Genomic DNA, 55,829 nt, shown 5'->3' on the forward strand with positions numbered 1-55,829 from the left:
CTCGACAAGTGGCTTTGGCACGCGCGGTTTTTCAAAACGCGCGGATTGGCCGCAGGTGTCGTGAAGTCCGGTCATGTGCGCGTGAATGGCAATCGCGCGGGCAAGGCGGCCCATGCAGTCAGGTCCGGTGACGTTCTTACCTTCTCCCAGGCGGACACCGTACGCGTTGTGCGGATACTGGCCCTTGGCACACGGCGCGGCCCGGCTCCGGAGGCGCAGGCCCTCTACGACGATCTGACGCCGCCGCCTGTGAAATCCGAAACACCCGTTTCACCAAATCCCCGCTACGAGGGAAAAGGACGCCCGACCAAGAAGGACCGGCGCAAACTGGACCTCAATCGTCCCGGGGCGCTTGAATGATCTTTGGGCTTGGACTAACTGTCCGGCGATCCTGTTTCGAGAGGCCGATATGACCTACATCGTCAACGATGCCTGCATTTCGTGCAAATATACCGACTGCGTCGAAGTATGCCCCGTAGATTGCTTTTACGAGGGTGAGAACATGCTGGTCATCCATCCTGATGAGTGCATCGACTGCGGCGTTTGCGAGCCTGAATGCCCCGCCGATGCCATTCGCCCGGACACCGAGCCGGACATGGAAAAATGGGTCGAATTCAACCGCAAATACTCCGAGATGTGGCCGGTTATCGTGACCAAGAAGGATCCGCTGCCCGACGCCGCCGAGCGTGACGGCGAGAGCGGCAAGCTGGAGAAATACTTCTCCGAGGCTCCGGGCGAGGGCGGGTGAGGTCGCTCATTCATACGCGCGCGATCAAAATTCTGCCCCGGTGTTTGATCCATCGTCATCAATAGAACCACGTTTTTCAGGCGCTCTTTCTTTGAGCGCCGATTCGTGCTATGCATTGGGTTGATGTAACGCCACGCCCGATATCCATTTCCCCTGCTGACGCTCGGGTATGGATTTTTCTGTGCCTAGACATTGCGCCATGCCCGCACCGGCCATTCGCCGGGGGACATGCGTTTTGCCGATGACATTCGGGTAACCCTGGAAAGGAAGTTCTGAATGAGCAAGTCCAAAAAGTCCGAGTTCAGCCCCAATGATTTTGTCGTTTATCCCGCGCACGGCGTCGGCAAGATCGTGTCGATCGAAAGCCAGGAAATCGCCGGGATCGAGTTGGAATTGTTCGTCATTTCCTTTGAGAAGGACAAGATGACCCTGCGCGTGCCCACGCACAAGGCCACCGAGATTGGCATGCGTTCGCTGTCGTCGCCCGACATCGTGTCGAAGGCAATGACGACGCTCAAGGGCAAGGCCAAGGCCAAGAAGGCCATGTGGTCGCGCCGCGCGCAGGAATACGAGCAAAAGATCAACTCGGGCGACCTCATCGCCATCGCCGAGGTCGTGCGTGATTTGCACCGGACCGACGATCAGCGCGAGCAGAGCTATTCCGAGCGCCAGCTGTACGAGGCCGCGCTGGAGCGTCTGACCCGCGAAGTCGCTGCCGTGAGCGGCGATGACGAGGTCGAGGCAGCGCGCCAGGTGGGCGACGTTCTGATCTCGCGCGCCGCTGCGTAGACGCGCGTAGATAATGATGATTGTGGGCTGCATCCTGCCGGGATGCAGCCCTTTTTCATGGAGCCTCAGGCGAGGATCGACAGCAGTACGGTGATTTCGGCCATCTGTTGCGCCGCGCCCAGCGTATCACCGGTCTGCCCGCCGATCTTGGCCCTGGCGATCAAGCAGGCAAGGGTGCTGACAAGGGCGGCCCAGATCACCACCGGAATTGCGGCCCATCCCAGGAGCAAGAGGCCCGTTCCAAAGGCCAGACCGGCGGCGATCGCGCAGGCGCGGCCATCCGGGCGACCTGTGCCGTGCGACAGCCCGGCACCGCGCGCGTGCGGCAGGGCCCACATCATTGCAGGCATGGCCGCGCGCGACACCGCGCCAGCCGTCACCAATGCGGCCAGCGCCCAGCCGCCGTCCATCTGAAACATCAGCCACAGCGCCGACCAGCGCGCCGCCAGCGACAAAACCAGAGCGATCACGCCGTAGGCGCCGATGCTGCTGTCTTTCATGATCTCCAGCCGCCGTGCCCGCGTCCAGCCGCCCCAAAGACCATCCGCGCTATCGGCCAGACCGTCCTCATGCATGGCGCCCGTCAGGATCACTTGCGCAGCCAAGGCGGCGAGGGCAGCCAGCGCCGGCGGCAGCCCGCAGGCGTGCGCGATCAGACCCACCAGACCTGCCATGAGACCAAGAGCCGCGCCGATCAACGGATAGGCCCAGGCCGCGCCCGCGCCGCGCATCGGCGCATGCGGGAGCGGCAGCCGCGTCAGCAGCGCCGCAGCGGTGTGGATGTCTGCGAGGCGGTTCAGAACAATGTCGTTTTTAGACATCCGCGGCCTTTTGTGGGGTGCGTTTCAAGACGTCTCTGCGATACACCGCCGGCAACGGTGAAGGCAACGGAGAAGGGCAGGCCATGCGCAGGGATTTGAAGACCATGACGGATCTGGCGGCGCTGCTGGCGGACCTGCCCGAACCGGACACCGGGGCGCTGGAGGCAGCGCGCGGACGAAATAATGCTCTGACCAAACCGCCGCGCGCGCTGGGCCGGCTCGAGGACGTGGCGGCGTGGTATTGCGGCTGGCGCGGCGATGCGCGGGCGCAGGTCAGCGCGCCGCAGGTCATTGTCTTTGCCGGCAATCACGGGGTGACGGCGCAGGGCGTTTCGGCCTTTCCGGCCGAGGTGACGGCGCAGATGGTCGCCAATTTCAAGGCGGGCGGCGCCGCGATCAACCAGCTGGCGCGCCTTGTCGGCGCCCGCCTGGACGTTCACGCGATCGAGCTGGATCGCCCCACAGTGGATTTTACCCGCGCCGCTGCGATGGACGAGGCAGAATTCATGGACGCGCTGCGAACGGGCTGGGACGCGGTGGATCCGGCGACGGACCTTTTGGTCACCGGCGAAATGGGCATCGGCAACACCACCTCCGCGTCGGCCATTTGCAATGCGCTCTACGGTGGACAGGCGATCGACTGGACAGGCAAGGGCACCGGCGTCGATGCCGAGGCGATGGCGGTCAAGGCGCGCGTGGTGGGCGAGGGCGTGCGCCGCCATGATGCCCTGCGCCGAGCGCCGCTTCAGGTGCTGCGCGCGCTGGGGGGGCGCGAGCTTGCTGCGATGGCGGGCGCGATCCTGCGCGCGCGCCATCTTCGTATTCCGGTGATCCTCGACGGGTTTATCTGCTGCGCCGCCGCCGCCTGCCTCGAAGGAGCAGCGCGCGGCGCATTGGATCATTGTGTCGCTGGACATGTCAGTGCCGAGGCAGCACATCCGCGCCTCTTGCACCATCTGAACAAGGCGCCCTTGCTGTCCCTGGGGATGCGCCTCGGCGAAGGGACGGGCGCGGCGCTGGCCATAGGTATCGTGCAGGGCGCGCTGGCCTGCCATTCAGGCATGGCGACGTTCGAAGAGGCGGGTGTCAGCAGCGGCTGAGGCGCGCTCAGGCGCTCTTCTTCGGCTCTTCGCCGCCCGATTCCTCGAGCTGGGACAACAGCATCGTCTGAAGTTCGTCTTCCAGCTCGCGGGCGCGGGCGATGTATTTCTCATTTTCGACCGTCGGAATGTCGGGATCCCACAGGGCCGCCAATTCGCGCACCGACAGACGATCGTGGCGATAGAACGTCTCTTCCAACTCGGCGGCCTCGAACTCGGTCAGACCCATATTCTCCAGCACATAGCGCCCGGCCCGCAGGGAGGCATCGAACATCTCGCGAACGATGTCGTCCGCGCCCGCCTGGTAAAGGCGGAAAACGTGATTGCGGTCGCGTGCGCGGGCGATGATGTGCAGATCCGGCCGCTCGCGCCGCGCAAAGCTGACCAGCCGCACCGCGGCATCCGGATCATCGAGGGCGGCGACGAGCACCTTGGCGTCGCGCAGACCGGCTGCCATCAGCATCTCGGGACGTGTCGGATCGCCAAAGAACCCCTTGACCCCGAAACGGCGCATCCGCTGGATCGCGCCGAGATCGTGATCGAGCACGACGGTCTTGTAGCCAGAGGAACGCACGAGGCGGTTCACGATCTGGCCGAACCGACCGATCCCGACCACGATGACGCGGGCCTGCTCATCGACCTCGTCATGCTTCAGATCCTCGCTGGCCTCCTCCATCCGGCTCGACAGCCAATCGTAGAGGATAAAGAGAAGCGGGGTGATCAGCATCGAAATCGCGACGACCAAAAGCAGCATCTCGGTCATGTCGCGCGGAACGACATTTTGCTGCCCCGAGAAGGAAATGAGCACAAAGCCGAATTCGCCCGCCTGCGCGAGCGACAAGGTGAACAGCCACAGATCGCGGCCCCTCAGCTCGAAGATGCGGCCCAGAATGTAAAGGATCGCGCCCTTGATCACGATGACCATCAACGCGAGGCCCAGCACCAGAAAAGGCGCACCGAACAGCAGGACGAAGTTGATGCCTGCGCCGACAGTGATGAAGAACAGACCCAGCAGGAGGCCCTTGAATGGCTCGATGTCCGATTCCAGCTCGTGCCGGAATTCGCTGTTGGCCAGGACCACACCGGCAAGAAATGCACCGAGCGCCGGCGACAGGCCGATCGTGTACATGATGAAGCTGATGCCGCAGACGATCAGGAGGGCCAGCGCCGTATACATCTCGCGCAGACGCGCCAGGTGGATATAGCGAAAAACGGGGCGGGTCAGGTAGACGCCCGCAATGATGATGGCGCCGACGACCCCGATGGTGACGAGTGTGACGCCCCAGCCCGGCAGTCCCTCGACCAGTGACAGGCTGGCCTCGTGATGGCCGTCGCCGCTGGCGCTGGCGGCGTGACCCGCCGCATCCAGTATACTGCCATCCTCGCCGACGGGACGCTGCAGCGCCTCTTCCAGCACCGTCTCGGGCGTTTTGCGCATTGCCAGAAGTGGCAGGAGCGCCAGCATGGGAATGACGGAAATATCCTGGGTCAGAAGCACCGAAAACGCCGAGCGGCCACCACCTGTCTGCATCAGGCCCTTCTCGGACAATGTCTGGAGCACGATGGCCGTTGACGAGAGCGCAAAGATCAATCCGACCGCGAGGCTTACGGTCCAGTCATTGCCGAGCGCCATCACGCACAGCATGATCACCAGCGTGGTCAGCAGCACCTGCATCCCGCCAAGACCAAGCAGCCGGTGGCGCATGTCCCACAGCGCGCGCGGCTCCAATTCGAGGCCAATGAGGAACAGCATCATCACGACGCCGAATTCGGCGAAATGCTGAAGCTCGGCCGTTTCCTGCCCGACAAGGCCGAGGACCGGCCCAATGAGGATGCCCGCTGCGAGGTAGCCCAGAACCGAGCCGAGACCCAGCCGTGCGGCGATCGGCACGGCGATCACGGCGGCGGCAAGGTATATCGAGGCTTGGTAGAGGAAGGCGTCCATCGCGGTCTCCTTGGGGGCGCGCGCGTGCGCGGGATGCAGAGACCCAAGCATAGGGGCGCTGCCGGGTGGCGCAACGGCCAAGCGGCCCCTTTAACGCATCAAACGACTGAATTGGGGTCAGAAACTGCGCGGCTGACCCGGTTTGGGATAGCGCTTGCGCGGGCTCAGCCTTTCGGCATGCGCAGCACCACGTTGCGGCCCCGCTTGATGTAGCGCAACTCGCTCTCGCCGATGGCGGCAACCTGCCCACCATCCAGAGTGTCGCCCACGCGCACCTTCTTGTAGCGCCCATTGCTGAGCCGAACGAGCGCGCGGCGGCTGGCCGAAGAGCCGTAGACACCAATCAGATTGACGTCGCGCATGTTCAGCACGTCCTTGTCGGTCGCCTGACTTGCCACCGAGGCGCTCGACGGCAGGGATACCTGCATCTGCTGCGCCTGCGGTACCGGCTGTGCGGCGGCCTGCCGCTGGGTGCGCTTCACGAGGCTTTCGAAATCGCCGGGGCGGCGCAGCGGTGTCAACGAAGCGGTAACGGCTTGCGGCGTCACGTTCTCGAAGGCGTCGTCATCCAGTGCTTCCTGTTCCGCCTCGGGTGTGGCGGCTACGGCGACGTCGGGCTGGGCACTTGCCGCAGCGATGGCGCGCGACAGCGATGCGCCATCGACCAGTGGCGCGGTGTCGGCGGCCGACGCCGTGCGCAGCGTGGCCGCAGCGGCGGTCATGCTCTCGGGGCGCAGTTGCGGGCGCAGCGCCGCCAGCGAGGCAGCCGCGCCGGTGGTTTCGGCGAGTTCGACCTCGGGAACCTCGGCCAGCGCGCCTGCGTCCGACTCTTCGTCTTCGCCGGGTTGCTGACCTGCGACGATGCTTTGCGGGCGGACTCGAGGGCGGGTGCCAGCGAGGGCAGGATCGCCCTTGAAGACAACGGTTTCGGTCTGTGCCGGCGCGGCGCCATCCTGGGTGGCGGGCGCAGGCACTTCGGCGATCACCGTCACGCTTTGCGCCATTTCGGCGGGCGGCATCAGGGGCGGGCGGCCCGCGACGACCCGCACACCCTCGGGCGTCAAGACGCCGTCGGGCGTTGCGCGGACAAAGCCACGCTCGTCAAAGTCGAATCGCATGCCCGCTGGCGGGGGCGTGCCTGCGGCCTCGGGTGCGGTATCGCGCACATCGGGCGCGCGGCGCGGAAGCTTGCCCGGAAGGCCCAGATCTACACCGGGATCGAGAGACACCTGGTAGAGCTCGGTGATCGGCGCGCCTGCACCCGGTGTTTCGGGCGGCAAGGGCGCCATCTGCCAGATACCGGTCGCGGCATAGCTTGCCAGTGCCTCGCTGGGGGATAGGGGCGTGGGACTGTCGGGCAAGGTCGCCACATCGACTGGCGGCGCTGTCTCGCGGGGCAGCGCCGCGACACGTCCGTCCCCGTCGCCGCTGGGCAGGGGGGCGATCAGTGCGGGTGCGGCGTCCTCGCTGGGTTGGACGGCGGGATCTTCCTCGGTCTCGCTGACGGCGGGCACATCGGCCAGCTTGATGTCGCTGCCGCGGAAGAACCGCGACAGTCCCTCATCGAGAAAAACCGACGCCCAGGCCGCGACGCCCACGAGGAACAGCAACAGGATCGCTGTCAGAATCAGGCCCAGAAAGCGCGGCTTGCCCCGTACTTCGGTCTGGCGCGCTCCGAAAACGGTCATGCGCTGTTTTTCGTCGTGTTTGCTTGGGGTTGCCCGCGGCTGTGATTTCGGCGCGCGGCTTCCGAAGAGGCCGGGCATTTTGCCGGGCTCATTGGCGGCGCTCCCGTTTTGCAGCGGATCGGTCTTGGGGGCTTGCGGCTCGGGCGCGGCGTCGCGGTCGAGGCGCGCTTCGGGATCCGGGCGCAGGCTGGCGGCAAGTTCGGCCATCAGCGCGGGATCGGTCGGGCCCTGATCCGCCGGGCTGGGCAGGCTGGGCGTGGCGCCCGCGCCGGCGTCGGCGCTGGGACCCGTGTCGGCGCCGCCAAGGCGGCTGAGGCGCGGCTCCGCCGCGAGTTTGGGCGACAGGCGCGGCGCGTCATCCCCACCCCGGCTGGCGCGGATCGACGTGAAGGAGGCAGGCGCGGCAGCGGGGCCGTCGTTGCCGTTTGCGATGGGCGCCTTTGTCGGCGCAGGATTGGCTGAGGGCGCCGTCTTCGGCGTGTCGGCCGCGGATGCCGCGCCGGACTTTTCCACCTTGGGCGCAGGGCCTGCTTCGGCCACTGCCTTGGTCGCAGCGGCGGCGACCGGCGTGTCCTGCGGCTCGGCTGGTTTTTCGGGCGCGTGCGCCTTGCTGGAGATCTCGGCCTCTCCGGTAATCCGGACCCGTTCCGCGTCACGTTCGATCACCGTGCCCTCGGGCAGGTTCGCGGCGGCCCAGGCCGTGGCGCCGAAGAACGGCTCACCGCGGTACAGTTCGGTCTCGGGCGTTGCGGCAAAGCTGACGGGCTCGAACCCGTGCTCGACGGCAAAGCTTTCGGCCTCGCCCAACGTCTCCAGCGCGACGGCGGCAATGTGAATCGTACCGTTCTCGGCGGTCCAATCGTATTCCAGATCATCGACCGCGTAGGGCGTGGCGCCATCCAAGGCCGCGCGCACGGCGGCGTCCACATCGCCATCCGCCTCGATCGTCAGATATTTTATCTGGTCATCCGGAAGGACCAGCTTGCACGTGCGATCGCCGGGCAATGCGGCCGCCCGGTCCTGCAAAGCCGAGATTGCGGCGGGCAGATCGGCCACGTCGAAGGCGACCTGGCCCACGCGGGCCCAGCCCGAATAGGTCCGATGGAGCAGTTCAAGCCCCTCGCTGGACAGGATCAGAGAGAAATTCGGTTTCATCGCTTGTCTCTAGCACCCAAAGCCGCGCGGCGAAATGCGCGCCGCGTTTCGCGCCAAGTCTATAGCAGGTTCCTGCCGAACGAAAGACAAAGCCCGTCCGGGCAGGGCCAGCCCCGCCCGGCGTTTCGCCTTATAGCCCCTGATGGGCAGCTGCGCTCAGCCCGCCTTGGCGAGCGCCTGGTCCAGATCCGCGATCAGATCGTCCGCCGTCTCGATCCCGATCGAGATGCGCACCACATCCGGCCCGGCACCCGACGCGCGCTGCTGATCCTCGCTCAGCTGGCGGTGGGTGGTCGAGGCGGGGTGAATTACGAGGCTGCGCGTGTCGCCAAGGTTTGCCACATGGCTGAACAACTCGAGCGCGTCGACGAATTTGACGCAGCCGTCATAGCCCGATTTGAGCGAGATGGTGAAAAGCCCGCTGGCGCCTTTGGGGCAGACTTGCGCCATGCGGCCGTTATAGGGCGACGATTTGAGGCCCGCATAGGTCACGCCCGCAACCGCGTCATGCCCTTCCAGCCATTCCGCGATCTTTTGCGCGTTTTCGCAGTGGCGCTCCATGCGCAGGCTTAGCGTCTCGATCCCCATCAGCGTGTAATGCGCCGCCTGCGGGTTCAGCGTCATGCCCAGATCGCGCAGGCCGATGGCGATGCCGTGGAACGTGAAGGCCAGCGGGCCGAAGGTCTCGTGAAACTTGAGGCCGTGATAGGCAGGCTCGGGCGCCGAGAGCGACGGAAACTTGTCCGAAGCGGACCAGTCGAACTTGCCCGAATCCACCACGGCGCCGCCGGTGACGGTGCCGTTGCCGGTCAGGTATTTGGTCAGCGAATGCACGACCAGTGTCGCGCCATGTTCGATCGGGCGGCAGAGATATGGCGTCGCGGTGGTGTTATCCACGATCAGCGGAACACCCGCCTTGTCGGCAATGTCGGCGACGCTGCGCAGATCGGCGATGTGCCCGCCCGGATTGGCGATGGATTCGCAAAATACCGCGCGCGTGTCATCGTCGATTGCATCCGCGATAGCGTCCATATCGTCGATATCGACGAATTTGGCGGACCAGCCGAAGCGCTTGATTGTCTGGCTGAACTGCGTGACCGAGCCGCCATAGAGCCGCGTTGAAACCACCACGTTCTTGCCCGGCGCCATCAGCGGGAAAAGCGCCATGATCTGCGCCGCGTGCCCGGACGAGCAGCAAACCGCGCCTGCGCCGCCCTCGAGCGTGGCAACACGCTCTTGCAGCGCGGCGACGGTGGGGTTGGTCAGGCGCGAATAGATATAGCCGACTTCCTGAAGGTTGAAGAGCTTGGCCGCGTGTTCCGCATCGCGAAAGGCGTAGGCCGTGGTCTGATAGATCGGGATCTGCCGTGCGCCGGTGGCGGGATCGGGCCGTGCGCCCGCGTGAACCTGCAATGTGTCGAAACCGAGTGTCATGATGCGCCCCTTGTGCAAATTAACTTGGGCTATCTTTATTGGATGGCCGCCGGGCGGGCAATGATCAAGGTTTTCAGGATCATGATGAGGGCGGCGGCAGGATGCGCTCATTTGCGCCTGTAAACGCCCGTGAGGCTGGGGGGGCTGATCAGCCGGTAGCGGCGCCGCCTCGCTTTCTGGCACCATGATCTGCGTGCCGCCAAGCGCGAGCCCCTATGGCGCAGGTCGCTGAGCGTGTGATAGCCGGGCGCTAAGACCGTAGCGCCCGCCACCTCAAGCGCCTCGATTGTCAGGCTGGCATCCATGCCCGAGCCTGCGCGGGCGATGACAACGGGCGCGCCCGCCTGCCGGCGCGTCTCATCGCATCCAGAAGCCGTTGCGCTTGATCGTATTGCGGATGGCTTGTTCGCGCCTCGGCAGGTCATTCTGATCAAAGAGCGCGCGGGTTTTCAGGCCGCGGCCCTGATAGACCATGCGCTTGATCGGATCATATTCCTTGAGGACCTTCTTGACCCGATTGTGGTCTGTGATGTGATCCAGCGCCGCGATCACGTGATCCGCCTCGCGCGCGTAAAGCAGGGGCAGAAGGCGGTAGTGGCAGCTGACCGATCCATCGAGATAGCCCGCTGGCAGCGCATCGCGCCCGCCGCCGAGCCTGTGAATGACGAGGGGCAGCGCCACTTGGTCTAGCCACGGGTCAAGCTCCTGGCAGATCAGCTCTTCGGGGGGATCGTCGCGGATGGCGAGCGCGTAGTCCAGAAAGCGCTGACCGAAGGCGCGGGGGCATTTGTAGAAGAAGAACCCCGCGTTGAAGTAAAGATAGCGTTTCCAATACTCGTCGGGCTGCGCGAGATCGAGCGAGCTTTCGTAGTCCAGTCCGAACTTGTCGTAGAGCGATTTCCAGATGGCACCGTATTGGGGGCCGTAAAGCTCGGGCTTGGGCCACGTGCCTTCGCGGCGCAGCGATGCGCTGGGCCTGTCGAAATCAAAGGGCACTCTGGCCAGATCGCCAGTGATCAGCGTGTCGGTGTCGAAGAAAACGAACGGCTCGCCCTCGGGCAGCGCGGCCAGCATCTCGATCTTGTTGCCATAGGGATAGCTGTGGCCGAAATGGCGGCTTTCAAATGGAATGATCTCGGCGCCCAGCTCGGCCAGCATGGCGCGCAGATCGCCATTGCCCATGCGCGGGTCATTGGGCCAAAGCGGGCCGGGCTGCGGCTCGGCGATCAGCAGACGGCCTTGGAAGTCCGGCGCATAGCTGCGCAAGGACAGCGCGAAGAGCAGCGCCTCGTATTGCAGGCGGCCATTCTGTCCGACGATCACAACGTTGAAATTTTGCGTATGTGCGGGCTGCCCGGCCATGTCCATCCTGTTGGTGCGACGTGTTTTTCCGGCACTATAGGCCGAGCACTGTCGATGCAGAAGGGAAGATTGCGCAAAATGCTCGGCATTGTTTCCGCGGGCGGCACAGTTTGGTCTATTCGGAAATTGGAAGAAAGTGGTGGGCGACCCAGGAATCGAACCTGGCGTGCGTCTCCGCGAGGGAGTTACAGTCCCCTGCCACACCTTGCGGCCTGTCGCCCACTTGGCCAGAGGCTTGCGCGTCTGGCGTGGGGCGCTGATTACTAGCGCGCCCGTGAGGCGTCAACCGCAAAAAACACCGCGCGGGCCTGGGCTTTGCAGAGTGCGGAAATCGCCTTGCGCGCGGGGCGGGGGCGCATGATATTGCGCGCCCTAGGCATCAAGAGGCGGCGCGCGATGAAAAAACCGAAATGGGTGGTCGAAAAGGAGCAGGCCAAGAAGGTCGCCGAAGCCGAGACCGTCTGGCTTTTCGGTCTGCACGCCGTGCGCGACGCGCTGATGAACCCGGCGCGCGAGAAGCTGCGCCTGATCGTGACTCTGAACGCCCGAAACAAGTTGCAGGAGGCGATCGACGCGTCCGGCATGACGCCCGAAGAGGCCGATCCGCGCAAATTTCCCGCCCCGATCGACCCCGGCTCGGTTCATCAGGGTGCCGCGCTGGAGGTCAAGCCGCTGGATTGGGGCGATCTGGAGACTTTGGCGCTGGGCGGTGGTGGTGGCGATGGCGAGAGCGGGCGCCCGCCGCGCATGATCTTGCTAGACCGCGTGACCGACCCGCATAATGTGGGCGCGATCCTGCGCTCGGCCGAGGTGTTCGGCGCCTGCGCCGTCGTTGCGCCGCGCCATCACTCTGCCCCCGAGACGGGCGCGCTGGCCAAGACCGCCAGCGGCGCGCTGGAGCGGCAACCCTACAAGCAGGTGCGCAATCTGGCGGACGCCATCCAGCAATTGCAGAAGATGGGCTATCTGGTGCTGGGCCTCGATGGCGAAGCAGAATTGACCGTGGCCGAGGCCGTGAAGGGCCGGATGGACCGCCCGGTGGCGCTGGTGCTGGGTGCCGAAGGGCCGGGGCTGCGCCAGAAGACGCGTGAAACCTGCGACATTTTGGTCAAAATCCCTTATTTCGGGGAATTCGGCTCGCTCAATGTCTCAAATGCGGCGGCGGTGGCCTTATATGCCAGTCAGGCGCCGGACTAGGCCGCGCGCCTGAGCGGGAGAGCGGATGCGCAAAATCGTCACATGCTGCTATTGCGGGACGCGCGCGGCGCTGGTGTTGCGCGGCGACAGCCGTCATGAGCTGTCCTGCGCCGCCTGCGGCGCGCCGCTCCATGAGATGAAAGCGATGCCATGCGCTGCGCAAGAGCGCGGCAAGGCTCATCGCGCCTCGGCGCCGCGCCGCCGGCCCGCACCGCATCCTTACGATGTCCGTCGCGAGGACTACGAAGAGCGCCGCCGCGCCGAGCGCGAGATGCACCGCCAGCCCGCGCGTCGCCGCAAGCGGCGAAAGCCGTTCTTGCGCAAGGCATTCGAGGAAATCTGGGATGTGGTCGAGGACATCTTTGATTGAGACGGGCAGTCAGGCTGCGGGAAAGGGCTATTGCAAGCATCCTGATACAAAACGCCGCATGGTGATCACAGCTTTGCTACCGCCTCTTCTTAATCGGTAATTGAGACCTAAATGGTACTTTATGGACGCCGAACCGGAACTTCGGTGTCTCTTATCACTGTCCCTCGTTCCGTGACTGCGCCCGAAGTCTATACTTCGGGCGTTTTTTTGTGCAGCGTGCAGGTGCAAAAATCGCTTTTCAGGGTGGCCCATGACGGATGACGATATCTACGAGGCATTGCAGAGCGCGCGCCGCATCGCGCTGGTCGGTGCGTCAGCCAATCCCGCACGGCCCAGTCACCGCGTCATGCATTTTTTGCTGAACGCGGGTTATGACGTGGTGCCGGTCAATCCGGGATTGGCGGGTCAGAACCTGTTGGGTCAGGAAGTTGTGGCGCGCCTTTCCGACATCAAGGGGCATGTCGACATGATCGACATCTTTCGCGCGCCCGAACATGTCCCGCAGGTCGTGACCGAGGCGCTGGCGAAGTTTCCGGACCTCTCGACCATCTGGATGCAGCTGGGCGTGGTGCATGAGGAGGCTGCGCGCGAGGCGCGAGAGCGCGGCGTGACAGTGATCATGGATCGCTGCCCGGCGATCGAATATCCGCGACTGATGAGCTGATGCAGCTTAGTCCGCGACAAAATCTGCGGCGATACGCATCTCTCGCATGGGGCGGACATGTGCGGTACAAGCGGCGTAGGTTGGATGCGCCTTGAACGCAGCCAACGCGGCTTCGTCCGTGAATTCCGCGTAGACAATCAGATCGGGAGCCTCTTGGGTGATGGCATCGCTACGCAGATTGCGACCCACCTCGAAATGCTCCGCGTGCGGAATGTCGGCCAGCATCATCAGGCCCTCGCGGACCTTTTCGACATCATGATGCGCATTGGCCGAGAAAAAAACAATGTGCCTGATCATGTTAGCCTTCTTGCCTGCTGGCCTTTTCCACAAGGCCGGATTGGGATTGGCGCCGCTCGAGCTCGGCCATGACATCTTTCAAGGATACATCCCGCGCCCGCAGCATGACCATGAGATGAAACAGCACATCCGCCGCCTCATTGGTCAGCGCCGCGCGGTCGCCCTTGACTGCCTCGATGATTGCCTCGACGGCTTCCTCGCCAAATTTCTCGGCGCATTTCTCGGGGCCCTTGGACAGCAGCTTGGCGGTCCAGCTGGCCTCTGGGTCGGCTTCGGCACGCCGGGCGATGACCGCCTCCAAATCGTCCAAGGTCATAGGCCCGTCCTCATGGGTATTCCGGCAGCGGTCATATGCGCCTTGGCCTCGCCGATGGTGAATTCGCCAAAGTGAAAGATCGACGCGGCCAACACCGCGCTGGCGCCGCCTTCCTTCACACCATCGACCAGATGATCGAGGGTGCCGACCCCGCCCGAGGCGATGACAGGCACATCCACCGCATCGCTGATGGCCCGCGTGAGGGGAATGTTGAACCCGGCGCGTGTGCCGTCGCGGTCCATCGAGGTCAGCAGGATCTCGCCCGCGCCATATCCGGCGACCAGCCGCGCGAACTCGACCGCGTCGATGCCTGTCTCGCGGCGCCCGCCATGGGTAAAGATCTCCCACTTGCCCGGGCTGACGGTCTTGGCGTCGATGGCGACCACGATACATTGGCTGCCGAACTGATCCGACGCCTCGCGCACCACTTCGGGGCGGGCGACGGCGGCGGAGTTGAAGCTGACCTTGTCGGCCCCCGCCAGCAGCAGCGCGCGCACATCGGCGGGCGTGCGCACCCCGCCGCCGACGGTCAGCGGGATATAGCACTCTTCGGCCGTGCGGCGCACCACGTCGAACATGGTGCCGCGGTTCTCGTGCGTCGCGTGAATGTCGAGGAAGCACAGCTCGTCCGCCCCGGCCGCGTCATAGGCGCGCGCCGCATCCACGGGATCCCCCGCATCGCGCAGATCGACGAAATTCACGCCTTTGACCACGCGGCCGTCGGCGACGTCGAGGCAGGGAATGATGCGGGTTTTCAGCATGGCGACTTACGGCCCCTCGGTGATCACCTGGGCATCGGTGCCCGTGTTAAGGCGATTGTCTATGAGCAAATCGGCCTACATGCTAGGGTCGAATGCCGAAAAAACCGCAGAAGGAGAGTTTCGATGAAGCAATTGATAACTGCCGCTATTTTCGCCCTGATGGGCAGCATGGTCAGCGCGAACGAAGAAAGTGTGACCCATGTCGAGGCTGTCGGCGACGTGGCCGAGACCATGTCAGGATTGCAAAAGGCCGTGAACGAGGCGGGCGCGACCGTATTTGCCATGGTCGATCATGCCGAGGGCGCCGAGCGGGCCGGGATGGACCTGGCCCCTGCGCAACTGTTGATCTTTGGCAATCCCAAGATGGGAACGCAGGTGATGCAGGACGACATCCTGGCGGGTCTGCACTTGCCCATGAAGGTGCTGGTCTACGAGGATGAGGGCGGGCAGGTCTACCTTGCCTATGAGGATCCGGCGATCATGCTGGGCAATCTGAGCGGCGTTGCGCCCGGCGCCACCTATATTGCCGAGATGCGCGCGGCCCTCAGCAAGCTGACCAACAAGGCCGCCAGCGCCGATCACTGAGCCCTAGCGCAGCGCGTCCAGCGCGCTGCGCAGATCCAGCGCTCCGTCATAAAGCGCGCGGCCCGAGATGGCGCCGTTCAGCGGCGCACCGCAATCGCGCAGGGCCAGCAGGTCGTCGAGCGAGCTGACACCGCCCGACGCGATGACAGGAATGCTGACAGCACGCGCCAAGGCCGCCGTCGCCTCGATATTCGGGCCCTGCATGGCGCCGTCGCGTTCAATATCGGTGTATATGATCGCGGCAACGCCCGCGTCCTCGAAACTGCGGGCAAGGTCTGTGACCATCACTTCGGTCTCCTCCGCCCAGCCCTTGGTGGCCACGCGGCCGTTGCGTGCATCTATGCCGACGGCGACCTGGCCCGGAAACGCCTTTGCCGCCTCACGCACGAGCGCGGGGTTCTCCACTGCAACGGTGCCCAGGATGACGCGGGCGAGGCCCTTGGACAGCCACGCTTCGATCGTCGCCATATCACGGATGCCGCCCCCCAGCTGAGCGGGCACCTTGCAACGATTCAGAATCTCCTCGACCGGCGCGGCATTGACGGGCGTGCCCGCAAAGGCGCCATTCAGATCGACCAGATGCAGCCACTCGCAACCCGCCGCAACAAAGGCTTCGGCTTGCGCTGCCGGGTCGTCATTAAAGACAGTCGCTGCCTCCATCTCGCCGCGCAAGAGACGCACGGCCTGGCCGTCTTTGAGGTCGATGGCGGGGTATAGGATCATGGTATTACTCGCAAAAATGGGGATCAGGGCGCCCAGCGCAGGAAATTCGAGATCATGCGCAGTCCGGTGGCCTGGCTTTTCTCGGGGTGGAACTGCGTGCCGATCATGTTGTCCCGGCCCACCACCGCGGTCACTTGCCCGCCATAGTCCACATGCGCCAGCAGATGCGCCGGGTCGGTGACCTTGAACTGGTAGGAATGAACGAAATACGCGTGCTGCCCCGTCTCAATTCCCTCGAAAACCGGATGCGCCGCGTCCAGTACCAGATCGTTCCAGCCCATATGCGGCACCTTCAGCGCCGGATCCGAGGGCGTGATCGCCTCGACCGTGCCGCCGATCCAGTCGAAGCCGTCCGTCTCACCATGCTCGAGCCCGCGGGTGGCCAGCATCTGCATCCCGATGCAAATCCCCATGAAGGGGCGGGCGCGATCCATCACCGCCTCGCGCATCGCTTCGAAGAGGCCGCGATGATCATATAGCTCGGCCCGGCAGGCCGCGAAGGCGCCATCACCGGGCAGTACGACACGGTCCGCATGGCGCACGGTATCCGGGTCCGAGGTGACCAGCACCTCGCCCGTATCCGTCTCGCGCGCCATGCGTTGAAAGGCTTTCTCGGCCGAGTGCAGATTGCCGCTTTCGTAGTCAACGATGACGGTTTTTTGAGGCCCTGCGCGCATGGGTCTAGAGCATTCCCTTGGTCGACGGGATCGCGTCGGCCTTGCGTGGGTCGGTCTCGACCGCCTCGCGCAGGGCGCGGGCGACGGCCTTGAAGGCCGCTTCCGCCATGTGGTGGCTGTTAATTCCGTGCAAGGCATCGACATGCAGGGTCATGCCGGAATGGGTTGAGAAGGCTTGGAAAAACTCGCGCACCAGCTCGGTGTCGAAGGCACCGATCTTGGCCGTGGGCAAATCCATGTTCCACACCAGATAGGGCCGTCCGCTCAGATCCAGCGCCGCGCGTACCAGCGCATCATCCATCGGCAGCAGGCAGGCGCCATAGCGGCGGATGCCGCGTTTGTCGCCTAGTGCCTCGGCCAAAGCCTGACCCAGCGCAATGCCAACATCTTCGACGCTGTGGTGGTCGTCGATATGCAGATCGCCGTCGCAGGTGATCTGCATGTCGATCAGCGAATGACGTGCCAGCTGGTCCAGCATGTGGTCGAAAAATCCGACGCCGGTGGTATTGGCATAGCTGCCGGTCCCATCCAGCGTGATGGCGACGCTGATATCTGTCTCGGCGGTCTTGCGGGTGATTGTGGCGCTGCGCATGTCGCTCTCCTGATCTTTGCCGCGCTTATAGGCAGATCGCGACGCCGCGCCAAGGGCAACGGATCAAACGTTCATTTCAAACAAGGCTGTCGGCTGAAACAGAAAAGGCCGCCCTCAGGCGACCTTGATCTTGTGACCGTGGGTGGCGGTCTAATTGGAGCGGGCGAGGCGATTCGAACGCCCGACCCTAACCTTGGCAAGGTTATGCTCTACCCCTGAGCTACGCCCGCACCGATTGAGGGCTGTCTACAAATTGCCGCGCGGCGCTGCAAGGGCAAAAGTCGCGCGCTGCGCAAAAATTTCGCGGCCAATGCCCTTACCCCGACGGCAGGTCGCGCGTCGGCACGCGGATCAGCGTTTTCGGCTTCATCTTGGCAAAAATACTCTGGGGGTGCGGGGGTGAAACCCCCGCCGCCGCCCGCCGCAGGGCGGGCCTTAGACATAGCTGAGCGCTTTGCGCTCCGGCACTCCGAAATCCTCGGAATGCACGATGGGCCCCTCGGGACCCAGGTAGAGGATACCATAGGCGCCCGGCTCGTCTATCGAGCTGTGGCTGTCCATGCCCGGCCGCAGAATGGGCGATTGGTGGCAGGGGCTTTTCAGGATGGTCGTTGGAATACCGCCGGCCGGTCCAGAGATGGTGCGGTGCATATGTCCGGCAATGATCTGACATGTGTTTGCGCGCCGTTTGAGAACGGCCAGGAGGGCGGCGCGATTCGTCAGCCCTATTTCGTCCATCGCGTCAAAGCCGGTCAGCATGGGCGGATGATGCAAGAACAGCACCACTGGCCGCCCCTCGGCGCCGGCCAGTGCCGCATCCAGCCAGGCAAGCCGGACGTCGCAAACCACGCCTGCGTGCTGCCCGTCGTCGACGGTATCCAGCAGAATCAGCCGGGCGTCCTGCGTGTCGACAACCTCGCAGACATGGCCCTCAGACGTGCGCGGCGCGTCGGGAAAGGCCGCGGCAAAAATCGCCCGGCGGTCGTGATTGCCGATGGTCAGATGCACGGGCAGGGGGCAATCTGCCAGCGCGGTGCGGAGGTGAGCGTATTCCTCGGGACGGCCATGATGTGTCAGATCGCCGGTGACGACGATCCGTTCGGCATCGGGAAATTGCGCCAGCGCATGGGCCAGGCCCGCGCGGAACCGTGCATCGGGATCCAAGTGTCCGATGCGGCCGCCGGGCGCCGTATAATGGAGATCGGTAAAGATCAGGGTCTTGCGCATGCGCGCTACTCCAACTCGATCAGCAGATCCTTGGCGTCGATCTGCCCGCCCGGCGTGACGTGGACGGATTTGACCACGGCGTCGCGTTCGGCATGCAGGCCCGTCTCCATTTTCATCGCCTCGATGGTGAGCAGCAGATCGCCGGCCTTGACGGTCTTGCCGGCCACTGCCGACACGCTGGCCACGACCCCTGGCATGGGGGCACCGATATGGTTTGCGTTTCCAGGCTCGGCCTTGGGGCGGGCAGCGGTCGTCGCCTTGACCATACGGTTGGGCACGCGGACGACACGGGGCTGGCCGTTCAATTCGAAAAAGACGCGAACATCGCCGTCCTCGCCGGTTTCGCCCACGGCTTGCAGCCTGATTTCCATCGTTTTGCCAGGGTCGATCTCGGCGGTGATCTCTTCGCCCGGCTCCATCCCGTAGAAAAACGTGCGCGTCGGCAGAACGCGTACCGGGCCGTAGATGCGATGGCGGCCCATATAATCAAGGAAGACCTTGGGATACATCAGGTAGCCGTTCAGATCCTCGTCATCGACTGATTTGCCCTCCATCTGCGCGCGCGCCTCGGCGCGCGCGGCCTCCAGATCGACAGGGGGCAGATGCGCACCGGGCCGGTCGGTATTGGGCGTCTCGCCCTTCAGTGCCTTCGCGACCAGTGCCGCGGGAAATCCGCCCGGAGGCTGGCCCAGATTGCCGCGCAGCATGTCGATGACAGAATCGGGGAAGGACGTGTCGTGGTTCGGGTCCTCGACCTGTGCCCGGCTCAGCCCCTGGGACACCATCATCAGCGCCATGTCGCCCACAACCTTGGACGACGGGGTGACCTTGACGATATCGCCGAACATCTGGTTCACATCGGCATATGTCTGCGCCACTTCGGGCCAGCGATCCTCAAGCCCCATGCTGCGTGCTTGCTCGCGCAGGTTGGTGAACTGCCCGCCCGGCATCTCGTGCAGATAGACCTCCGAGGAGGGCGCCTGCATCGACGATTCGAAGGCCGCATAGTGCCCGCGCACATTGTCCCAGTAATCCGAGATTTCGCGCACCGCGCCGATGTCGATGCCGGTGTCGCGCTCGGTATGCGCCAGCGCCTCGACAACCGAGCCGAGCGTTGCCTGGCTGGTATTGCCGCTGAGCGCGTCCATCGCGCAATCGACGGCATCGACCCCTGCATCGGCGGCGGCGAGGATCGTGGCGCTGGCGATGCCGGCGGTGTCATGGGTATGGAAGTGGATGGGCAGGCCCACCTCCTCCTTGAGCGCGGCGATCAGTTGGCGTGCGGCGGCGGGCTTCAGCAGGCCCGCCATGTCCTTGAGGCCCAGCACATGCGCGCCGGCCTTCTCCATCTCGCGCGCCATACCGACATAATATTTCAGGTCATACTTTGCGCGGTCGGGGTTCAGGATATCGCCGGTATAGCAGATCGTGCCTTCGCAGATCTTGCCAGAGGCGAGGACAGCATCCATCGCGACACGCATGTTTTCGACCCAGTTAAGCGAGTCAAAGACGCGGAAGACATCGACACCGGTCTCGGCGGCCTGCCGCACGAATTCCTGTACCACGTTGTCCGGGTAGTTGGTGTAGCCGACGCCGTTCGACGCCCGCAACAGCATCTGCGTCATGAGATTCGGCATGGCCGCGCGCAGGTCGCGCAGGCGCTGCCACGGGCATTCCTGCAAGAAGCGGTAGGCGACATCAAAGGTCGCGCCGCCCCAGCATTCGACCGAGAAGAGCTGCGGCAGATGCGCGGCATAGGCGGGCGCGATACGGATCATGTCGCGGCTGCGCATCCGCGTCGCCAGCAGCGACTGGTGTCCGTCGCGCATGGCGGTATCGGTGATCAGCAGCTGCTTTTGCGCCTTCATCCAGTCGGCCACGGCCTGCGGGCCTTTTTCCTCCAGGAGGTTGCGTGTGCCGGGCTGTGGCGTGCCGCGCAGCTTGGGGGGCTGTGGATCCTTCAGCTCGCGGCGTGGCCGGGGGCGGTCCTTGGTCTCGGGGTGCCCGTTCACCGTGATATCCGCGATATAGGTCAGCACCTTGGTGCCCCGGTCGCGGCGCGAGCGGAAATTGAAGAGTGCCGGCGTGTCGTCGATGAACTTGGTCGTGTAGGTGTTGTCGAGGAATGTCGGATGCTTGAGCAGGTTCTCGACGAAGGCGATGTTGGTCGAGACGCCCCGGATACGGAATTCGCGCAAGGCGCGGTCCATCCGCGCGATCGCCGCCTCGGGCGTCTGCGCATGGGCCGTCACCTTGACCAACAGGCTGTCGTAGAACCGCGTGATGACGCCGCCCGCATAGGCCGTGCCACCATCAAGGCGGATGCCCATGCCGGTGGCGCTGCGGTAGGCGGTGATGCGGCCGTAATCGGGGATAAAGCTGTTCTGCGGGTCCTCGGTCGTGATGCGTGTTTGCAGGGCGTGGCCGTGCAGGCGGATCTCGTCCTGGCTGTCTTTGCGCGTCGCCTCGGCCAGCGTCTTGCCCTCGGCGATCTTGATCTGGGCCTGCACGATGTCGATGCCGGTGACCTCCTCGGTCACGGTATGTTCGACCTGCACGCGGGGATTCACCTCGATGAAGTAGAACTGCTCGTTGTCCATATCCATCAGGAACTCGACGGTGCCCGCGCATTCGTAATTCACGTGCTTGCAGATCTTGTAGCCCAGCTCGCAGACCTCGGCGCGCTGGGCGTCCGTGAGGTAGGGGGCGGGCGCGCGCTCGACCACCTTCTGGTTGCGGCGCTGGACCGAGCAATCGCGCTCGAAGAGGTGATACATGTTTCCGTGCTTGTCGCCGAGGATCTGCACCTCGACATGGCGGGCGCGCAGGATCATCTTTTCCAGATACCCCTCGCCATTGCCAAAAGCCGCCTCGGCCTCGCGCCGGCCTTCCAGTACCTTTTCTTCCAGCTCATCGGGCCCGTTGATAGGCCGCATGCCGCGCCCGCCGCCACCCCAGGAGGCCTTGAGCATCAGCGGATAGCCCACGGCCTCGGCTTCGGCGCGGATGGCATCCATATCCTCGCCCAGAACCTCGGTGGCGGGGATGACGGGTACGCCCGCCTCGATGGCGACGCGCCGCGCACTGGCTTTGTCGCCCAGTTGGCGCATCGTCTTGGCCTGCGGGCCGATAAATGTGATCCCATTTGCGGTGCAGGCATCGACAAAATCCGGATTTTCGCTGAGCAGGCCATAGCCGGGGTGGATCGCATCTGCGCCACATTCCTTTGCGACGCGGATGATCTCGTCAATGCTGAGATACGCGGCCACGGGGCCAAGACCGGCGCCGATACGGTACGCCTCATCCGCCTTGAAGCGGTGCAGGCCAAGCTTGTCCTCTTCGGCAAACACGGCGACGGTGCGCTTGCCCAGCTCGTTTGCGGCTCGCATGATGCGGATTGCAATCTCGCCGCGATTGGCAATCAGGATTTTCTTGAACTCAGTCATGGCGCGTCCCCATTCATCGTTTCTTGTGCGGGCGCTGGGCCCGGTTGCGCGCAGAGTGCAAATCGCCGCAGCGCAGCGCAACTTTATTCTGAGTTTGTAGGAATTGCCGGGGCAGGGCGCAACGGATGCGGCGCGTTGGCTACCCCTTTGCGACATTTGCTACCCGGCTGGGCGCGTGCATTACACACGGCTTATCAGCCGTGCAGGCAGGTCGGGCAGGCTGCGTGCGCCCAACTGGCCCATATTGGCAGTCATGTCCGCCGTCAAAATGCGCACGAGGTGGTCCAGCCCCTCGGGGCCAAGCGCGGCCAGCGCGTAATGCCAGGGCCGCGCCATCATGACGAAACTGGCACCAAGTGCGATGGCGCGCAGGATGTCGAGACCGCCGGTGATACCGCCATCGAAGATCAGGGGCAGGTCCGTCGCGGCGCGCATGAGCGGCAGCTGCCGGGCGCTGGCGGGTGCGCCGTCGAATTGGCGCCCGCCGTGATTCGAGATCCAGACCGCATCGACGCCCGCAGCCTCCAGCATCGGCAGATCCGCGGGATCGAGCACGCCCTTGACCACCAGCGGCCCGTCCCAATGTGCGCGCAGCCAGTCCAGATAGGCGGCATCGGGCGATGTGCGCAGCAGGTATCCCGCATGCGCGGTCGATGGCAGGCCCGAGGTATCACCCGCATATTTGTCGATCATCCGCATGCGCGGCATGCCGCGCTGCGCCATGCCCATCGCCCAGGCCGGGCGCATGGCAACTTGCGCCATGAGGCGCGGGGTCAGGCGCGGGGGCTGCGTCAGGCCCGAGCGCGTCTGACGCTCGCGCCGGGAGGCGACGGGCACATCGACTGTCAGCACCAGCACCGAAAAGCCGGACGCCTTCGCGCGCTCCAGCATGTCGCGGCGAATGCCCTCGTCGCGCGGCGGATAGAGCTGAAACCAGCCATGCGCGCCCAAATGCGGCGCGACGTCCTCGGGCGTCTGTGCCGCCACGGTCGAGAGGGTATAGGGCATGTCCGCCTTTGCCGCGGCGCGGGCCAGATGGCCCTCGGCATCCGGCCAGATCAGGCCCGACATGCCCACGGGGCCGATACCGAAGGGCAGGGCCATGTTCCGCCCGAAAAGCGTGGTCGTCAGATCGGGCGCGAATTCACCGTGCAGGATCGAGGGCATCATCTCGACCTCTTGCAGCGCGGCGGGGCCGGCATGGCGCGCGCGCTCGGTCCCGGTGCCGCTGTCGAGATATTCCCAGACGAAACGGGGCAGGCGCGCGCGGGCGCGGGCCTTGAGGTCGGCGATCGCGGGATAGGTGCTGTCATGGCTCATGCGCGGCATTTGGCGCGCGCGCCGCGCCCTTGTCCAGACGCGATTTGCGCGAATGAATACCCGTTATGCAGCGCGCCTTTAAGGCCTGCGGGCGGCTGGACATTCCGCCGCTCATCCCCTCTCAATGCACGAATGGATACCGAGACGAACGCGCGCCCCGGCTGGGGGATTTTCTGGATGGTCGTGACCGGCATCCTCTTTGTTGGCGTGACTGCACTGGTCAAGACGATCGGGCCGCGCATTCCTGCCGCCGAAAGCGCGTTCTTGCGCTACGCTCTGGGCCTCGTGTTGCTGATCCCGGCCATTCCGGCCATGCGGCGGGCGCGGATCACGCCGCGGCTTTGGACGATCTTCACCATACGCGGTGCGGTGCATACGGTGGGGGTGATGCTGTGGTTCTACGCCATGGCGCGTATTCCCATCGCGGATGTGACGGCGATGAATTACCTCTCGCCCATTTACGTGACGATCGGCGCCGCGCTTTTCCTGGGGGAGCGTCTGGCGATGCGGCGTCTGATCGCGGTACTGGTCGCGCTGCTTGGCGCCGTCATCATCCTGCGGCCGGGTCTGCGCGAGGTCGGGCCGGGGCATCTGGCGATGCTGGTCACGGCCATCGGCTTTGGCGGCTCGTATCTGCTGGCCAAGCTGCTGACCGATGAAAATTCGCCCGCGGTCGTGGTGACGATGCTGTCGCTGACCGTGACCGTCGGACTTGCCCCTTTCGCGCTTCTGAATTGGGTGACGCCCACGCTGCTGGAGCTGGTCACTTTGTTCGGGGTCGCGGTGCTGGCGACGGCGGGGCATTACACCATGACGCTGGCCTTCCGGGCCGCGCCGCTGGCGGTGACGCAGCCCATGACGTTTTTGCAACTTGTCTGGGCCGTCCTCTTGGGCGCGCTTGTGTTTGGCGAAGCGGTGGATCCCTTCGTGGTACTGGGCGGCCTCGTCATCGTGGGATCGGTCAGCTTCATTACATGGCGCGAGGCGATGCTGAAGCGCCGGGCGATCACGCCGCCCGCAAATGCGACGAAGTTCTAGGCGGCGCCGCGCAAAGACGGCCTTCACCATCCGCGCATGAAAAATGCCGCCGGGCAAGTCGCCCGGCGGCATCTGGCTGATCCGGAACCGGGGCGATGATCGCCCCGGCCTGAGTATACCGGCCTCAGTGGATCAGGCGAACCACCAACGCTCGGCCCAACGCTCGCCGTCCATGTCCCAGTTGGACGCCAGCGTCTCGGGCTTGCCGATCTTCTTGGTCGTGGCAAAGACGTAGTTGGCAAACATCGGAATGATGATCGCGCCTTGGGTGCTGACGATCTCCTGCAGCTCCCAATACTGCTGGCGGCGCTTGTCCTGGTCCAGCTCGGCACGGGCCTGAACCAGCAGCTCGTCGAACTTTTCGTTGCACCAGAAACCATCGTTCCACTCGGCGCCGCAGGTATAGGCGGTCGAGAACATCTGGTCCTGCACAGGGCGGCCGCCCCAGTAGACCGCCGAAAACGGCTTCTTCATCCAGACATCGGACCAGTAGCCGTCATTCGGCTCGCGCACGACCTTCAGATCGATGCCCGCGGCCTTGGCCGAGTTCTGATAGAGCGTCGCCGCATCGACCGCGCCTGCGAAGGCCGCGTCCGCTGCCGAGAGGCTGACCTCGAGGCTGTCGAGACCAGCTTCCTTGAGGTAGAACTTGGCCTTGTCTGGATCGTAGGTCTTTTGCTCCAGCTCGGTGTTGTAGAACTGCTGGCCCTGGCCGATCGGCACGTCGTTCCCGACCGAGCCATAGCCAAAGAGGATTTTCTCGACCAGCTCCTCGCGGTTGATGGCGTATTTCATCGCCAGGCGCACGTTCACGTCGTCATAGGGCGCCTGATTGGCGGACATGGCGAAGGTGAAATGCTGCGTGCCAGCGACCGAACTGATGTCGAGATCGGGGTTGCGCGACAGAAGGCCGATTGTCTTGAGGTCCAGCTTGTCGACCGTGTCGACATCGCCCGAGACGAGCGCGGTGGTGCGCGCGTTCTGGTCGGTCAGCGACAGCATCTCGATGCTGTCGAACCATGCCACATCCTTGCGCCAATGGTTTTCGTTGCGCACCAGCGTTGAGGTGACGCCGGGCTTGAATGTCTCAAGCACGTAGCTGCCGCAGCCATCGCCCGATTTCCAGTCGATGCCGTCATCCGTCGCCGGCAGGATCGGCAGGTGATAATCGCTGAGGATGAAGGGGAAGTCGGCATTGCCGCCGTCGAGGGCAAAGACAACCGTGTCGCCGTCGATGGTGATGTCCTGGATCGGTGCGACGATGGGTGTCGCTGCCGATACCGCGTTTTCGCCGCGGTGAAAATTGATCGAGGCGACCACGTCTTCGGGTGTCAGCGTCTTGCCCGAGTGGAACGTGATGCCGTTGCGGATCTTGAAACGCCATGTCTTGGCGTCTTCGGAGGCTTCCCAGCTTTCCGCGACGAGCGGCCCGACCGAGCCGTCGGCCAGCACTTCTGTCAGGTGGCCGTCCTTGGCGTGGGTGATGGCGATCGTATAGCCGTTTTCCCACGTGCCGGGATTCAGCGTATCGGTCGTCTGGCCGTGGCCCTTGCCGACGCGCAGATGGCCGCCCTTCTTGGGCGTCGAGGCATAGGCCCCGCCCAGCGGCAGCGACGCTGCGATGGCGCCAGCGGCGGTGGTTTTCAGAAATCCGCGCCTGTCGAGGCGTCCATTCGTGATGAGCGACATATGTAACTTCCCTTTTGTCGTTTCTCTCAAGGTCTTCTTGTCTCGTCCCGCCGGTCGCGGCGGGGGGTGCCTTGTGATCCCGGCTGTAAAATACACGGGGGCGGAGGCCGGGCCCGCCGGCCGCCTCTGCCCCGTTGCTTCGGGGCGGGCAGACCAGCCGCGCCGCATGAAGGTATGCCGCGGTGCGCCCAGCTTGCAACCGCTAATGGCGTGCGGAACGCCGCGAGCCTGCGGGATGCGGAAGTCTTCTGGTTATTGATTGACGAGTCAATAAAAAATAAGTAGCGCGGTTGTGAGCCTTGTGTGACAAAAAAAGGATGCGCCCGCGTGCCGAAAATCGGGATGGAGCCCATACGCCGCGCCGCGCTTGTCAGCGCCACGATCCAGGAGATCGGCGTTCAGGGCACGCTTGATGTCACGGTCGCGCAGATCGCGCGGCGTGCGGGCATGTCGCCGGGGCTGGCGCATCACTATTTCGGCTCCAAAGAGCAGATATTCACGGCGGCGATGCGTCATATCCTGACGCTATATGCTGCGCAGGTGCGCGGGGCGCTGTTGATGGCGCAGTGTCCGCGCACCCGGATCGAGGCGATCATTCGCGCCAGTTTCACGGCGATGAGTACACGCCCCGAGCATATCGCCGCCTGGCTGAATTTCTACGTTCAGGCCCGCAAATCGCCCGAGACTGCGCGCCTGCTGGCGATTTACCATCGCCGCCTCAAGTCGAACTTGCACCACGCTTTTGCACAACTGGCGCCCGCGCGGGCCGATATTCTGGCGCGCGGCGTCGCGGCCATGATCGACGGGCTTTACTGTCGTCATGCTGTGGCCGGGGGCGGAGATATCTCGCACGATGCCGTCGAGACGCTGATGCATTACGTGGCGCTGGCGCTGGACGATGAGACCCCTAACAACGCACCCGCAGGAGAGACTTCATGAGCCGTCCCAATATCCTCATCTTCATGGTTGATCAGTTGAATGGCACGTTCTTTCCGGACGGCCCTGCGGACTGGCTGCACGCGCCCAATATCAAGCGCCTCGCCGCCCGCTCGACCCGTTTTGCCAATGCCTATACCGCCAGCCCGCTCTGCGCGCCCGGGCGCGCCAGCTTCATGTCCGGGCTGCTGCCGTCGCGCAGCCGGGTCTATGACAATGCGGCCGAATTCGCCGCCGACATCCCGACCTATGCGCACCACCTGCGGCGCGCGGGGTACCAGACGTGCCTCTCGGGCAAGATGCATTTCGTCGGCCCCGACCAGATGCACGGATTTGAAGAGCGGCTGACGACCGATATCTACCCCGCCGATTTCGGCTGGACGCCCGATTACCGCAAACCCGGCGAGCGGATCGAATGGTGGTATCACAACATGGGCAGCGTCACGGGCGCGGGCGTTGCCGAGATTTCCAACCAGATGGAGTATGATGACGAGGTCGCCTATGAGGCAACGCGCAAGGTCTATGATTATGCCCGCGGCAAGGACGCGCGCCCGTGGTGCTTGACCGTCAGCTTCACCCACCCGCATGACCCTTATGTGGCGCGCAAGAAATACTGGGATCTCTACGAGGATTGCGAGCATCTGCTGCCCGAAGTGCCGGCGATGGACTATGACGCGCATGATTCCCATTCGCAGCGCATTTTCGACGCCAATGACTGGCGCAGCTATGACATCACCGAAGAGGATATCCGCCGCTCACGCCGCGCCTATTTCGCCAATATCTCATATCTCGACGACAAGATCGGCGAGGTGATGGAGGCGCTGGAGGGCACGCGGCAGGACAAGGACACGGTCATCCTCTTCGTGTCGGATCACGGCGATATGCTGGGCGCGCGGGGCCTGTGGTTCAAGATGAGCTTTTACGACGGCTCGTCGCGCGTGCCGATGATGATCGCCGCGCCGGGTATGGAGCCGGGGCGCATCGAGACGCCGGTCAGCAATATCGACGTCTGCCCGACGCTCTGCGATCTGGCGGGGGTGTCGATGGAGGAGGTCGCGCCGTGGACCACCGGGCAGTCGCTGGTCCCGTTGGGGCAGGGCGGCACGCGTGAAGAACCGGTGGCGATGGAATACGCCGCCGAGGCATCCTACGCGCCGCTGGTCTCGCTGCGTCAGGGCAAGTGGAAGTTCAATCGCTGCGCGCTGGATCCCGACCAGCTGTTCGATCTGGAGGCCGATCCGCACGAGCTGACCAACCTCGCCGCCGACCCGGCTCATGCCGAGACATTGCAGCATTTCAGCCAGATGGCCGAGGAACGATGGGATCTGGCGACCTTCGACGCGCAGGTGCGCGAAAGTCAGGCGCGCCGCTGGGTCGTCTACGAGGCGCTGCGCGAGGGCGGGTATTACCCGTGGGATTACCAGCCGCTGAAAAAGGCGTCCGAGCGGTATATGCGCAATCACATGGATCTGAACGTGGTCGAGGAAAACGCGCGCTTTCCGCGAGGGGAATAGCCAAGGTTTGATCCGGGTCAAAGCGTGGGCGGGCTTGCCCTTGCAAGCTATGGGCAACCTGCAACAAGAGGAGTCCGCAGATGACCCATGTCCCCCACCAACTGGCCGAAGAATTCCCCGACAAGGCTCAGGATATTGCAAAGCTGGAGCAATCGAACGCCCATTTCGCCAAGCTGGCCAAGGAGTATGACGAGGTGAACCGCGTCATTCACAAGGCCGAGACGAACGTGTCCCCGATGGACGAGTTGGCCGAGAGCGAGCAGCGCCGCAAGCGTGCCGCGCTCAAGGATGAGATCTACGCCATGCTGACGAAGCCGGCTCAGCCCACTTCGTAAGGTAGCACACCGCGCGCGTCTGGCCGTATGGTCAGACGCCGCTCCAGCGGCGGAATCGAGCGTTGATGGCAATTCGTGCGCTCGCAGATGCGGCATGAGATGCCGATAGGCTCGAAGGCCGCCGGATTGCCCAGGTCCAGCCCATCCGCATAGACCAGCGATGCGGCGTGTTTCACCTCGCAGCCCAGTGCGATGGCAAAGCGGCGCACGGGCGCGCCGAAATGGCCGCCCGGTTTCGACACGTCCCGCGCCAGATTGATATAGCGCACCCCGTCGGGCGTTTCGGCCAGTTGACGCAGAAAACGGCCCGGCGTCTCGAACGCGGCATGCACGTTCCAGAGCGGGCAGGCGCCACCGTAGCGCGCAAATTGCATGCGCGTAGCCGAGTGCCGTTTGGTGATCGTGCCCGCCTGATCGACGCGCACAAAGAAGAACGGGATTCCCTTGGCGCCGGGGCGCTGCAGCGTGCTGAGCCGGTGGCAGACCTGCTCGATCGAGGCGCCGAAACGGTGCGCCAGCATTTCCAGATCATGGCGGCAGTCCCGCGCCGCGTCCAGAAACGCGGAATATGGCATCATCGCGGCGCCCGCGTAGTAATTGGCAAGGCCGATCTTGGCGATGGCGCGCGCCTCGTCCGACTGGAATCGCGCAAGGTCCAGCGTGGCCTCCAGCAGTTGGTCTTGGGTCAGCAGCGCCAGTTGCAACAACAGCTGAAAGCGCCGCGTTTCCGGCGCCGCGCGCGCATTGAGATAGAGCGTGCCGCTGCCTCGGTCGAGGCGTCTCAGCGGCCCGTCATCGGCAAGCGCGACGGTGATGCCTACCTTTGCCAGAGCCTCGGCCGCAGCTTGGGGGTGGGTGGCCGACGCGGCAAAGCGTTCGGCCGCGCGATCGACCGGATCAATATAGTTGTCGCAATAATGGAAAAAATCGCGCACCTCGGTCCACGGACTTTGCTGTGCGTGGGCGCCCTCGGCCCCCAGCGCCTCGTCGAGCGAGGCCAGCCGTTCCTGCGTCTGGCGGTAGGCGGCGTGCAATTCCAGAAAGGCGCGGGCAAAGCCGGGTGCGTTGGATGCGACCAGGCGCAAATCGGCCAGCGCGGGCGGCTCGGCAAAGATCGGATCGGCCATCGCCTCGCGCATGTCGCCCGCCATGCGCTCGGCCTCGCCCGAGCCAAGCTCGGTCACGTCGAAGCCGAATTCCTGTGCCAGCGCCAGCACGACGGTTGTGCTGACGGGGCGGTTGTTGTTCTCCATCTGGTTTAGATAGGGCAGGGACACGCCGAGGCGGGCGGCGAAATCCTTTTGCGTCAAACCGATGCGCTGCCGCGTCTCGCGCAGCTTGGCGCCGGCGTAGAGTTTTCGGGTCGCCATACGCGCCTCATTTGCAAGTTAGCCTGACGCGCAGACTATGTTTGCAAACCTGCGCGCACAAGCCGTGCTTCGCGCCGCATGACCAGAAGGATCGTCGCAACGGCGCCGATCGCGGTGATCAGCATGATCCACAATAGAGGCGCCGCGCCCGACTGCGGCGTCAACGATATGCCCGCCAGCGCCGACAGGGCCGCGCCGCCGCCGATCATCATCGCGCCCGCCAGGCCGCTGGCCGTGCCTGCCAGATCGGGGCGCACCGAAAGGGCGCCCGCCGTCGCGTTGGGGATGGTCATGCCATTGCCAAGGCCCATGAAGATCATCAAGCCGAAAAAACTGATCGCCGATCCTAGCCCCGCGTAGATGAGAGCGAGGTTGCATGCGATGCCAAAAGCGTTCGCCAGAGTGCCCCAGAAGACCATCCGGTTCACCCCGATCCGCACGGAGTAGCGCCCCGACAGGAAATTCCCCGCGAAATACCCCAGCGCCGGGGCGCCGAAGTAAAAGCCAAGCTCCTTTGGGTTCAGCCCAAAGACGTGATCGCCCACATAAGGCGCGCCGCCGAGATAGGCGAAAAACGCGCCCGACGACAGCGCGGCGGCGCCGGCATAGCCCCAGAAGCGCAGCGAACGCAGCAGCACGGGGTATTCACGATATTGCTGCGCAAAGGTCAGGCCGCTGCCTTGGGCCGTTTCGCCCAGATCCGCCCATGTCATCGCAAGGATGAAAACGCCGATTGCCGTGAGTGCCCAGAAATTCGCTTGCCAGCCGAACGCTTCTTCTAGCATGCCGCCAAAGACCGGCCCCACCATCGGCACGACCGCCATGCCCATCGTGACATAGCCGATCATGCTGGCCGCGCGATCCTGCGGGACCATGTCGCGCACCACGGCCCGGCTGAGCACCATTGCCACCACAATGCCCGCCTGGATCATGCGAAAGGTCAGGAACATGGCGGCACTGGTCGAGAGCGCGCAGCCGATGCTGGCGAGGATGAAAATCACCATCCCGGCCAGGATCACGGGACGGCGCCCCAGCTTGTCCGAGATGGGGCCGATCAGAATTTGGAGCACTGCATTCACGGCAAGATAGAGTGCGACTGACAGCTGCATGAGACGGTAGGGCGCATCGAAATAGCTGGCCATGTTGGGCAGCGATGGCAGAAAGATATTCATCGCCAAGGCCGATAGACCGGTCATCAGGATCAATGTCGAGATATGCGGCGGTGTCTGGCGGTCCAGAAATATCGGGCGTGTCAGGTTAGGCATTCGCAATGGCTAGGCCCGCGCCGTGAAAGAGTCCATCTGGCCAACATGGGTTATGCAAGTTTGCAAATTGCATTCCGCACACTTGCCATGGTTTGCAAATTTGCCGAAAACCGCTGTTACGCGGGCGCGCTGCGGTATAGCCTGCGCTGAAACCGCCAGAAGGCCGCGCAGATCGGCCAGGATCAGACGGCCAGGATCAGGGAGAGCGCCATGAAGGATATCTTGCAAGAACTCGAGGATCGCCGCGCCGAGGCGCGCATGGGCGGCGGGCAAGCCCGCGTTGATGCCCAGCATGCCAAGGGCAAACTGACGGCGCGCGAGCGGGTCGAGCTTTTGCTGGATGAGGGCAGCTTTGAAGAGTTTGACATGTTCGTTGCCCATCGCTGCACCGATTTTGGCATGGAGAAAGAGCGCCCCTACAGCGACGGCGTTGTCACCGGCTGGGGCACGATAAACGGGCGTCTGGTCTATGTCTTCAGCCAGGATTTCACCGTCCTTGGCGGCTCGGTCAGCGAGACGCATGCCAAGAAGATCTGCAAGATCATGGATATGGCCGTGCAGAATGGCGCGCCCGTGATCGGGATCAACGATTCGGGCGGCGCGCGCATCCAGGAGGGTGTCGACAGCCTTGCGGGCTATGGCGAGGTCTTTCAGCGCAATATCACCGCTTCGGGTGTCGTGCCGCAGATCAGCGTGATCATGGGGCCCTGCGCGGGCGGCGCGGTCTATTCACCGGCGATGACCGATTTCATCTTCATGGTGAAGGACAGCAGCTACATGTTCGTCACCGGCCCCGACGTGGTCAAGACCGTCACGAATGAGCAAGTGACCGCGGAGGAACTGGGCGGCGCCACAACGCACACGCGAAAATCCTCGGTCGCCGATGGTGCATTCGAAAATGACGTCGAGGCGCTGGCCGAAGTGCGGCGCCTCGTCGATTTCCTGCCCTCCTCGAACCGCGAGAAGCCGCCCGTGCGCCCGTTTTTCGACGATCCGGGCCGGATCGAAGACAGTCTCGACACGCTGATCCCCGACAACCCCAACATGCCCTATGACATGAAGGAGTTGATCCTCAAGGTCGCGGATGAGGGCGATTTCTATGAAATCCAGGAAGAATTCGCCAAGAACATGATCACCGGTTTCATCCGGATCGAGGGGCAGACCGTCGGCGTCGTGGCCAACCAGCCCATGGTGCTGGCCGGATGCCTCGATATCGACAGCAGCCGCAAGGCCGCGCGGTTCGTGCGCTTCTGCGACTGCTTCGAGATTCCGCTGCTGACGCTGGTCGATGTGCCCGGCTTCCTGCCCGGTGTGACGCAGGAATATAATGGAGTCATCAAGCATGGCGCCAAGCTGCTCTTTGCCTATGGCGAGGCCACGGTGCCGAAGGTCACTGTCATCACCCGCAAGGCCTATGGTGGCGCCTATGTCGTCATGTCCTCCAAGCATCTGCGCGGCGATTTCAACTATGCTTGGCCCACCTCCGAGATCGCGGTGATGGGCGCCAAGGGCGCGACCGAGATCATCCACCGGGCCGACCGTGGCAATGCCGAGGCGCTGGCGGCCCACGCCAAAGATTACGAGGACCGGTTCGCCAGCCCATTCGTTGCCGCCGAGCGCGGGTTCGTTGATGAGGTGATCATGCCTCAATCCACGCGCAAACGTGTGGCGCGGGCCTTTGCGTCGCTGCGCGGCAAGAAGGCGCAAATGCCGTGGAAAAAGCACGACAACATTCCGCTGTAGGGCAGGGCGCGCGTGACCTCTAGTACGACATATCGGACCGCAGGGCCGGGAACCTTGCCGAAGGCATGGGCGTTTTCGGCGCTAAAGGAGGCATGTCATGGCCAAGTCGAACAATGGGAACAGCATCAAGAACGCGGACACTTACGAGGCGCTGCGCGATCAGGGCGCCTCGAAGGAGAAAGCGGCGCGCATCGCCAACGCCAAGGCGAACGAGGACATGAGCCCCTCGAAAAAGGGTGGCAAGGCGTCGCCATACGAAGAGTGGACCAAGTACGATCTGTACGAGCGGGCGCAGGAGATCGGGATCGACGGGCGCTCGGATATGACCAAGGACGAGCTGATCGAGGCGCTGCGCAAGCACTGACGCGCCTCTTGATCTATGCCGCACTGGCAACTGTCCTCGCTGGACCCGCGCAGGCCGACGAAGCCTTTGCGCTGCCCTCAGGGCTAACCGTTTTCCTACAGGAAGTTCTGGAAGAGGGCGCGGGTGATCTGCGCGTTCGTTACGTAGCGGAAGGATTCGATCCTGCCCGGCTCGACCCCGAATTGCTGCTGGCTGATATGATGGCACTGTGCCAAATCAACTTGGCGGCAATTGGGGGCGAGAATGTCGATCTTGGGCGGATCACCGTCTCGATCGCGGACCGGGCGGCGGAATTCGGCGTATTAAATACCGATGTAAGACAAAGCTTTGAGGCCTTTACTATTGCCGATGGCACCTGCATCTGGGAGGCATTTTGATGTATCCACAATATCTTGCGCGGCAAAGTTCAGGCTCACGGCTTTGTGAGGCTTTGAGGACACAGGGCGGGCGCATTCGTGCGACATTCTATCGCTTTGCGCAAAACTACACTATTCTTACACGGGATTGCACCCAAGCAGTCCATACCTCGAAGACCAAGCGGGGCGCTGGCGTATGTCCGGCCCCGCTCTCAATAAGTGACAGGAGAATTCAATGTCGAACGCTATCAAGAGCCTCTTGGCCCTCGGCCTGGTCGTTGCAGTTTCCGCCTGCCAGCAGGCGCCCGAAGATGATTACGTCGTTGTCGAGCCCGAGCCCATCACGATGGAGCCCGCACCGACCGGCAAGTACAGCAAGTACTAATCCGACCCGTCGGATTGTGATAGCGGGGCAGGCTCACCGGCCTGCCCCGAACCCGCGCCAGATGCTGCGCGCCGCTTTGGCGCATATCGCTTTTTGCCAACGCCTCGCATCGGAGGGCATGGCATGATCAAGCATCGCGGTTTTCCCGGCAGATTGCCGTCCTCCGATTTCCAATTCACCATTCGCCGCGCAAATCCCAAAGGGGCGACGCCCCTTATCCGGCGCGAGCGGTATGCAGACCGGCGCGCGCCTGACCGGCGGGCAGACATCGGCTTTGTGCGCGCGATCTGGAAGTGTTTTGGCGATGCGCCCTTCGAGCGGGGCAATCTGGACGCCGGACGCCTCTCGTGGCTGTTCGGGCGCGAGGTTCTACCTGTCTCCGACCCATTCGATCCGACGGACTATGAGGCGCTCTTGGTGCTGGATGTCGACGCGGCGCGGCGCGCTTTTCCGTCGGCCTTCGATGAGGATGAGTGGGAGGCATGAAAGCACTGGCCATCTGCTCAACGTCGTTTGGCATGAATTTGCCAACAGATGCGCATTCTGCGCGGAATACAGCCGATGCTTGTATGGACCGCCAAATGCGCTTGGCTACCGAGAGCGGGCATGACACCAATGTCGGTGTAGTGGCGGATCTTCCCCAAGGGTCCGGGGCACCTTGTCCACACCGTTACCCTTCCCCTGATGGGCGGCGCGTCGCAGCATTGCGAGCGTCGCTCTTTTTTTGTTTTGTATCCACGGCTTACCCGTTTGGGCGGCAATTCGCGCATACGCATTCCGGGGCCTCGCGCGCCTTTGACCTTCCGCATGTTTTGACCTTTGATATCCGTGCAAATCGCGTGGATCAACAAAGGGGCGGCAGAGCATGTTCAAAGCACTCACGAGACAACCTAAGGCAGTATTCCTTCTTTTGGGAGTATCGGCCCTCGCGGCCTGTGGCGACACGGTCGTCGAGCAGGCAGCGATCGGCGGCGTTGGCGGCCTTGGAACATCGGCCGTCCTTGGCGGCAATCTTGCCGCGGGCGCCGTTGTCGGCGCTGCCGGTAACGTCGCCTACTGCCAGGCCTTCCCGGACCGCTGCAACTGACATCACCGCGCATCGCGCGATTTTCACCGGACCATCCGTGCCACCGGGCACGGGTGGTCTTTTTCGTTTCAAGACCGCACCAGAAGGGGCCCGCCCATGTTCAAGAAGATCCTGATCGCCAACCGCGGCGAAATTGCCTGCCGCGTCATCAAGACGGCCAAGCAAATGGGCATCCAGACCGTCGCGATCTATTCCGATGCGGATCGCAACGCCCTGCATGTGCGCATGGCCGATGAAGCCGTGCATATCGGCCCGGCGCCAGCCAATGAGAGCTATATCGTCATCGACAAGGTGATGGCCGCGATCAAGGAAACGGGCGCCGAAGCGGTTCACCCCGGCTATGGTTTCTTGTCGGAGAACGCCAAGTTCGCCGAGGCGCTGGAGGCGGCGGGCGTCGCCTTTATCGGGCCGCCCAAGGGCGCGATCGAGGCGATGGGCGACAAGATCACGTCAAAGAAGCTGGCGCAGGAGGCGGGTGTCTCAACCGTGCCCGGCTATATGGGCCTGATCGAGGATGCCGAGGACGCGGTCAAGATCTCGAACGAGGTCGGCTATCCGGTGATGATCAAGGCCAGCGCCGGGGGCGGCGGCAAGGGGATGCGCATCGCGTGGAACGACGACGAGGCGCGCGAGGGGTTCCAAAGCTCAAAAAACGAGGCGGCCAGTAGTTTCGGCGACGACCGCATCTTTATCGAGAAATTCGTGACCCAGCCGCGCCATATCGAGATCCAGGTTCTGTGCGACAGCCACGGCAACGGCATCTATCTGGGCGAGCGGGAATGCAGCATTCAGCGCCGCAACCAGAAGGTCATCGAAGAGGCCCCCAGCCCCTTTCTGGACGAGGAAACGCGCAAGGCAATGGGCGAGCAGGCCGTCGCGCTGGCACAGGCCGTCGATTACACCAGCGCGGGCACGGTCGAATTCATCGTCGATGGGGATCGTAATTTCTACTTTCTCGAGATGAACACGCGTTTGCAGGTCGAGCACCCGGTGACCGAGCTGATCACCGGGGTCGATCTGGTCGAACAGATGATCCGCATCGCCAACGGCGAAGTGCTGCAACTCAGCCAGGACGAGATCAAGCTGAACGGCTGGGCAATGGAGAGCCGCCTTTATGCCGAGGATCCCTATCGTAACTTCCTGCCGTCGATCGGGCGCCTGACGCGCTATCGCCCGCCCGAGGAGGTGCCCGTGGGCCATTCCATCGTGCGTAATGATACCGGCGTTTATGAGGGCGGCGAGATCAGCATGTATTACGACCCGATGATCGCCAAGCTCTGCACATGGGGGCCGGACCGCATGTCGGCCATCGAGGGGATGCGCGCCGCGCTTGACAGTTTCGAGGTCGAGGGGATCGGGCATAATCTGCCCTTCCTCAGCGCGGTGATGGACCACCCCAAATTCGTGTCGGGCGACATCACCACGGCGTTTATCGCCGAGGAATACGAGGGCGGTTTCGAGGGCGCGGTGCTGGAGGATGCGCTTTTGCGCCGAATTGCGGCCTCGTGCGCCGCCATGCACCGCGTGGCCGAGATTCGCCGCACGCGGATTTCGGGCCGCATGGACAATCACGAGCGCAAGGTAGGCGATGATTGGAACGTGGCCCTACAGGGCCAGTCGATGGATCTGCGCATCGAGGCGCGGCGCGGCGGCGCGACGGTGCATTTCGAGGACGACACGTCGATGGAGGTTGTCAGCGACTGGACACCGGGCGACCAGCTGGCGCGCGTCGACGTGGATGGTCTGCCCCTTGTGATGAAGGTCGGCAAGGTCTCGGGCGGCTTCCGCATCCGCTGCCGGGGCGCGGATCTGAAGGTGCATGTGCGCACTCCGCGCCAGGCCGAATTGGCAGCCAAGATGCCCGAGAAACAGCCGCCCGACACGTCCAAGATGCTGCTCTGCCCGATGCCCGGTCTCGTGGTCAAGATGAACGTCGAGGTGGGCGACGAGGTTCAGGAGGGGCAGGCGCTTTGCACCATCGAGGCGATGAAGATGGAGAACATCCTGCGCGCCGAAAAGCAGGGCACCGTCAGCGTGGTCAATGCCGGGCCGGGCGATAGCCTGGCCGTGGACGAGATCATCATGGAGTTCGAATAACGCATCATGGGCGGGCCCGCTGCATATCGCCAATTGGCGGGCCTGCCCCTGTGGGTGGGCCTGTTGGCCTTGGCCGCCTGCGAGCGCAGCAGCGAAGCCGAGATGCGCAGCGTGCTGGAAGGCTGGGCGCCGATCGGCGAAACGCTGAGCTTTGAGGTCCAGCGTGGCTGTGCGGCGGGGCTGTTTCAGCTGGTTGATGCGCGGATATCCTCCAGCATGCCGGTGGTCACCAGCGCGCCGGAGGCGGCAATCGTCCTGCGCAGGCAAGGCGCCGTAGCCATCGACGATATCCGGGTAACGCCTCAGGCCGCAATTGAAGGGCTTATCGGCGTTGATCGCGCCTCGGGAATGCGCATGCGGATGGCAGGTCTCGAAGCGCGGGCCTGCATGGACGATGAAATCCGCGCAGCCTTCGCCGCCGCACTGACCGCGCCGCGCGCCGTTCTCATGGTGGGCCGCGATCACGGGATCGTCGCGCTGATGGATGCCGAGGCGGGCGTTCTGGTTGCGGCGATGGGGGCCGAATGATGCGCGCGTATGATCCAGCGTCAAAGCTATGGTCCGACGCTCGCCTTCAGTCCGGCAGGCCGCGCCTCTCTTCGATCTCGCGCTCACGCATCGGCAATTTGTCGATGGTGCGGGTGATTTCGCGCACGTCCCATGGCACCGGCTTGCGCAGGTATATCGTGCCGTCCTTCACGATCAGCGCCAGCATGAAGCCACGCGGGCGCAGCTGCTGCCGCAATGCGCTGTCGCCCTCCGGGTCGGTATCGGTCAAGATCACGACGTCGCGTTCGATCAATCTGGGCAGCTCGTTGGTCAACAGTTCCATCTGGCGTATGAATTGCGGATCGTTCGGACTGTCGGCAAAGACAACGAGCGGCCTCTTTTTCCAACGAAATTGTTTCAAATCCACATCGGTGCCCTCGATCACGATGCTGTCCGGTGCCGGAACATCATCGATCGCGGGCGCAGTCTGCGCGCTCAGCGGGGCGGCCAAAAGGCCAGCAAAAACAAGGGTAGGTATCAGTTTCATCGGCTCTCCTATGAATCATGATATAAGCGGGTCACGGCCGATTGCGATGCGCAAAATGCCATGCATCGCGCTAATTTTTCCGTTAATCCCATCGTCAACATTCGTCCCTAGCAAAGATGGCATATCCGGCAGCCGTCCATCCCGGCGCGGCGCCGCAGCCAAGGGCGGGCCATTACATGGAGATCATCCTGCATCTCGGGGCGCATCGCAGCGCGTCGACCAGTTTTCAGCACTACCTTCGCAAGAATGGTGCGCGTCTTGCCGCGGGCGGTGTCGGGGTCTGGGGGCCGCCCCAGACGCGCAATGGGCTGCTCGAAGGGGTGCTGCCCAGGCCCGGCTTGGTGAGTTATGCGGCGCAGATGCAGCGCGCGCGGGGACGCATCGCGCTGGCACTTGCCGATATCGAGATGGCGGGCATCGAGCGGCTGATCGTGACGGACGAGAACATGATCGGCACGCCGCGCAGTATTTTGCGGGCGCAACGCCTATATCCCGCCGCCGGCGAGCGGATGGCGCGCTATGCCGCAGGCTTCGGCGGTCGGATCACGCGCGTTGTGCTGTCGGTGCGCGCGCAAGATGCGTGGTGGGCGTCATGTATCGCCTACGCCGTCGCGCGCGGGGCGCGGGTGCCTTCGCGCGTTCGGCTGACGCAGATCGCCGCCGATCCGCGCACTTGGCGCGACGTGATCTGCGACCTGGCCTGCGCGCTGCCGGGGGTAGAGATCCAGGTGATGCCACACGAGGTTTTTGCCTCGCGCCCCGAAGCGCGTCTGCAGGCAATGGCGCGCCTGCCCACGCCGCCAAAGACCGCCGCGCGAGAATGGCTGAATCGTGCGCCGGAGCTGCCCGCGCTGCGGCAGGTGATCCACGATCGGGGCGGGGATCCGGCGCTGCTGCCGGACGGGGATGGCCCATGGCAGCCCTTTACCCGCGAAGAACGCGCGGCGCTTCGCGAGGCCTATCACGACGATTTGTTCTGGCTGCGCGCAGGCGCGGACGGATTTGCCACTTTGACAGAGGAACCGGATATGGATCAGGTGGGGCCAACGCCGCCGATCCATGCCGAGACAAGAGGACGAGACCATGACCAAGAAGGTGCGAGACGATTGGCGCAAGCTGGCCGAAGCTGAGCTGAAGGGCCGCCCGCTGGAGGATCTGACCTGGCACACGATCGAGGGCATCGACGTCAAGCCGCTCTATACCGCCGAAGACACCGAAGGGCTGGCGCATATGGGCGGCATCCCTGGCGCGCCTCCCTTCACCCGAGGGGTCAAGGCCACCATGTATGCCGGGCGCCGCTGGACCATCCGGCAATATGCAGGTTTCTCTACAGCGGAAGAGTCGAACGCCTTTTATCGGCGCAACCTGGCGGCGGGGCAGCAGGGCGTCAGCGTCGCCTTCGATCTGGCCACGCATCGCGGCTATGACAGCGATCATCCGCGTGTCGAGGGCGATGTGGGCAAGGCAGGGGTTGCCATCGACTCGGTCGAGGACATGAAGGTTCTTTTTGACCAGATCCCGCTGGATCAGGTCAGCGTGTCAATGACGATGAACGGCGCAGTGATCCCGATCCTGGCCAGTTTTATCGTCGCGGGCGAAGAGCAGGGACACGACAAGTCGGTCCTGTCGGGCACGATCCAGAATGACATTCTCAAGGAATTCATGGTGCGCAACACCTATGTCTATCCACCCGAGCCAAGCATGCGGATCATCTCGGACATCATCGAATACACGTCCGGCGGCATGCCGAAATTCAACTCGATCTCGATCTCCGGCTATCACATGCAGGAGGCCGGCGCGAACTTGGTGCAGGAGCTTGCCTATACGCTGGCCGATGGGCGTGAATACGTACGGGCCGCCATCGAGGCGGGTATGGATGTCGACAAATTTGCAGGACGGCTTAGCTTTTTCTTTGCGATAGGCATGAATTTCTTCATGGAGGCGGCCAAACTGCGGGCCGCTCGTCTGCTTTGGCATCGCATCATGACCGAGTTCGGCGCGCAGAACGACCGATCGAAAATGTTGCGCACGCACTGCCAGACCAGCGGCGTGAGTTTGCAGGAGCAGGATCCCTACAACAACGTCATCCGAACCGCCTATGAGGCGATGAGTGCTGTTTTGGGCGGCACGCAGTCGCTTCATACCAATGCGCTTGACGAGGCGATGGCCCTGCCCACCGATTTCAGTGCCCGCATCGCCCGCAATACCCAGCTGATTCTGCAGGAAGAGACCGGAGTCAGCGCCGTCGTCGATCCGCTCGCCGGCAGCTATTACGTCGAGAGCCTCACGGCCGAGTTGGCCGAGAAAGCCTGGGAGTTGATGGAGGAGGTCGAGGAGATGGGCGGCATGACAAAGGCCGTGGCCAGTGGCATGCCCAAGCTGCGGATCGAGGAATCGGCCGCGACGCGCCAGGCGATGATCGACCGCGGCACCGAGGTGATCGTGGGCGTGAACAAATATCGCCGCGACAAGGAAGACCCCATCGATCTATTGGATATCGACAATTCCAAAGTGCGTGACAGCCAGATTGCGGGGCTGGAGCGGATCCGCGCCAGCCGCGATCAGGACGCCTGTGACGCCGCGCTGGCCGAGGTCGAACGCCGTGCGCGCGAAGGCGGCAACCTTCTGGAGGCGGCGGTCGAGGCCGCGCGCGCCCGTGCAACCGTAGGAGAGATTTCCATGGCGATGGAGAAGGTATTCGGGCGCCACCGCGCCGAGGTGAAGACGCTTGCCGGTGTGTATGGCGCCGCCTATGAGGGCGACGAAGGCTTTGCCGCCATCCAAAAGTCGGTAGAGGCGTTTGCCGAAGAGGAGGGTCGCCGCCCTCGTATGCTGGTGGTCAAGATGGGCCAGGACGGCCATGATCGCGGCGCCAAGGTAATCGCAACTGCTTTTGCAGATATCGGCTTTGACGTGGATGTCGGCCCGCTGTTCCAGACTCCGGAAGAGGCGGCGCAGGACGCCATCGACAACGACGTGCACGTGGTCGGGATCAGCAGCCAGGCGGCGGGGCACAAGCACCTGGCACCGAAGCTGGTAGAGGCGCTGCGCGCGCAGGGCGCAGGCGAGATCCTGGTGATCTGCGGCGGGGTGATTCCGCAGGCGGATTATGACTTCCTGAAAAAGGCAGGGGTCAAGGCAATCTTCGGGCCGGGCACGAACATTCCGGACGCGGCGCAGGATATCCTGCGCATGATCCAAGAGGCGAAGGGGTAGGCCCGATTGCAATAGCGCGCCGGAGCGATATCCGGCGCGCTTTCACCGGGCTTACGGGTGTGCACATGCGTTGGCGATTTTGTCCGCCAGGGTGCGGCTGCGCCGATGGCCGATAGGGGGCCCCTTGCGGAGGCGCGCCGCCAACACGATAGCCGCTCGCTCAAAACATTTCGTGAAGGGCAGGCCTGCTGCCTTCGCACGGATCTTGAGAGTGCGGAATTCACTTGCTTCGCAAATTGAATTTTGGTGGCGTGAGGTGGATTTGAACCACCGACCTAACGATTATGAGTCGTTTGCTCTAACCCCTGAGCTACCACGCCTTGGGCGCGTGGCTAAGGCAGCGGCGCGCGCCCGTCAAGGCGGAAAAGCGGTTTTGCGAGCGGTAAATGCACCGGGCGAAATGACCGAGATTGCGCGGGATTGCACTTGGGCTCCGGGTGCGTTTAAGGTCCGGCGCCGATCACGCTGCAAACGAAAGGCTGCGCCCTTGTTCGAACTCGACCATCTCGCCATTGCCGCCGAAACCCTGGAGGACGGGACAACGTGGCTGGAGGCCATGATCGGCGCGCCGACCGTGGCGGGCGGACGGCATGCCCGATTTGGCACCCATAACCGGCTGTTGGGTCTGGCGGATGGCCTGTATCTTGAGGTGATCGCGGTCGCCCCACAGGCTCCAGCGCCTGAAGACGCACGCTGGTTCGATCTCGATCGCTTTGCCGGACCGCCGCGTATTGCAAACTGGATTTGCCGCACCGATGACCTGGACGCAGCGCGGGCCGCGCTGCCGGGGATGGGGCGCGAAGTGGCGCTGTCGCGCGGCGATCTGGCCTGGCGTATGGCGGTGCCCGAGGATGGGCAATTGCCCTTTGGCGGGTGCCATCCAGCGGTCATTACTTGGGATTGCGCCGCGCATCCGGCGGCGAGCCTGCCGGATCACGGTATCTCTCTGCGGCGACTGATCGTGACCCATCCCGAGGCGCAGGCGCTTGAGGCGCTGCTATCGACCTCCTTGGGCGATCGGCGCGTGGTGTTCGAGACCGGAACAATAGGCCTGCGAGCTGAGTTCAACACACCGGGCGGATGCCGGTTTCTGGGATGATTGTCCGGGATGCGGAGCGGGGCGATATCGCCCCGATGATGGGCATCTGGAATCCTCAGATCCGCGAGACATCGATTACCTTCACAACCATTGAGAAAACCGAGGCAATGCTGGAGGACGAGCTGGCGGCTTGCGCTGCCGAGGGTCGCGCCTTTTTGGTGGCCGAGGAGGCGGGCGCCGTGATCGGTCTGGCGACGTGGTTCGCCTTTCGCAAGGGGCCCGGCTACGCCCATTCGGCCGAGCATACGGTGGTCTTGGCGCCGCAGGCGCAGGGGCGCGGGGCCGGGCGCCTTTTGATGCGCGCGATCGAGGATCATGCGCGCGCGGCTGGCGTGCATGTTCTGGTCGCGGGCGTGACCGGCGAGAATTCCCGCGGGATCGCCTTTCACCGCGCGCTCGGGTTTGACGAGGTGGGGCGCATGCCGCAGGTGGGCCGGAAATTCAGGCGCTGGATGGATCTGGTGCTCTTGCAGAAGATCCTCTGAGCTGATTTTTACGCGCGGTTCGCCCTATCGCGCTGGCACCGACCGGTAAACTCAGTAGGATCACGCCATGTCGCTCTGGACCCGCATAACCGAAGCCGTGTCGGCCCTCGCCAGTGGCGAGGGTTTGAGCCATGTGTTCGAGCGGCTTCGCACCCCGCCTGAGCGGCGCGTGGCCTTCGCCATTGCCGTAATTGCGCTGGGCGCAAAGATGGCCAAGGCGGACGGGCAGGTGACGCGCGGCGAGGTGTCGGCCTTTCGCGAGGTGTTCCAGATCGCGCAGGATGACGAAGCGGGCGCGGCGCGCGTGTTCAACCTGGCCCGGCAGGACGTGGCGGGGTTCGAGGAATATGCCGCGCGCATCAAGGCGATGTTCGGCGATCAGACCGGTGCGCTGAGTGACCTTCTGGAGGGGCTGTTTCATATCGCCATGGCGGACGGAAAGTATCATCCGGACGAGAATCTGTTTCTTGAAAGGGTGGCAGAGATATTCGAAGTGCCGGAGCCGGAATTTCGGCAGATGCGCTGTCGGTTCGTGCCGGATGCGGAGCCTGATCCCTATCAGGTTCTGGGTGCGTCGCCGGATGACAGTCTGGATGTTCTACGGAAACGCCACCGCGAAATGGTCCGTGCGTCGCATCCCGACCGGATGGTCGCACGCGGCGTGCCGAAAGAGGCGATGCGCCTCGCCGAGAAGCGTATGACCGACATCAATCGCGCTTGGGACCAGATCCAGGCCGAGCGGGGCGCCTGAGCCGCGCGCTTTCGCTGGGGGCTTAAATTTGTTTTGGCGCTGCGCTATATTGGTTTCATGAAAAAACTCGCACTTCCGCTCGTCCTCGCTTTTGCCCTTGCGATGCCTGCCTCCGCGCAAGACACGGAGGCACCGTCCAAGGACGGCCTGTCGCTGATCGAGGATGGCGCGCGCATGTTCTTCGAGGGTTTGATGCAAGAAGCAGAGCCGGCGCTGGAGGGTATGCGCGAGATGGCGGATCGCCTCGGGCCGCAATTGCGCGGCTTTGCCGAAGAAATGGGACCGGCGCTGGCGGAAATCTTAAAGGATGTCGAGGATTTGAGCGTTTATGAGGCGCCTGAGCAGCTGCCGAATGGGGATATCATCATCCGCCGCAAAGAGCCTTTGCCGCCCGCCCCAGAGCGGCCAGAATTGGGCGATGCCGCGCCCGAAGGCGACATCGAAATTTAGGGGGCCGCGATCCGACCTCGGACTGGGATGAGGGAAAGGGGCGTTAACCCTTGCCCGCGTCCATCTCGGCGATCTCGATCGTAGCACCCAGAGAATTAGCGAGCGATGCGAGACGTGCCTGCGCGACCTCACCAAAAAGCGCGCGTGTCTCGGCAGCAAGGCGAAGCTCGAGCACCTTCTTTTTCGGATAAAAGTGCAGCGCGCCGGGCTGGGCCTCGCGTTGGAGCCAGAGCATTGCGCCAAAGCGCATCGCCTTGCCGAGGATCTCGGCGTCGCGGCGCAGTTGATCATCTATGAGGCGGCTGACCTGCTCGAACCGCGTATGGCCTGTGGAATTGGAGTAGCGGTGTAACAGGGCGAGGCCCAGAAAGATCCGCTCGGAATGTTTCAGCCCGCCCAGGTTGGCTCGTGTGGCCGTGTCAAAGCAGATGTCCGCGCGGTAATCGGGATGCGCGCGCCAGTTGACGTCATGCAAAAGGCAGGCCGCCTTGATCAGGCGCACCCGCTCTGGCTTGGCCGTTTTGAAAAGCGGCATGATGAAATGATAAAGCACCTTGCCAAAGCCGGGCACGCGGGCATCCTTGGCCTCGGTAAAGCGGCAGGCCTCGATCAGGGGGTCGCGATCGCGCAGTTGCTGGGGCATCTGCTCGTAGAGCATGCCTTCGCGGATGCCATAGCTGGAGACGGCGATATCGTGCGGCTTGAAGATGCGGACGACCTCGCGCAGCACCTCGGCGGCTTGCGGCACCAGTGACATCCGGGCGGAGGAGACACCGGCGCGATGGCGCAGTGCCTCGAGATCGCCGGAGGCCTGAATATAGGCCAGCGTGTCGCGCACCGATGCGGCGCGCATGCGGTATTCGTGCAGCACGTGCAGCGGATAACTGCGCCGCTCCATGTCGATCCGCGCGATTGCCCGCCACGAGCCCCCGACAAGGAAGAGCCGGTTTTTCTGCTCGCCCAGTTCGGCGGTCATGGCCTCGATCGTTTCAGAAATGTAGGCCCGCCGCGCTTTGCGGCCGCCCTTCATGTCGCGCAGCTTGAGCGGGCCGAGCTGTGAGGAGACACGCCGGCCCACGGTGCCGCCATTGATCTCGGCCAGTTCCATCGAGGAGCCGCCGATATCGCAGACCAGCCCGTAAGCGCCGGGCCAGCCCAGCAGCACACCCTGCGCCGAGAGCCGTGCCTCTTCGCGCCCGTCGATGACCCAGAGGGTCAGGCCGGTTTGCTCCAGCACCTCGCGGTGGAAATCATCGCCGTCGATTGCCTCGCGCACTGCGGCAGTCGCCACGCAGGTCAGCGGCCCGGTTTCCATGGCTTTGGCCAGATGCGCGAAGCGGCGCAGCGCGCTGAGCGCGCGCACGCGCCCCTCGGGGTTGAGGCGGCCCGTTTCGGACATGCCGGCGCCGAGGCCGCACATGATTTTTTCGTTGAAGAAATACGCCGGACTGCGCGCCGCGCCGTCAAAGACCACCATGCGGACCGAGTTCGAGCCCACATCGACCACGCCGACCCGTTTCAACGCCCGCGCCGATGGCTTGTCAAAGAGTGCACGGCCGAAAGGTGTCAGCGCACCTGCGGCGTTGCCGCTGGTGCGGGCTGCCTTGTCATTGCGGTTGCCGTCGGATTTTTTGGTGCCTTTGCCCGTGCCTGTGCTTTGCGCTGTGCTCATTGTCTCACCGGCCTTTGCATCTTGTGCCCGCGTTATGAAGCGCATGTGCGCATGCCGTCAACGGATGACACGGCACGGTCCGCATCAATCCTCGGCGTGGGTCAGTTGCGGCACATCTGCCGCACCGGCGGAGCCGCGACCCGAGAGTGACGGGTTTTCCATGAAAAACCGATGGCAGTTGAATGCGAATTCGCCCTCTGGCGGGGCGGCACGGGCAAAGCTGCCATCGGGTGCCATCACCCAGCTTTGGGCGGTATCGGCCATGTTCGCGGCCATGACCTGGCTGGTGATCTGCGCCTTGACGGTAGGGTTGTCGATCTCGATCAGCGTCTCGACCCGGCGGTTCATGCTCCGGCTCATCCAGTCGGCGGAAGAGATGAAGACGCGCGCCTTCTTGTGCGGCAGGCCATGGCCGTTGCCAAAGCAGACTATGCGGCTGTGTTCCAAAAACCGTCCGACGATGGATTTGACGCGGATATTGTCGCTCATCCCTTTGACGCCGGGACGCAGCCCGCAAATACCGCGCACGACAAGACTGATGCGCACGCCTGCCTGGCTGGCGTGGTAGAGGGCGTCGATGATATCAGGCTCGATCAAAGCGTTCATCTTGGCCCAGATTTCGGCGGGACGTCCCGCCTCGGCATGCGTGATTTCGGCTGCGATCATCTCCAGCAGGCGCGGCTTGAGCGAGATGGGGGAGATGGCTAGATTTTCGAGTTGATCGGGCTGCGCATAGCCCGAGAGGTAATTGAAGACTTTGGTCGCATCGCGGCCCAGTGCGGTGTTGCAAGTAAAAAAAGAAAGATCCGTATAGATACGGGCCGTTATCGGGTGATAATTGCCGGTTCCGTAATGGGTATAGGTCACCAGATTGTCGCCCTCGCGGCGCACGACGGTGCTGATCTTGGCATGCGTCTTGAGATCGAGAAAGCCGTAGACGACATGCGCGCCGGCGCGCTCCAGCCGCCGGGATTGGCGGATATTCGCGGCCTCGTCAAAGCGGGCCTTCAGCTCGACCAGGGCGGTGACGGATTTGCCGTTCTCGGCCGCCTCGCACAGCGCCTCGACAATGGGCGAGAGGTTCGACGTGCGGTAGAGCGTCTGCTTGATCGCGACCACGTCAGGATCGTTCGCCGCCTGCGCGAGAAAACGAATGACCATGTCGAAAGTCTCGTAGGGGTGGTGCAGCAGCATATCCTTTTGCCGGATCGCGGCGAACATATCGCCGTCGAAATCCTGAACACGCTCGGGCACGCGGGGCGAAAAGCTGGGCCAAAGAAGGTCGGGCCGCGCGTCCAGCACCAATTCCTTGAGATCGGCGAGGCCGATCATGCCGTCCACCTCGACCACCTCATCGGCGGTCACGTGCAGCTCGTCCATGACGAGTTGGCGCAGCGCACCGGGCGCGTCGCGGGTAATGTTCATGCGGACGACTTCGCCGCGGCGACGGCGTTTCAGCGCAACCTCGAACTCGCGCACCAGATCTTCTGCCTCTTCCTCGACCTCCAGATCGCTGTCGCGCAGGACGCGGAAGGCGCAATGGCCCTTGTATTTATAGCCTGGAAACAGGCTGGGCAGGTGCAGAAGGAGAAGCTCCTCGAGCGGCAGGAAGCGATGCGCGCCATCGGGCGCAGGCAGGGCAACAAAGCGGTCGATCTGCTGCGGAATGGGCAAAAGCGCCTGCAAGGGCCTCTTGTCGCGGACGCGCGTTAGGTTGAGGGCCAGTGAATAGCCGAGGTTCGGGATGAACGGAAACGGGTGCGCAGGATCAATGGCGAGGGGCGACAGGACCGGAAAGACCTTGTTCAGGAAGACGTCCGCCAGATAGCTCAGATCGTCCTCGCTCAGATCGTCCTGGCGCAGAATGGTGATATCCTGCGTTCCCAGCTCGTCGCGCAGCTGTTGAAATGTCTGTTGCTGCACGCCCAAGAGACGGCGGGCGTTCTCGTTGATCAGCACCAGTTGCTCGGCCGGGGTGAGGCCGTCGGCGGCCGGCGTTGTGTTGCCTGCGCGGGCCAGCTCTCGCAGGCCGGCAACGCGGACATTGTAGAACTCATCTAGGTTGGTGGCCGAAATCGACAGAAAGCGCAGGCGTTCCAGCAGCGGCACGCGCAGGTTTTGCGCCTCTTCCAGCACGCGCCAGTTGAAGCCCAGCCAGCTCAGCTCGCGATTGTAGAAGCGGCCCGGCCCATTGGGGTCGAGATCGGGCAGCTGCTCGGCGGGCGGGAAAGGAGAGGCAAGGAAGTCGGCGATGCTCATGATGTGCGGGATAACGTCCTGAAATGACGGGAGTGTGACGGTTTGCGCTTCGGTGCGCGTGCGTCCCAAGTCTGGCGTCAGAGGCCCAGCTTGTCCAGCGCCTCGGCGGCGAGGGCGCGTGTGACGGGGCGGCGCCGTTCGAGTGCGAGGCGGTCTATTGCCTCGACCACTCGGCTGGCATCGCCGAACGCGCGCGGCATGCGGCGCACAAGATAGGGGATCGTGCCGGGGGTGGGCAGGATCTGCCGATCGCCCATCTGCTTCATCAGCACGGCGGCCAGAAGTTCGTCATCGGGGTCCTTGAGCGTACAGGTAGGCGTCGCCTGCATGCGGCTGGCCAGATCGGCCAGGATGAGTGGCCAGTGATTGGGCGCCGCGCGCGCCGTGATCAGCAGCGAATTGCCCTCGGCCAGGGTCAGGTTGTGCAGATGGAAAAAGGCCTCTTCGGCGGCGCGGTCCCCTGCGATGGTATCGGCGCCTTCGATGGCGACGTGACCCGCAGCGAGCGCGGGGATATCCGCGCCGGCCAGGTCGCGCGCGGGCAGGATGCGTGCCCCGGACAGATCGCGCCAGACATGCACAAGATGCGTCTTGCCCGAGCCGGGCGGCCCGTTCAGCGCCAGCTTTCGCGCGGGCCAATCCTCCCACCCTTCGATCAGGGCGACGGCGGTGGCATTGGCCGAGGAGACGTAAAAGTCATCCCGACCCTGCGCTGGCATCGAGACGAGATCCAGACTGAGTTGCCGAGGTGGGGCGACGGGACGGCGCGCCATCAGTGCCCGTCTTGGCCGGTGGTTCCGCGGTAGAGCTGGCTGTGCTTGTACTGGTCAATGGCAAACCGTGCGAGCACGCCGATGGCCGCGGCAACCGGCACTGCGATCAACATGCCGACAAAGCCGAAAAGTGCGCCGAAAACCGACAATGCGAAAATGAGCCAGACCGGGTGCAAGCCGATCGAGCTTCCGACCAGCTTGGGGGTCAGGACGTTGCCTTCGATCGTCTGGCCCAGCACAAAGATCGCTGCGACGAGGCCGATTTGCAGCCAATCTCCCCAGAATTGGAATAGCGCGAGACCGATGGCCAGCACGCCCCCCACCAGTGCGCCGACATAGGGTATAAACGTCAAAAGTCCTGCCGCAAAGCCGACGACGAGGCCGAATTGCAGGCCCGCCAGCATCAGCGCGACGGCGTAATAGGTGCCTAATATCAGGCAGACGGTGCCCATGCCGCGGATGAAGCCAGACATCGTCTTGTCGATTTCGCCCGCGAGATAGCGGATTGTCGGCGCATGCTCGCGCGGGAGCAGGTCGTCGATGCGCGCAACCATGCGGTCCCAATCGTACAGCAGATAGACCGCGACCACAGGCACCACGACGAAAAGCACCGCGATGCTGATCAGCGAGGAGACGGAGCCGAGCAGCGTTTCCAGCAACTGGCCGCCGCGCTCCTTGATCGTCTCGCCGATGGCGGTCAGCGACTGGCGCAGGGCGCTGTCGGCATCGGCGACATCGGGGAAATGGCGGGTTACGAATTCCTGTAGCTTGCGCGAGAGCTCGGGCGCGCTTTCAACAAGGGCGGTCGCCTGGTTGGTGAGTGTCGGGACGACCAACAGCACCGTTGCGATAAAGATCACAAGGCTCAGCAGGCTGATGACCAGGACCGAAAGAGCACGGCTGAGGCCCAGTGTTTGCAGGCGGTCGGCCAATGGATCCAGGAAATACGCAATCGCGGCGCCTATCAGGAAAGGCAGGATCACATCGCCCAGCACCCAAAGCACCACGAAAAAGACCGCCGCGGCGATCCCCCAGTATTTTAGCTGCGTCGCGACGGGCAGGGCCATGGCGTCCTTTCTGGATATAAGGTCCTATGTCGCTCAAGCGGCGGGCGCTTTCAAGTGCGCTCATGCGTGAAGGGCAACGCGCGACACATGCTGTGCTTGCCCGCGCGGGCGCGGCATCATAAACGGGGGGAGATACCTGCACCCCCTCCGAGAGGAACTTCCATGCGTCTGTCCCGCTACTTCCTGCCCGTTCTGAAAGAGACGCCGTCCGAGGCGCAGATCGTCTCGCACCGCCTGATGTTGCGCGCGGGCATGATCAAGCAGGCCGGGGCGGGAATCTATTCCTGGCTGCCGATGGGCTTCAAGGTGCTGCGCAAGCTGGAAAACATCGTTCACGAGGAACAAGTGCGCGCCGGCCACATCCCGATGCTGATGCCGACGCTGCAATCGGCGGACCTCTGGACCGAGAGCGGGCGCTATGACGCTTACGGGCCCGAAATGCTGCGTATCAAGGACCGGCAGGGGCGCGATCTGCTTTATGGGCCGACCAACGAGGAGATGATCACCGACATCTTCCGCAGCCATGTGGGCAGCTACAAGGACCTGCCGCTGACGCTCTATCACATCCAGTGGAAATTCCGCGACGAGATCCGGCCGCGCTTTGGCGTAATGCGGGGGCGCGAGTTCTACATGAAGGACGGTTACAATTTCGATCTGACGCGTGAGGATGCGTTGCATTCCTACAACCGTCACCTCGTCAGCTACCTGCGCACCTACGAGCGGATGGGCCTGCAGGCGATCCCGATGCGCGCGGATTCGGGCCCCATCGGCGGCGACGACACGCATGAGTTTCTGGTGTTGGCCGAAACGGGCGAAAGCGAGGTGTTCTACGACAGCGAGATCACCGATCTGAAATTTGGCGACCGCGAGGTGGACTACGATTCGCACGAGGCCTGCCGCGCCGTTCTGGATGAATTCACCAGCCGCTACGCGCGCACCGACGAGACGCATGACGAAGCGATGTTCAACGAGATCCCCGAAGAGCGTCGCCGCACCGCACGCGGGATCGAGGTGGGGCAGATCTTTTACTTCGGGACCAAGTATTCGGACGCGATGGGTGCCAATGTGCAGGGGCCGGATGGCAAATCTGTCCCGGTCCACATGGGCAGCCATGGCATCGGCGTGAGCCGCCTTGTGGGTGCGATCATCGAGGCGAGCCATGACGACAAGGGCATCATCTGGCCCGAGGGCGTGACGCCTTTCCACGCGGGGATCGTGAACCTCAAGCAGGGCGATGCCGAGGCGGATGCGGCTTGCGATGCGCTCTACGCTGGGATGGTCGCGCTGGGCCTCGATCCGCTTTATGACGACCGCGACGAGCGGGCGGGCGGCAAGTTCGCCACGATGGACCTGATCGGCATGCCTTGGCGGATCACCGTCGGGCCGCGCGGCCTCAAGAACGGCGTGGTCGAGCTGACCAGCCGCCGCACCGGCGAGAGTGAGGAAATGCCGCCCGAGGCCGCGCTGGAGCGGCTGGCGCAGATCTATGCGGGCCACCGCGTGACCTCGCCGCTCTGACATGCTGGGGCGGGCCTTGACGCTGGCGGGCGGAGTCGCCGGGGCGGCGGGGCTGTCGCAATTCCCCGAGTTCTCGCAGCAATATGTGCAAAGGCTGGGCGGCGCGGTGGACGAACTTGGCCGCTTTGTCGCGGAATTCGACGCCGATGCCGCCGAGATTGGGCTCAGCCGCGACGCGGCGCTGGACGATTTAGCGCAGGGTGGCGCAATGGGCGCGCAGCGGGCCGAGACGATGGAAAACGTCATTTTGCGCTACCAGCGTCTCAACGAGGATCTGGCGAGCTTGCAAGGCGCGGGTCCCTTTACCCGTGCGCATCTATTGACGAAACAGGCCGATGCCGAGATCACCGAGGCCGCGTGGGATGATTTCCAGCCAGCCGTCCCATTGACGGCGGCAGGCGGGATGTTCGCCGGTGTAGGGTTTTTTGTTGGCCTCGGCCTGTTTTCTGCGCTGCTAACGCTTTTGCGGGCGCCCTTTCGCCGGGGCCGGGCCCGCGCTGCTTGACGCGCCTTGGCACCCGGCGCAAGTTGCGCGGACTTTGATGAAAGGTATCCCTCGTGGCAGGTAAATCCGCCCCCTTCGCACCCTTTGAATGGATGATCGCCTGGCGCTATTTGCGGGCCAAGCGGGCCGAGGGCGGCGTGAGCGTCATGACATGGATATCGCTGATCGGCATCACGCTGGCCGTGCTGGCGCTGATTGCCACTTTGGCGGTGCGCGCAGGCTTTCGGGCCGAGTTTGTCGATACGATCCTTGGCTCGAACGCGCATGTCACCGTTTATGATGCAGGTGAGGTCGACGCCGTAACGGGCCGCATCGACCGCCTGATCGAGGACTACCCAGCCATGGCCGAGCGGGTGCGCGCCGTGCCCGGCGTGACGCGCGTGGCGCCCCTGATCAAGGGGCAGGTCATGGCCAACGCGCGTGATCGCAACGCGGGCGTCGAGGTGTTCGGCATCAGTCTTGAGGATCTGAAGGGTATTCCGCGCGTTGCCGATCCCGAAACGGGGCAGGGCGATATCGAGCGGTTTGGCGAGGGGATCGCCATAGGCTCGGGCGTGGCGCGGGAGTTGGGCGTAGGCATCGGCGACAGGGTCAAGATCATCTCGCCTGGCGGGGTCAAGACCGCCTTTGGCACCACGCCGCGCGTCAATGCCTATGATGTGGCCTATATCTTTACCGCCGGACGCTGGGATATCGACCGCACCCGCGTCTACATGCCGTTTGAGGAGGCGCAATCCTTCTTCAACCGGGAGGGCGCGGCGGATGAGCTGGAAGTCATGGTCGAGAATCCTGAAGAGGTGAATGATCTTGCCGTTCCGCTGATGCATGCCGCAGGCGAGAAGGCGCTGCTCTGGACATGGCAGGATCAGTCGGGCGGGTTTTTGCGCGCGCTCGAGGTGGAGGACAATGTGATGTTCATCATCCTGTCGATCCTCGTTCTGATTGCGGCGATGAACATTACGAGCGGCCTCATCATGCTGGTCAAAAACAAGGGCCGCGACATTGGCATCCTGCGCACGATGGGCCTGACCGAGGGGTCTGTTCTGCGTGTCTTTTTCATCTGCGGTGCCTTCACCGGGATTATCGGAACAGCAATGGGGGTCATACTTGGATGTCTCTTTGCAATCTATATCGACCCGCTTTTCGCCTTCGTGAATTGGGCGATGGGCGGCGAGATCTGGGATCCATCGGTGCGAGGGATCTACTATCTGCCCGCCAAGCTGCAATTCGGCGATGTGATGTCGGCGGTCGGCCTGTCGCTGGGCCTGTCGTTCATCGTGACCATATTTCCCGCGCGCCGCGCCGCGCGCATGAACCCGGTGGAGGCGCTGCGCTATGAGTGATCCGGTGCTTAGCCTCAAGGGGATCGAGAAGATCTACAACCGCGGCAAGGAGGCCGAAATAGCCGTCCTGCGCGGCGTCGATCTGGATCTGGCGCGTGGTGAGATCGTGGCCTTGGTCGCACCCTCTGGAGCGGGCAAGTCTACGCTCTTGCATATTGCAGGGCTTTTGGACACGGCGGATGCGGGCCAGGTGTCGATCGGCGGTGAGGTGATGACAGGTCTCGGGGATAGGCGGCGCACGATAGCGCGGCGGCGCGATGTCGGTTTCGTCTACCAGTTTCATCATCTTCTGCCGGAGTTTTCGGCGCTGGAGAATATCGTGTTGCCTCAGCTGGCCGATGGTGCGGCCCGGTCCGAGGCGAATGCGCGGGCGCAGGAATTGCTCACCCATGTCGGCGTCGGGCCGCGCGCGGGCCATCGTCCATCGGCCATGTCCGGTGGTGAGCAGCAGCGGGTCGCCTTCTGCCGTGCGCTGGCGAACCGGCCGCGTCTGTTGCTGGCGGATGAGCCGACGGGCAACCTCGATCCCGAGACCTCGGACCAGGTCTTTGCAACCTTGCTGGGCCTCGTACGCGATACCGGTCTATCGGCGCTGATTGCCACCCATAACCTCGAGCTGGCGGCGCGTATGGATCGCGTTTTGCGCTTGGAGCATGGCAGACTGGTGCCCGGATAAGCGGAACCGAGATTGACGCGGGCCGGGTGACAGCGCAAAAAGCCGCAAAGTCAAAGGAGCCTGCCATGCCCGTTATCGCGACATATGAGATCGAAGCCCTGTCCAAGGCCGCGCTGATGCGCCACGGCGCCGAGGACTGGATCGCCGCAAGCGTAGCGGATGCGATCCGCGAGGCGGAAGCGACAGGTAACCGGATCTGCGGGCTCTATTACCTTGAAAGCTATTGCCAGCAGCTCGAGACCGGGCGGGTCAAGGGTGATGCGGTGCCGGACGTCACGCGCCCCCGCCCCGGCTCGGTCCGCGTCGATGCGCGGTTTGGGTTTGCCCAGGCGGCATTCGAGAAGGCGTTGCCCGAGGCCATCGCAGCCTGCCGCGAGAACGGCACCGCCTCGCTGGCCGTGTGCAACGCGCATACCTGCACGTCGCTGGGCTATTTCACGGGGCAGATCGCGCGGGCGGGTTTGATCGGGCTGGGACTGACCAACGCAACGCCCATCGTCGCGCCTCCGGGCGGCAGAACGCGGGTGATCGGCACCAACCCCATCGCGTTCTCGGTGCCGGATGGGCAGGGCGGCGTCGCCATGCAATTCGACCAATCGACGACCACCGTCGCGCTGGGCAAGATCACCATGGCCAAGGCCGCGGGCGAGTCGATCCCGGAGGGCTGGGCCGTCGATAAGGACGGCCGCCCGACGACCGATCCCGAGGCCGCGTTGGCAGGATCGCTGGTCAGCATGGGCGGCTACAAAGGCTGGGGTTTTGGCCTGATGGCGGAATTGCTGGCGGCGGGTTTGACCGGCGGGTTAGCCAGCCAAGACGTCGCGCCCCTGAAAACGCCCGAGGGCGCGCCGCATGATCTAGGCCAGTTCTATCTGCTCATTGACCCTGGCATGTCCGAACATTTCGCCGCGCGCCTTGCCCGTGTGGCTGAGGGGGTTGCGGCCAATGAGGGCGCGCGCATGCCTGGGCAGGGACGAACCGAGGCAGCCGAAGTCGATGTACCGGACGCGCTTTGGGCGCAGCTGCGGGAGCTGGCAGGGCAGGCCTGACGGCTTTGTCATTTGCCAAATGAGGTGTGCGGCGTATCTTTCTGTGCAGGGAGATACGCCATGAAACATTTGCTTTTAGCACTTTGCGCCGCTGCCGCCTTTGGTTTGCCAAGCGCCTCCGCTGCGCAGGAAGAGCCGATCCGCGCCGTGATCGAGGCGCAGATCAAGGCGTTCGAGGCGGATGATTTCGACACGGCATTCACCTATGCCAGCCCGACCATTCAGGGCATGTTCGGCAATGCGCGGAATTTCGGGACCATGGTCAAAAGTGGTTACCCGATGGTCTGGCGCCCCGACAATCTGCGTTTCCTGGCACTGGAAGAGCGGAATGGCCGTCTTTACCAAGACGTGATGGTCCGCGACCTGGAGGGTGCTCTGCATATTCTGGAATACCAGATGCAGGAAGGCGAAAAGGGTTGGAAAATCAATGGGGTGAATATACGCCGCGCGACCGAAGGCACCGCCTGATCACAAGCCGACGGGCGCTGTTGCCGACCACCACCGTCACGGTGCTGCCAGCGGACATTAATACAT

54 protein-coding genes and 3 tRNA genes (1 of these 57 running past the window's edge) are annotated in these 55,829 nt (G+C 63.7%); 32 read left to right on the top strand and 25 right to left on the bottom strand.

The window, feature by feature from the left end; genetic code table 11:
• The 3 genes from BW975_RS13685 to BW975_RS13695 all read left to right on the top strand — a co-directional run.
• Positions 1 to 360, top strand: the 3' portion of a protein-coding gene (locus tag BW975_RS13685) for an RNA-binding S4 domain-containing protein (protein ID WP_076534895.1). It extends 51 nt beyond the left edge of the window; the window shows 360 of its 411 coding nt (coding positions 52–411); the start codon falls outside the window, past its left edge; it ends in the stop codon at positions 358 to 360.
• 49 nt (positions 361 to 409) lie between these two features.
• Entirely contained in the window at positions 410 to 748 is a 339-nt protein-coding gene (gene fdxA / locus BW975_RS13690) for a ferredoxin FdxA (RefSeq protein ID WP_076534896.1), read from the top strand.
• A gap of 276 nt (positions 749 to 1,024) precedes the next feature.
• The gene (locus BW975_RS13695; protein ID WP_076534897.1) at positions 1,025 to 1,537 is read left to right on the top strand and encodes a CarD family transcriptional regulator; all 513 of its coding nucleotides are present in this window, start codon (positions 1,025 to 1,027) and stop codon (positions 1,535 to 1,537) included.
• Between the two features lie 65 nt (positions 1,538 to 1,602).
• Here the strand turns inward: BW975_RS13695 and BW975_RS13700 are convergent, their stop codons facing one another.
• Entirely contained in the window at positions 1,603 to 2,358 is a 756-nt protein-coding gene (locus BW975_RS13700; RefSeq protein WP_076534898.1) for an adenosylcobinamide-GDP ribazoletransferase, read from the bottom strand.
• 83 nt (positions 2,359 to 2,441) lie between these two features.
• Between BW975_RS13700 and cobT the strand changes: the two genes are divergently transcribed.
• Positions 2,442 to 3,458 carry a nicotinate-nucleotide--dimethylbenzimidazole phosphoribosyltransferase gene (gene cobT / locus BW975_RS13705; protein WP_076534899.1) on the top strand — a complete coding sequence of 339 codons (1,017 nt, stop codon included), beginning with the start codon at positions 2,442 to 2,444 and terminating at the stop codon, positions 3,456 to 3,458.
• Between the two features lie 7 nt (positions 3,459 to 3,465).
• On the opposite strand, the gene BW975_RS13710 is transcribed toward cobT, so the two are convergent.
• The 5 genes from BW975_RS13710 to BW975_RS18095 all read right to left on the bottom strand — a co-directional run bounded on the left by BW975_RS13710 (position 3,466) and on the right by BW975_RS18095 (position 11,263).
• Positions 3,466 to 5,403 carry a cation:proton antiporter domain-containing protein gene (locus BW975_RS13710; RefSeq protein ID WP_076535242.1) on the bottom strand — a complete coding sequence of 646 codons (1,938 nt, stop codon included), beginning with the start codon at positions 5,401 to 5,403 and terminating at the stop codon, positions 3,466 to 3,468.
• A gap of 164 nt (positions 5,404 to 5,567) precedes the next feature.
• The gene (locus tag BW975_RS13715) at positions 5,568 to 8,246 is read right to left on the bottom strand and encodes a hypothetical protein (RefSeq protein WP_076534900.1); all 2,679 of its coding nucleotides are present in this window, start codon (positions 8,244 to 8,246) and stop codon (positions 5,568 to 5,570) included.
• A gap of 156 nt (positions 8,247 to 8,402) precedes the next feature.
• Positions 8,403 to 9,680: an O-acetylhomoserine aminocarboxypropyltransferase/cysteine synthase family protein gene (locus BW975_RS13720; RefSeq protein ID WP_076534901.1), complete on the bottom strand. Its 1,278-nt coding sequence runs from the start codon at positions 9,678 to 9,680 to the stop codon at positions 8,403 to 8,405.
• 357 nt (positions 9,681 to 10,037) lie between these two features.
• Entirely contained in the window at positions 10,038 to 11,048 is a 1,011-nt protein-coding gene (locus BW975_RS13725; protein ID WP_092746247.1) for a hypothetical protein, read from the bottom strand.
• A gap of 131 nt (positions 11,049 to 11,179) precedes the next feature.
• Positions 11,180 to 11,263 (bottom strand) — tRNA-Tyr (locus BW975_RS18095).
• Between the two features lie 175 nt (positions 11,264 to 11,438).
• Here BW975_RS18095 and rlmB point away from each other — a divergent pair.
• From rlmB to BW975_RS13740, 3 genes are all read left to right on the top strand, one after another.
• Complete coding sequence (gene rlmB, locus BW975_RS13730) at positions 11,439 to 12,239, top strand: 23S rRNA (guanosine(2251)-2'-O)-methyltransferase RlmB (protein WP_076534903.1); 801 nt, start codon at positions 11,439 to 11,441, stop codon at positions 12,237 to 12,239.
• 25 nt (positions 12,240 to 12,264) lie between these two features.
• The gene (locus tag BW975_RS13735; protein ID WP_076534904.1) at positions 12,265 to 12,609 is read left to right on the top strand and encodes a hypothetical protein; all 345 of its coding nucleotides are present in this window, start codon (positions 12,265 to 12,267) and stop codon (positions 12,607 to 12,609) included.
• A 250-nt stretch (positions 12,610 to 12,859) separates the two neighbouring features.
• Positions 12,860 to 13,273 carry a CoA-binding protein gene (locus tag BW975_RS13740; protein WP_076534905.1) on the top strand — a complete coding sequence of 138 codons (414 nt, stop codon included), beginning with the start codon at positions 12,860 to 12,862 and terminating at the stop codon, positions 13,271 to 13,273.
• A 6-nt stretch (positions 13,274 to 13,279) separates the two neighbouring features.
• Here BW975_RS13740 and BW975_RS13745 read toward each other — a convergent pair whose 3' ends face one another.
• Genes BW975_RS13745 through hisF form a run of 3 tightly spaced genes read right to left on the bottom strand, consistent with a single transcriptional unit; the run spans position 13,280 to position 14,647 of the window.
• Positions 13,280 to 13,570 (bottom strand): Dabb family protein, encoded by a 291-nt coding sequence (locus BW975_RS13745; RefSeq protein ID WP_076534906.1) that lies wholly within the window; start codon positions 13,568 to 13,570, stop codon positions 13,280 to 13,282.
• Between the two features lies 1 nt (position 13,571).
• Complete coding sequence (locus BW975_RS13750) at positions 13,572 to 13,886, bottom strand: phosphoribosyl-ATP diphosphatase (RefSeq protein ID WP_076534907.1); 315 nt, start codon at positions 13,884 to 13,886, stop codon at positions 13,572 to 13,574.
• The gene (gene hisF / locus BW975_RS13755) at positions 13,883 to 14,647 is read right to left on the bottom strand and encodes an imidazole glycerol phosphate synthase subunit HisF (protein WP_076534908.1); all 765 of its coding nucleotides are present in this window, start codon (positions 14,645 to 14,647) and stop codon (positions 13,883 to 13,885) included. Before hisF ends, BW975_RS13750 begins: the two co-directional genes overlap by 4 nt.
• A gap of 123 nt (positions 14,648 to 14,770) precedes the next feature.
• Here hisF and BW975_RS13760 point away from each other — a divergent pair, with 123 nt between their 5' ends.
• A complete protein-coding gene (locus BW975_RS13760) occupies positions 14,771 to 15,232 on the top strand; it encodes a DUF302 domain-containing protein (RefSeq protein WP_076534909.1) in 462 nt (153 codons plus the stop codon).
• A 3-nt stretch (positions 15,233 to 15,235) separates the two neighbouring features.
• Here the strand turns inward: BW975_RS13760 and hisA are convergent, their stop codons facing one another.
• The 7 genes from hisA to BW975_RS13795 all read right to left on the bottom strand — a co-directional run bounded on the left by hisA (position 15,236) and on the right by BW975_RS13795 (position 23,217).
• Positions 15,236 to 15,955, bottom strand: coding sequence for a 1-(5-phosphoribosyl)-5-[(5-phosphoribosylamino)methylideneamino]imidazole-4-carboxamide isomerase (hisA, locus tag BW975_RS13765; protein WP_076534910.1), 720 nt, complete (start codon positions 15,953 to 15,955; stop codon positions 15,236 to 15,238).
• 23 nt (positions 15,956 to 15,978) lie between these two features.
• Positions 15,979 to 16,632, bottom strand: a complete 654-nt coding sequence (gene hisH / locus BW975_RS13770) for an imidazole glycerol phosphate synthase subunit HisH (protein ID WP_076534911.1) — start codon at positions 16,630 to 16,632, stop codon at positions 15,979 to 15,981.
• A gap of 4 nt (positions 16,633 to 16,636) precedes the next feature.
• Positions 16,637 to 17,224: an imidazoleglycerol-phosphate dehydratase HisB gene (hisB, locus tag BW975_RS13775; protein ID WP_076534912.1), complete on the bottom strand. Its 588-nt coding sequence runs from the start codon at positions 17,222 to 17,224 to the stop codon at positions 16,637 to 16,639.
• Positions 17,225 to 17,379: 155 nt separating this feature from the next.
• Positions 17,380 to 17,454 (bottom strand) — tRNA-Gly (locus tag BW975_RS13780).
• A 205-nt stretch (positions 17,455 to 17,659) separates the two neighbouring features.
• Positions 17,660 to 18,451: a phosphodiesterase gene (locus tag BW975_RS13785; protein WP_076534913.1), complete on the bottom strand. Its 792-nt coding sequence runs from the start codon at positions 18,449 to 18,451 to the stop codon at positions 17,660 to 17,662.
• 5 nt (positions 18,452 to 18,456) lie between these two features.
• Complete coding sequence (locus tag BW975_RS13790; RefSeq protein ID WP_076534914.1) at positions 18,457 to 21,897, bottom strand: pyruvate carboxylase; 3,441 nt, start codon at positions 21,895 to 21,897, stop codon at positions 18,457 to 18,459.
• A gap of 180 nt (positions 21,898 to 22,077) precedes the next feature.
• Entirely contained in the window at positions 22,078 to 23,217 is a 1,140-nt protein-coding gene (locus tag BW975_RS13795) for an alpha-hydroxy acid oxidase (RefSeq protein WP_170846593.1), read from the bottom strand.
• Positions 23,218 to 23,349: 132 nt separating this feature from the next.
• Between BW975_RS13795 and BW975_RS13800 the strand changes: the two genes are divergently transcribed.
• Entirely contained in the window at positions 23,350 to 24,255 is a 906-nt protein-coding gene (locus tag BW975_RS13800; RefSeq protein WP_076534916.1) for a DMT family transporter, read from the top strand.
• Between the two features lie 132 nt (positions 24,256 to 24,387).
• Here BW975_RS13800 and BW975_RS13805 read toward each other — a convergent pair whose 3' ends face one another.
• Positions 24,388 to 25,944: an ABC transporter substrate-binding protein gene (locus BW975_RS13805; protein WP_076534917.1), complete on the bottom strand. Its 1,557-nt coding sequence runs from the start codon at positions 25,942 to 25,944 to the stop codon at positions 24,388 to 24,390.
• A 327-nt stretch (positions 25,945 to 26,271) separates the two neighbouring features.
• Between BW975_RS13805 and betI the strand changes: the two genes are divergently transcribed.
• The 3 genes from betI (at position 26,272) to BW975_RS13820 (ending at position 28,729) form a co-directional block, all read left to right on the top strand.
• Positions 26,272 to 26,883 carry a choline-binding transcriptional repressor BetI gene (gene betI / locus BW975_RS13810; RefSeq protein WP_083687118.1) on the top strand — a complete coding sequence of 204 codons (612 nt, stop codon included), beginning with the start codon at positions 26,272 to 26,274 and terminating at the stop codon, positions 26,881 to 26,883.
• Positions 26,880 to 28,394 (top strand): choline-sulfatase, encoded by a 1,515-nt coding sequence (gene betC / locus BW975_RS13815; protein WP_076534919.1) that lies wholly within the window; start codon positions 26,880 to 26,882, stop codon positions 28,392 to 28,394. Before betI ends, betC begins: the two co-directional genes overlap by 4 nt.
• 80 nt (positions 28,395 to 28,474) lie before the next feature.
• Positions 28,475 to 28,729, top strand: a complete 255-nt coding sequence (locus BW975_RS13820) for a YdcH family protein (protein ID WP_076534920.1) — start codon at positions 28,475 to 28,477, stop codon at positions 28,727 to 28,729.
• On the opposite strand, the gene BW975_RS13825 is transcribed toward BW975_RS13820, so the two are convergent.
• Both BW975_RS13825 and BW975_RS13830 read right to left on the bottom strand, forming a co-directional pair.
• A complete protein-coding gene (locus tag BW975_RS13825) occupies positions 28,714 to 30,099 on the bottom strand; it encodes a helix-turn-helix domain-containing protein (RefSeq protein ID WP_076534921.1) in 1,386 nt (461 codons plus the stop codon). The genes BW975_RS13820 and BW975_RS13825 overlap by 16 nt on opposite strands.
• Before the next feature lie 35 nt (positions 30,100 to 30,134).
• The gene (locus BW975_RS13830; RefSeq protein WP_076534922.1) at positions 30,135 to 31,364 is read right to left on the bottom strand and encodes a multidrug effflux MFS transporter; all 1,230 of its coding nucleotides are present in this window, start codon (positions 31,362 to 31,364) and stop codon (positions 30,135 to 30,137) included.
• 210 nt (positions 31,365 to 31,574) lie between these two features.
• On the opposite strand from BW975_RS13830, the gene BW975_RS13835 reads away from it, so the two are divergent.
• From BW975_RS13835 to BW975_RS13865, 8 genes are all read left to right on the top strand, one after another.
• Positions 31,575 to 33,107: an acyl-CoA carboxylase subunit beta gene (locus tag BW975_RS13835; RefSeq protein WP_076534923.1), complete on the top strand. Its 1,533-nt coding sequence runs from the start codon at positions 31,575 to 31,577 to the stop codon at positions 33,105 to 33,107.
• Positions 33,108 to 33,204: 97 nt separating this feature from the next.
• A complete protein-coding gene (locus BW975_RS13840; protein WP_076534924.1) occupies positions 33,205 to 33,471 on the top strand; it encodes a DUF7218 family protein in 267 nt (88 codons plus the stop codon).
• An 8-nt stretch (positions 33,472 to 33,479) separates the two neighbouring features.
• Positions 33,480 to 33,848: a DUF6497 family protein gene (locus BW975_RS13845; RefSeq protein ID WP_083687119.1), complete on the top strand. Its 369-nt coding sequence runs from the start codon at positions 33,480 to 33,482 to the stop codon at positions 33,846 to 33,848.
• A 214-nt stretch (positions 33,849 to 34,062) separates the two neighbouring features.
• Positions 34,063 to 34,212 carry a hypothetical protein gene (locus BW975_RS18100; RefSeq protein ID WP_170846592.1) on the top strand — a complete coding sequence of 50 codons (150 nt, stop codon included), beginning with the start codon at positions 34,063 to 34,065 and terminating at the stop codon, positions 34,210 to 34,212.
• 123 nt (positions 34,213 to 34,335) lie between these two features.
• Positions 34,336 to 34,698, top strand: a complete 363-nt coding sequence (locus BW975_RS13850) for a hypothetical protein (RefSeq protein WP_076534925.1) — start codon at positions 34,336 to 34,338, stop codon at positions 34,696 to 34,698.
• A 379-nt stretch (positions 34,699 to 35,077) separates the two neighbouring features.
• Complete coding sequence (locus BW975_RS13855) at positions 35,078 to 35,299, top strand: hypothetical protein (RefSeq protein ID WP_076534926.1); 222 nt, start codon at positions 35,078 to 35,080, stop codon at positions 35,297 to 35,299.
• A 96-nt stretch (positions 35,300 to 35,395) separates the two neighbouring features.
• The gene (locus BW975_RS13860) at positions 35,396 to 37,396 is read left to right on the top strand and encodes an acetyl-CoA carboxylase biotin carboxylase subunit (protein ID WP_076534927.1); all 2,001 of its coding nucleotides are present in this window, start codon (positions 35,396 to 35,398) and stop codon (positions 37,394 to 37,396) included.
• Positions 37,397 to 37,402: 6 nt separating this feature from the next.
• A complete protein-coding gene (locus BW975_RS13865) occupies positions 37,403 to 37,924 on the top strand; it encodes a hypothetical protein (protein ID WP_083687120.1) in 522 nt (173 codons plus the stop codon).
• 46 nt (positions 37,925 to 37,970) lie between these two features.
• On the opposite strand, the gene BW975_RS13870 is transcribed toward BW975_RS13865, so the two are convergent.
• Positions 37,971 to 38,432, bottom strand: a complete 462-nt coding sequence (locus tag BW975_RS13870) for a DUF4174 domain-containing protein (protein WP_076534928.1) — start codon at positions 38,430 to 38,432, stop codon at positions 37,971 to 37,973.
• A 116-nt stretch (positions 38,433 to 38,548) separates the two neighbouring features.
• Here BW975_RS13870 and BW975_RS13875 point away from each other — a divergent pair, with 116 nt between their 5' ends.
• Positions 38,549 to 39,562 carry a hypothetical protein gene (locus BW975_RS13875; RefSeq protein ID WP_244512586.1) on the top strand — a complete coding sequence of 338 codons (1,014 nt, stop codon included), beginning with the start codon at positions 38,549 to 38,551 and terminating at the stop codon, positions 39,560 to 39,562.
• Positions 39,516 to 41,648 (top strand): methylmalonyl-CoA mutase, encoded by a 2,133-nt coding sequence (gene scpA, locus BW975_RS13880; RefSeq protein WP_076534930.1) that lies wholly within the window; start codon positions 39,516 to 39,518, stop codon positions 41,646 to 41,648. The genes BW975_RS13875 and scpA overlap by 47 nt, the downstream gene beginning before the upstream one ends.
• Before the next feature lie 244 nt (positions 41,649 to 41,892).
• Here the strand turns inward: scpA and BW975_RS13885 are convergent.
• Positions 41,893 to 41,968: transfer RNA gene (locus BW975_RS13885), tRNA-Met, on the bottom strand.
• A 167-nt stretch (positions 41,969 to 42,135) separates the two neighbouring features.
• Here BW975_RS13885 and BW975_RS13890 point away from each other — a divergent pair.
• The 4 genes from BW975_RS13890 (at position 42,136) to BW975_RS13905 (ending at position 44,433) form a co-directional block, all read left to right on the top strand.
• Complete coding sequence (locus BW975_RS13890) at positions 42,136 to 42,747, top strand: VOC family protein (protein ID WP_076534931.1); 612 nt, start codon at positions 42,136 to 42,138, stop codon at positions 42,745 to 42,747.
• A complete protein-coding gene (locus BW975_RS13895) occupies positions 42,744 to 43,232 on the top strand; it encodes a GNAT family N-acetyltransferase (RefSeq protein ID WP_076534932.1) in 489 nt (162 codons plus the stop codon). Before BW975_RS13890 ends, BW975_RS13895 begins: the two co-directional genes overlap by 4 nt.
• Positions 43,233 to 43,299: 67 nt before the next feature.
• Complete coding sequence (locus BW975_RS13900) at positions 43,300 to 43,983, top strand: molecular chaperone DjiA (RefSeq protein ID WP_076534933.1); 684 nt, start codon at positions 43,300 to 43,302, stop codon at positions 43,981 to 43,983.
• Between the two features lie 57 nt (positions 43,984 to 44,040).
• Entirely contained in the window at positions 44,041 to 44,433 is a 393-nt protein-coding gene (locus BW975_RS13905) for a hypothetical protein (RefSeq protein WP_076535245.1), read from the top strand.
• A 43-nt stretch (positions 44,434 to 44,476) separates the two neighbouring features.
• Here the strand turns inward: BW975_RS13905 and BW975_RS13910 are convergent, their stop codons facing one another.
• The 4 genes from BW975_RS13910 to BW975_RS13925 form a co-directional block, all read right to left on the bottom strand.
• Complete coding sequence (locus BW975_RS13910; protein WP_083687121.1) at positions 44,477 to 46,105, bottom strand: Ppx/GppA family phosphatase; 1,629 nt, start codon at positions 46,103 to 46,105, stop codon at positions 44,477 to 44,479.
• A gap of 84 nt (positions 46,106 to 46,189) precedes the next feature.
• Positions 46,190 to 48,364: an RNA degradosome polyphosphate kinase gene (locus BW975_RS13915; protein WP_076534934.1), complete on the bottom strand. Its 2,175-nt coding sequence runs from the start codon at positions 48,362 to 48,364 to the stop codon at positions 46,190 to 46,192.
• Positions 48,365 to 48,441: 77 nt separating this feature from the next.
• Positions 48,442 to 49,137, bottom strand: a complete 696-nt coding sequence (locus BW975_RS13920; protein ID WP_076534935.1) for a P-loop NTPase family protein — start codon at positions 49,135 to 49,137, stop codon at positions 48,442 to 48,444.
• Complete coding sequence (locus BW975_RS13925; RefSeq protein WP_076534936.1) at positions 49,137 to 50,204, bottom strand: AI-2E family transporter; 1,068 nt, start codon at positions 50,202 to 50,204, stop codon at positions 49,137 to 49,139. The genes BW975_RS13920 and BW975_RS13925 overlap by 1 nt, the downstream gene beginning before the upstream one ends.
• 162 nt (positions 50,205 to 50,366) lie before the next feature.
• Between BW975_RS13925 and proS the strand changes: the two genes are divergently transcribed.
• The 6 genes from proS to BW975_RS13955 all read left to right on the top strand — a co-directional run bounded on the left by proS (position 50,367) and on the right by BW975_RS13955 (position 55,763).
• Entirely contained in the window at positions 50,367 to 51,722 is a 1,356-nt protein-coding gene (gene proS, locus BW975_RS13930) for a proline--tRNA ligase (RefSeq protein WP_076534937.1), read from the top strand.
• Position 51,723: 1 nt separating this feature from the next.
• Entirely contained in the window at positions 51,724 to 52,227 is a 504-nt protein-coding gene (locus BW975_RS13935; RefSeq protein WP_076534938.1) for a DUF2937 family protein, read from the top strand.
• Between the two features lie 92 nt (positions 52,228 to 52,319).
• A complete protein-coding gene (locus BW975_RS13940) occupies positions 52,320 to 53,570 on the top strand; it encodes a lipoprotein-releasing ABC transporter permease subunit (RefSeq protein WP_076535247.1) in 1,251 nt (416 codons plus the stop codon).
• The gene (locus BW975_RS13945; RefSeq protein WP_076534939.1) at positions 53,563 to 54,246 is read left to right on the top strand and encodes an ABC transporter ATP-binding protein; all 684 of its coding nucleotides are present in this window, start codon (positions 53,563 to 53,565) and stop codon (positions 54,244 to 54,246) included. The genes BW975_RS13940 and BW975_RS13945 overlap by 8 nt, the downstream gene beginning before the upstream one ends.
• A gap of 65 nt (positions 54,247 to 54,311) precedes the next feature.
• On the top strand, positions 54,312 to 55,295 hold the full coding sequence (locus BW975_RS13950) for an Ldh family oxidoreductase (protein ID WP_076534940.1): 984 nt from the start codon (positions 54,312 to 54,314) through the stop codon (positions 55,293 to 55,295).
• A gap of 60 nt (positions 55,296 to 55,355) precedes the next feature.
• Positions 55,356 to 55,763 (top strand): DUF4864 domain-containing protein, encoded by a 408-nt coding sequence (locus tag BW975_RS13955; protein ID WP_076534941.1) that lies wholly within the window; start codon positions 55,356 to 55,358, stop codon positions 55,761 to 55,763.
• The last annotated feature ends 66 nt before the right edge of the window (positions 55,764 to 55,829 follow it).

This window comes from Roseovarius nanhaiticus, assembly GCF_900156535.1.
Taxonomy (GTDB): domain Bacteria; phylum Pseudomonadota; class Alphaproteobacteria; order Rhodobacterales; family Rhodobacteraceae; genus Roseovarius; species Roseovarius nanhaiticus.

Bases quoted from the DNA above. Each gene is read 5' to 3' on its own strand.
- BW975_RS13945 (WP_076534939.1), top strand. From the start codon at position 53,563: ATGAGTGATCCGGTGCTTAGCCTCAAGGGGATCGAGAAGATCTACAAC.
- BW975_RS13920 (WP_076534935.1), bottom strand. From the start codon at position 49,137: ATGGCGCGCCGTCCCGTCGCCCCACCTCGGCAACTCAGTCTGGATCTC.
- BW975_RS13950 (WP_076534940.1), top strand. From the start codon at position 54,312: ATGCCCGTTATCGCGACATATGAGATCGAAGCCCTGTCCAAGGCCGCG.
- proS (WP_076534937.1), top strand. From the start codon at position 50,367: ATGCGTCTGTCCCGCTACTTCCTGCCCGTTCTGAAAGAGACGCCGTCC.
- hisF (WP_076534908.1), bottom strand. From the start codon at position 14,647: ATGCTGAAAACCCGCATCATTCCCTGCCTCGACGTCGCCGACGGCCGC.
- BW975_RS18100 (WP_170846592.1), top strand. From the start codon at position 34,063: ATGTCGAACGCTATCAAGAGCCTCTTGGCCCTCGGCCTGGTCGTTGCA.
- BW975_RS13760 (WP_076534909.1), top strand. From the start codon at position 14,771: ATGAAGCAATTGATAACTGCCGCTATTTTCGCCCTGATGGGCAGCATG.
- BW975_RS13900 (WP_076534933.1), top strand. From the start codon at position 43,300: ATGTCGCTCTGGACCCGCATAACCGAAGCCGTGTCGGCCCTCGCCAGT.
- BW975_RS13940 (WP_076535247.1), top strand. From the start codon at position 52,320: ATGATCGCCTGGCGCTATTTGCGGGCCAAGCGGGCCGAGGGCGGCGTG.
- BW975_RS13855 (WP_076534926.1), top strand. From the start codon at position 35,078: ATGTTCAAAGCACTCACGAGACAACCTAAGGCAGTATTCCTTCTTTTG.
- BW975_RS13925 (WP_076534936.1), bottom strand. From the start codon at position 50,204: ATGGCCCTGCCCGTCGCGACGCAGCTAAAATACTGGGGGATCGCCGCG.
- BW975_RS13790 (WP_076534914.1), bottom strand. From the start codon at position 21,897: ATGACTGAGTTCAAGAAAATCCTGATTGCCAATCGCGGCGAGATTGCA.
- BW975_RS13740 (WP_076534905.1), top strand. From the start codon at position 12,860: ATGACGGATGACGATATCTACGAGGCATTGCAGAGCGCGCGCCGCATC.
- BW975_RS13715 (WP_076534900.1), bottom strand. From the start codon at position 8,246: ATGAAACCGAATTTCTCTCTGATCCTGTCCAGCGAGGGGCTTGAACTG.
- BW975_RS13795 (WP_170846593.1), bottom strand. From the start codon at position 23,217: ATGAGCCATGACAGCACCTATCCCGCGATCGCCGACCTCAAGGCCCGC.
- BW975_RS13830 (WP_076534922.1), bottom strand. From the start codon at position 31,364: ATGCCTAACCTGACACGCCCGATATTTCTGGACCGCCAGACACCGCCG.
- cobT (WP_076534899.1), top strand. From the start codon at position 2,442: ATGCGCAGGGATTTGAAGACCATGACGGATCTGGCGGCGCTGCTGGCG.
- BW975_RS13915 (WP_076534934.1), bottom strand. From the start codon at position 48,364: ATGAGCATCGCCGACTTCCTTGCCTCTCCTTTCCCGCCCGCCGAGCAG.
- BW975_RS13745 (WP_076534906.1), bottom strand. From the start codon at position 13,570: ATGATCAGGCACATTGTTTTTTTCTCGGCCAATGCGCATCATGATGTC.
- BW975_RS13735 (WP_076534904.1), top strand. From the start codon at position 12,265: ATGCGCAAAATCGTCACATGCTGCTATTGCGGGACGCGCGCGGCGCTG.
- BW975_RS13785 (WP_076534913.1), bottom strand. From the start codon at position 18,451: ATGCGCAAGACCCTGATCTTTACCGATCTCCATTATACGGCGCCCGGC.
- BW975_RS13835 (WP_076534923.1), top strand. From the start codon at position 31,575: ATGAAGGATATCTTGCAAGAACTCGAGGATCGCCGCGCCGAGGCGCGC.
- BW975_RS13910 (WP_083687121.1), bottom strand. From the start codon at position 46,105: ATGAGCACAGCGCAAAGCACAGGCACGGGCAAAGGCACCAAAAAATCC.
- scpA (WP_076534930.1), top strand. From the start codon at position 39,516: ATGACCAAGAAGGTGCGAGACGATTGGCGCAAGCTGGCCGAAGCTGAG.
- fdxA (WP_076534896.1), top strand. From the start codon at position 410: ATGACCTACATCGTCAACGATGCCTGCATTTCGTGCAAATATACCGAC.
- betC (WP_076534919.1), top strand. From the start codon at position 26,880: ATGAGCCGTCCCAATATCCTCATCTTCATGGTTGATCAGTTGAATGGC.
- BW975_RS13860 (WP_076534927.1), top strand. From the start codon at position 35,396: ATGTTCAAGAAGATCCTGATCGCCAACCGCGGCGAAATTGCCTGCCGC.
- BW975_RS13725 (WP_092746247.1), bottom strand. From the start codon at position 11,048: ATGGACATGGCCGGGCAGCCCGCACATACGCAAAATTTCAACGTTGTG.
- BW975_RS13825 (WP_076534921.1), bottom strand. From the start codon at position 30,099: ATGGCGACCCGAAAACTCTACGCCGGCGCCAAGCTGCGCGAGACGCGG.
- hisB (WP_076534912.1), bottom strand. From the start codon at position 17,224: ATGCGCAGCGCCACAATCACCCGCAAGACCGCCGAGACAGATATCAGC.
- BW975_RS13865 (WP_083687120.1), top strand. From the start codon at position 37,403: ATGGGCGGGCCCGCTGCATATCGCCAATTGGCGGGCCTGCCCCTGTGG.
- hisA (WP_076534910.1), bottom strand. From the start codon at position 15,955: ATGATCCTATACCCCGCCATCGACCTCAAAGACGGCCAGGCCGTGCGT.
- BW975_RS13695 (WP_076534897.1), top strand. From the start codon at position 1,025: ATGAGCAAGTCCAAAAAGTCCGAGTTCAGCCCCAATGATTTTGTCGTT.
- BW975_RS13710 (WP_076535242.1), bottom strand. From the start codon at position 5,403: ATGGACGCCTTCCTCTACCAAGCCTCGATATACCTTGCCGCCGCCGTG.
- BW975_RS13720 (WP_076534901.1), bottom strand. From the start codon at position 9,680: ATGACACTCGGTTTCGACACATTGCAGGTTCACGCGGGCGCACGGCCC.
- BW975_RS13820 (WP_076534920.1), top strand. From the start codon at position 28,475: ATGACCCATGTCCCCCACCAACTGGCCGAAGAATTCCCCGACAAGGCT.
- BW975_RS13905 (WP_076535245.1), top strand. From the start codon at position 44,041: ATGAAAAAACTCGCACTTCCGCTCGTCCTCGCTTTTGCCCTTGCGATG.
- BW975_RS13895 (WP_076534932.1), top strand. From the start codon at position 42,744: ATGATTGTCCGGGATGCGGAGCGGGGCGATATCGCCCCGATGATGGGC.
- BW975_RS13935 (WP_076534938.1), top strand. From the start codon at position 51,724: ATGCTGGGGCGGGCCTTGACGCTGGCGGGCGGAGTCGCCGGGGCGGCG.
- rlmB (WP_076534903.1), top strand. From the start codon at position 11,439: ATGAAAAAACCGAAATGGGTGGTCGAAAAGGAGCAGGCCAAGAAGGTC.
- BW975_RS13700 (WP_076534898.1), bottom strand. From the start codon at position 2,358: ATGTCTAAAAACGACATTGTTCTGAACCGCCTCGCAGACATCCACACC.
- BW975_RS13840 (WP_076534924.1), top strand. From the start codon at position 33,205: ATGGCCAAGTCGAACAATGGGAACAGCATCAAGAACGCGGACACTTAC.
- BW975_RS13750 (WP_076534907.1), bottom strand. From the start codon at position 13,886: ATGACCTTGGACGATTTGGAGGCGGTCATCGCCCGGCGTGCCGAAGCC.
- BW975_RS13870 (WP_076534928.1), bottom strand. From the start codon at position 38,432: ATGAAACTGATACCTACCCTTGTTTTTGCTGGCCTTTTGGCCGCCCCG.
- BW975_RS13955 (WP_076534941.1), top strand. From the start codon at position 55,356: ATGAAACATTTGCTTTTAGCACTTTGCGCCGCTGCCGCCTTTGGTTTG.
- hisH (WP_076534911.1), bottom strand. From the start codon at position 16,632: ATGCGCGCAGGGCCTCAAAAAACCGTCATCGTTGACTACGAAAGCGGC.
- BW975_RS13850 (WP_076534925.1), top strand. From the start codon at position 34,336: ATGATCAAGCATCGCGGTTTTCCCGGCAGATTGCCGTCCTCCGATTTC.
- BW975_RS13805 (WP_076534917.1), bottom strand. From the start codon at position 25,944: ATGTCGCTCATCACGAATGGACGCCTCGACAGGCGCGGATTTCTGAAA.
- BW975_RS13800 (WP_076534916.1), top strand. From the start codon at position 23,350: ATGGATACCGAGACGAACGCGCGCCCCGGCTGGGGGATTTTCTGGATG.
- BW975_RS13875 (WP_244512586.1), top strand. From the start codon at position 38,549: ATGGCATATCCGGCAGCCGTCCATCCCGGCGCGGCGCCGCAGCCAAGG.